Source organism: Mesorhizobium sp. M0037 (genome assembly GCF_040323635.1).
Taxonomy (GTDB): domain Bacteria; phylum Pseudomonadota; class Alphaproteobacteria; order Rhizobiales; family Rhizobiaceae; genus Mesorhizobium.
Map to the genome: position 1 here is coordinate 555104 of NZ_JAMYVB010000001.1, position 56070 is coordinate 611173.

Below are 56070 nucleotides of genomic sequence, written 5' to 3' on the forward strand. Positions count from 1 at the left end.
CGCGGCCGTCGATCCCGTTCGACTATCTCTCCGTGGCCGACGAGCTTCATTCCGGCCGCATCAAGGTCTCGGGGGAAACATTCGCCGCCGAATACCGCGAGGCGGGAGCCGATCTCGCCGCCGAATTCGCGGCCCTTCTCGATCATGCCAAGCTGGCGCTGGCCGGCGAAGAGACAATGCCCGAGGAGAAGCTGCCGCCGATCGATCCTGACGCGATCGCCATCGAGCTCGGCCTCGATCATCCCGTCAAGAGCGCTGACCTTGGCCGCATGCGCCGCAGCTTCGCCTTCGCCAACCACCCCGACCGCGTCGCGCCGCATCTGCGCCAGCGCGCCATGATCCGCATGCAGGTGGCCAACATGTTGATCGACGAAGCCAAGCGGCGGGCTTTGGCTGGGGCACGCCGTTAGAGCACTCTCACAATTCACGCAAAGGTTGGAGCCGAGTAGTGTATCAGCCTGGTCGATGAAAGAGCGTTGCGAGAAGATGGACGCGCGTTGCGCCAAAGCCGGAAAAGCGCGGACCTTGCAAAAAAAGTGACTGGGATGAGCACTGTACTCAAAACGATCTATCGAGATGATCGGCTTGCACGGGCCAATATCGTCAGATTTGAAGTAGGTGAAGCTTCTTATTACACGTTCCGTGAGGACGCTTGGTACGAAGGCGAACACGGTCTCGACGAGAGATATGCTTACTGGGCACCCTCCGAAAACAGCTTCGGAGGAGGATTTTACGAGACCGCTGAGGCGGCTGAGAGTGAATGCCATGCGACTATCCCGTGGCTCAGGAATTCAAACTGAGGCACCACCCGGAGCCGGCAGGGGGTTGGAGAAGCCGCAGCCTTTGCTTTATGCTGGAATCTCCTCCCCGCGCCGTCCGCGCAAACCTCCCGCCGGAGAAACCCCATGCACAAACGCCGTCTCGGTCGGACCGATCTTCTTGTTACCCAGATCTGCCTGGGGTCGATGACCTGGGGCCAGCAGAACACCGAGGCCGATGGCCATGCGCAGATGGATCTGGCCTTTGCGCGCGGGGTCAATTTCATCGACACGGCCGAGCTCTACCCGATACCGCCCAAGGAGGAGACGCAGGGGCGGACGGAGAAGTTCATCGGCAGCTGGATGAAGGCCAAGGGCAATCGCGACAAGGTCATCCTGGCCTCGAAAGTGGTCGGCCGCACCGCCAACCGCTGGTTTCGTGGCGACCGGCCGTCAAAACTGGTGCGCGCCGACATCTTTGACGCCATCGACAAATCGCTTGCCAAGCTCGGCACCGACTATCTCGACCTCTACCAGATCCACTGGCCGGAGCGCGACATCCCCTGGGGCGCCAACCCGACCCGCGTGGGTGCTGTGCCGCGCCGTGCCGATGCCGTTGGCGCGCCGCCCGGCGAGACGCCGATCGCCGAGACACTCGCAGTCTTCGAGGAACTGGTGAAGGCGGGAAAGATCCGCCATCTCGGCCTGTCGAACGAAAGCTCCTGGGGCGTCATGCGCTTCATCGCCGAGGCCGACAAGGGCGTCGGCCCGCGCATCGTTTCGCTGCAGAACGCCTACAATCTGGTCAACCGTACCTTTGAGGTGAACCTGGCCGAAGTCTGCGGGCGCGAGGATGTCGGCTTCCTCGCCTATTCGCCGCTGGCGCAGGGCTATCTCACCGGCAAATACGACCATGGCGCACGGCCGCAGGGTTCGCGCTCGCAGTTGTTCAACCGCGGCCAGCGCTACGAGACGCCAAATGCGGCGGAGGCGCAGCTCGAATACAACGAACTGGCGCGCTCCTTCGGCCTCGAACCGGCGCTGTTCGCCAACGCCTATGTCGCCAGCCGACCCTTTGTTACCTCCAGCATCATCGGCGCGACGACGATTGCCCAGCTCGAGATGGCGCTGTCCTCAGTCGACGTGACCTGGACCGACGAGATGCAGAAGGCCGTCGACGCGATCCACCAGCGCGTGGGCAATCCTTGTCCGTAAGCGGGCACTCCGGGCGGAATTCCGTAGAAAACACAAGGGGAAGGGGACAGCAATGGATTTTCCGATCGAGACCGTCAGGGGAAAATTTCCGGCGCTGGACCTGACCGACAAAGGCCGCCGGCGCATCTATCTCGACAATCCGGCCGGCACGCAGGTGCCACAGGCGGTTGCCGATGCGGTGGCGCGCTGCCTCCTCACCACCAACGCCAATCTCGGCGGCTATTTCGAAACCACGCTTGCCGCGCAAAAGGTGTTCGACGACGCCCATGAGGCGATGGCCGATTTCCTGGGTGCAGCGAGCGCGGAGGAAATAATCATCGGCGCCAACATGACGACGCTGACCTATCACATGTCGCGCACGCTCGGTCGCGGCTTCAAGCCGGGCGACGAGATCATCGTCACCCGCATGGATCATGAGGGCAATGTCTCGCCCTGGCTGCAACTGGCCGAAGATCTTGGCCTCTTGGTGCGCTTCCTGCCTTTCGACGAGAACAGCTGGCGGGTCGAGGAGGCGGCGCTCAGCGCTCTGCTTACCGACAGGACAAAACTCGTTGCGCTGAACTATGCCTCGAACCTCACCGGCTCGATCAATCGGGTGAAAGCGCTGACGGCCATCGCCAAACAGGCCGGCGCGGTGGTCTATGTCGACGCCGTGCAGTTCGCGCCGCATGGGCTGGTCGACGTGCAGGATCTCGGCTGCGACTTCCTGATCTGCTCGGCCTACAAATTCTTCGGCCCGCATATGGGCATATTGTGGGGACGCCGCGACATCATCGATGCGCTGCAACCCTACAAATGCCGTTGCTCTTCCAATGGCCTGCCGGAGCGCTTCGAACTCGGCACGCCGCAGATCGAACTGATGGCCGGGCTTACCGCAGCGGTCGATTACTTCGCCGAACTCGGTGCTGCGGCCGGCGAGGGCGGTTCGCGAAGGCAAAAGATCGCAAAGGCATACGAAGTGTCGATCGCCTACGAAAACCCGCTGGCGCTGAGGCTGATCGATGGGCTGTCCGCCATTGAGGGCCTGACCATCCGCGGCATCACCGATCAGAAGCGTGTCATTGAGCGCGTGCCGACCGTGTCCTTCACCGTCGACGGCATCGTGCCAGAGACGATCGTGCGGCAGATGAATGCCGAGAACATTTTTCTATGGTCGGGTCACAACTACGCCTGGGAGATCGTCCACCATCTCGGCATTCCGGCCGAGCAGGGCGTCGTGCGCATCGGTATTGCGCACTACAACACGGCGGCAGAGATCGACGAGACGTTGGAAAGCGTGCACCGGGTGATCGCCATGCTGAGGCAGCAGCGCTAGTCAGCTATCGCTGTTTGCCGCCGAAACCGGTGAGGAACGCCGTGAGATTGTCGCCGAGCGCGTCGCAAAGATAGCCGCCTTCCTGGACGATAACCGTCGGCAGGCCGAGCTTGGCAATTGCCTCGCCGATCCGCGAGAAACCGGGCGTGGTCACCGAAAGCCCGCCGAACGGATCGCCCTCGAACGCATCGAGACCGAGCGCCACGACCAGCGCGTCCGGCGAAAAGGCGCGGATACGCTGGAACGCCACTTCGAGGGCCTCCAGAAACGCCGCGTCGGCTGATTTGCGCGGCAATGGCAGGTTGAAATTATAGCCGAGGCCCGGACCTTCGCCGCGCTCATCGGCATGGCCCCAGAAGAACGGATAGAAGCGCACCGGATCGGCGTGCAGCGACACCGTCAGGACGTCGGAACGCGTATAAAAGATGCCTTGCGTGCCATTGCCGTGATGCAGGTCGACATCGAGGATCACCACCCGCGCTGCCTGCTTGCGCAACACCTGGGCCGCGACCGCTGAATTGTTGATGAAGCAGAAGCCGCCGGCGACATCGGCAAAGGCATGGTGCCCGGGTGGCCGGCAGAGCGCATAGGCGGCGGGCGCGCCAGCCATGACGGTTTCAGCCGCCTCGACCGCGCTCCAGGCGCTCCACAGCGCGCTCTGCCAGGTCTCGGCCGAAATCGGGCAAGCGGTGTCGGCCATGTGGTAGCCGGCCTGGCCGACCGCCGAGGCCGGATAGGACCCTGTGCGGGCCAGTGGATGGATGTTGGGGATGACTTCCGCGGATGCGCCCTCGATGCGCTGCCAGCGCGCAAAAATGTGTTCGAGGAAGGCGAGATACTCCGGCGTATGCACGGCCGCCACCGGGCCTAGGCCATGTTCCCTGGGCCGCTCGATCATCAATCCGGCGGATTTTGCGCCGGCTAACAATCGCTCTACCCGCTCCGGCTGTTCGGGATTGGGCTGCGGCGCACCGCTGGACAGAAAGGCCTTCGGGTCGTGGCGTTTCTGCTCCTCGGCAAAGAAGGCTTTCATTCCGCGTCCCCATCCTGCGCTGCATCGGCAAAGGCGAAAAAGGCATCGCCAACAATCTTCTGCGTCTGCTCGTAGCTCGACCAGGCGATGCCCAGTCTCTCATAAAAAGCCTTGGCGCCGTCATTGTCGGTGTCGACGGACAGCCTGAGATAGGCGCCGCCATCCCGGCGGCAGTCGCGCGCGACCCGGCGCAGCAGTCTTTCGCCGATCTTGCGGCCGCGAAACCGGTCCTCGACATAGAGGTCCTGGATATAGACGCCGGGCCGCCCCATCCATGTCGAGAAGATCGGGAAATGCAGGCAGAGCCCCGCAAAATCGCCGCCGATCTCGGCGATCAGGGTGGAGAAGGCGGGTTTGTCGCCAAAGCCGTAGCGGCGGAGATCGTCGGCAGTGGACGTGATCTCCTGATGCGCGCCGATATGGGTGCCGAGCTTGAGCAGCGCGGCATGGATGGTGTCGACGTCGTCGATGGTGCCGGGGCGGAGGGTGACTTTAGGCGAGGCAGTCACTGGAGGTATGATGCCAAGGCACCCCCCTCCGGCCTGCCGGCCATCTCCCCCTCAAGGGGGGAGATCAGCAGTTTCTGCGCTGCAGTCCATCCTGCAACTTTGGAAGTTTGCGAAGGCCGTGGCGACATCCAATCTCCCCCCTTGGGGGGGAGATGTCCGGCAGGACAGAGGGGGGTGCGACTGGGCGCCGCCATCTCAATCATCTCAAAACGCCACCCGGTCCCCACCCTTCAGCGCCAGCATCTCCCGCGCCTCCGCCGGTGTGGCCACCTCCAGCGACAGGCCATCGAGAATGCCACGTATCCTGCGCACCTGGTCGGCGTTGGATTTCGCCAGCTGGCGTCCGTCGTAGAGACTGTCCTCCAGCCCGACGCGGACATTGCCGCCCATCGCCGCTGCGATCGAGATCAGCGGCATCTGGTGGCGGCCGGCGGCGAGCACCGAGAACTGGTAGCTGTCGCCGAACAGCTTGTCGGCAATGCGCTTCATGTGGATGAGATTGTCGGGATCGGCACCGATGCCGCCCAGAATGCCGAGCACGAACTGGATGAACAGCGGCCCCGACACCAGCCCGCGGTCGCGAAAATGCGCCAGCGAATAGAGATGGCCGACATCGTAGCATTCGAACTCAAAGCGCGTGCCGCAGCCCTTGCCGAGCTTTTCGAGCACGCCTTCCATATCGGCAAAGGTGTTCTTGAAGATGGTGTCGCGCGTGGCTTCGAGCAGCTTTGGTTCCCACTCGTGCTGCCACTCCCTTGGCTTGTCGAGCATCGGGAACAGCGCGAAATTCATCGAGCCCATGTTGAGCGAGCACATTTCCGGCTCGGCCCGCAGTGGTGCCGCCAGCCGCTGGTCGAGCGTCATCAGCGACGAACCGCCGGTGGTGATGTTGATCACCGCATCGGTCGCTTGCTTGATGCGCGGCAGGAACTGCATGAACACCTCAGGATCGGCGGTCGGCCGGCCGTCTTTGGGATCGCGGGCGTGGAGATGCAGGATTGAGGCGCCAGCCTCGGCCGCCGCGATGGCGCCGGTCGCGATCTGGTCCGGCGTCACCGGCAGATAGGGCGACATGGACGGGGTGTGCACCGAGCCAGTGACCGCGCAGGTGATGATGACTTTCCTCGGCGCCATTCTTTAGCCCTCAGCCTTCGACCGGCAGGTCGAGTTCGGCGGCCAGAACTTCCAGCGAATCGCCGATGATGGAAATGATCTCGCCGACCTCTTCAGCCGTGACGATCATCGGCGGCGCCACCATGAAATTGTCGCCGTCTACACCGCCCTTGACCCTGCGGCCGTAGATGATCAGCCCGCGCTCGTAGGCGAGGTCGAGCAGGCGCTGCGTGGCTTTCTTGCCCTGTTCGATCGGCCGTAGAGTTTCGGGATCGGCAACCATCTCGGCGCCGGTGAGCAGGCCTTTGCCTCGGACATCGGCGATGAACGGAAAACGCTTCGCCAGCCCTTTCAGCCCGTCCATCAGCACGTCGCCCATCGCGGCGGCATTGGCGATCAGGTCGAGGCGGTCCATCTCGCCGAGCACGGCGAGCCCGGCCGCGCAGGCGAGCGGATTGCCAGCATAGGTGTGGCCATGCTGGAAGCCGCCCGACGCCAGCAGCGGCTCGACCAGCCGCATCGGGGCGGCCAGCGCGCCGAGCGGCGCATAGCCGGAGCCAAGCCCCTTCGACAGCGCGACGATGTCGGGCTTGCAGTTCCAATGGTCGCCGCCAAGGAATTTTCCGGTGCGGCCGGCGCCGCTCATCACTTCATCATGGATGAGCAGGATGCCGTAGCGGTCGCAGATCTCGCGTATACGCGGATAATAGCTGTCCGGTGCGACGAGGGCCGAAGTCGCCGCACCGCCGATCGGCTCCATGATGAAGGCGAGCACGCTGTCCGGGCCCTCGGCCTGGATCTTCTCCTCCAGCATGTCGGCATAGCGGACGCCGCGCTGCTCCATCGAAAGATTGTCGCGGTCGCGCCATGCCGTCGGCGCCGGCACGGTCGGCATCACCCGCATCATCGGTGTGAACGTTTCGGCCAGCGCATCGTCGCCGGTTATCGAAAGCGAACCCAGCGTGCCGCCATGATAGGAGGGAAAACGCGTGATAACCTTCCAGCGCTTCGGCTGGCCGGTCGCGACCGCCCATTGCCGCGCCAGCTTGATGCAGGATTCCGTCGCCTCCGAACCGCCGGAGACGAAGAAGATTCGGTCCATGCCCTCCGGCAGTTTGCCGGCGAGCTCCCGCGCCAGTTCTTCCGCCGGTTCGTTCTCGAAATGCAGCCGGTAGGCGAAGGTGGCGCGGTCCATCTGCCGCTTCATGGCATCGAGCACGTTGCGGTTGGAGTGACCGATATTGGCGACCATCGGCCCGCTCGATCCGTCGATGAAGCGGCGGCCGTCCTGCGTCCACATATAGATGCCTTCGGCGCGGTCGATCAGCGGCCGGCGCAGGCTGGAGAGGTAGAACAGGTGCGATGGCGCGCGCGTTTCTGAACCAGTTGATGAGGGCTTCTGCATGTCAGGACTTTCCGAGGTAGCGATCGATTACATTCCTGGTCACGCGCTCGACCATCGGATCCTGCCTGAGCAGGCCGGCCACCCATTCGCAGCTTCCGGCGTGGAAAACCTCGCCCTTGCCGCGCGGGAAATTGACGATCATGCCGTTGCCGCGTTTGACTTTTTCCAGATTGGCGTCGGTCGCCTCGCCAAATAGCGTTTCGGCCGTAAAGCGGCCATCCTCGTCGGTGAGAAACTGGTCCTCGATCGGGATGTCGGCGCTTTCCTCGACCTGGCTCGCCATGCCGACGGCCAGCACCTGCAGCCCGTCAGGCGCACCGCTGTCCGGTGTCGGATAGGGCAGGCCGCCGCGGATCTCGAAATCGAGCCCGTCGACCTCATAGCCATAGACATGACTGTCGGCGCCAAGCAGGTCGCCATAGTACATGCCGGTGCCGGCAAAGGCCCAGTGCTCGGGCCGATAGACCGGAAAGCCGCGCATGCCGCGCGGTGCGCATCCGCCCCAGCCGGCATAGACGCCGCGCGTCGCGTTGAGGCCGAACGTCATTGCGCCGGGACGACCGATCTCAGGCGCTTCCCAGGAGTTGGTGGCGCGGGTGACGTCGCCGCCATAGGCCGGGTCTTCGGCGCGCGCCCGGTATTTGTAGCAGACCTGCCGCCGGCCTTCGTCCTCGAGCCTGGTCTGCCACATGAAATTGCCGGCAAAGCGCGCCGCATGACCGCCGCGCTCGACGTAGCTGTCGACGGCGTCTCGCATTTCCCAGGTCCAGTACTCGTCATGGCCGACGAAGACCACACAGTCGTAGCCGTCGAGAATCTCGGGCGAGAAGTGCAAATCGTGCTGGCTGGCGAGATCGACGCCATAGCCGGCCCGCTCGGCAAAGCGGAAGAAGTGGCTGTCATAGCTCGCCCAGCCGGAGGAGGTGTATTTCTTCGAATGTCCGGTGGCGTACGCCCATTCCATGTGCGGATAGCGCGGCACTGTTTTCGGCGGCACCGCAACCTCCAGCGGCACGCGCGGCGCATCCTTGGGCAGCACCACGAAGCCGCGGCACCAGGGCCGCTGCGTCGACACCATGCGCGCATATTGGTCGCGGCCCGGGCCGGTGATGCCCTGATAGGCGTTGGAGCCGCCCCAGGTGTTGTAGGACAGCCAGGTGCCCGTCGCCGCCACCTGCAGCACGCGACCGGGCTTTTTGCCGGGCAGGGGCGCGACGATGATGAGGTGGTGGCAGTGGATCGGCTTGCCGTCGCCGCCGTCCGCCGTCAGCGTCAGCCGGTAGGCGCCGGACGGCCAATCCTTGCCGATGCTGAATTGAAACGACGCCTCCCAGCCGCAGCCTTCGACCGAGCACTGGTCGGGCGTATCCTGCCAGCGCGCCGAAAGCCCCGTTTGCTCGAAGACTTTTGTCTCGCTGCCGCCGTCGCGGACAATGACAATGCTGAAGCGCGGCACTCTCGAACTGACATGCAGCGTCACGGTCTCGCCGGCGCGGTAGGAAAAGCGGTTGGAATAACACCAGATCTCGCCGCGCTCGCCGTCCATTCCCGGCCATTCATAGTAATGGCCGCGCACTGCCTCGCGGCGCTGCTCGGGCGTCAGTCCGAAATCGGGAAATTCGGTCGGCAGTTGGGTCATGAACACCGGAAAAGTGACAGGCCGCCATTTCGGCCATCTGCCGGCCAAGCGTCAAATGGAAACGATCGGGCCAGCAATTGCATACGACACAATTGCTTGGCCGCTCTTGGCCGCACCCGGCAAACCGACTATCTCAGGCGAGGCGGCATTTTCCGCCTCGGGAGCCGGTATGCTGAGAGTGCAGAAGGTCAAGGTCGACCAAATCTACGTGCCGACGGCGCGCAAGAAGACGCTGCATCCCGAAACGGTCCGGCATCTGGCCGAAGACATACTGGAAAACGGCATGAAGACGCCGATCCAGGTTCGCCATGACGGCAAGCGCCACATCCTGGTCGAGGGCCTGCACCGGCTGGAAGCCGCCAAATGGCTCGGCGAGACCGAGATCGACGCCTATCTGGTGCAAGCCAAGCGCCACTGAGGCGCGCGACCGATCGACAACAGCCAAACCGATCATTCTTCCGCGGATTTTTTCGCAGGGCATGTCGGCACGCGGCGTGCTCGCTCGTCCTTGGGGGGAACCTGAGGAGACCGACATGTCCAGACGAATCTATTTCGCCATTCTTGCCTCGGTCGCTGCCTTGTTTGCAGCGCCCGGCCCAGCCAATGCAGAGGAGACCAAGCCCGCCATGACCACCGAAGCAACAGCCATGCCGAAGCCGGAAAAGTCCGGCCTGCTGCCGATCGACGGCCTGAATTACTACTATGCCGTCTACGGCAAGGGCGAACCGCTGCTTCTGCTGCATGGCGGCCTTGGCACGTCCGACATGTTCGCGCCGTTGCTGCCTAGACTGGCGGAAAACCGCACCATCATTGCCGTCGACCTGCAGGGCCATGGCCGCACCGCGCTCGGCGAGCGACCCTTCAGCCTGGAGGGGATGGGCGACGACATGGCTGGTATCGTCAAGGCGCTCGGCTATGACAAGGTCGACGTGCTTGGCTATTCGCTGGGCGGCGGCGTCGCCTTCCGCATGGCCGTTCAGCATCCCGAGACGGTGAGACGTCTGGTCCTGGTCTCGACCGGCTTCGCCGCCAATGGCTTCTATGACGAGATGCGCGGCCAGCAGGCGCAGGTGAGCGCGGCCGCCGCCGATTTCATGAAGGACACGCCGATGTACAAATCCTACGTCGCCGTCGCCCCACGTCCCGACGATTTCCCCAAACTGCTCGACGCGCTGGGCAATTTCATGCGCAAGGATTACGACTATTCCGCCGATGTGGCGAAGCTGAAGATGCCAGTCATGCTGGCCTATGGCGACAGCGACATGTACAAGCCCGAGCACGAGATCAGGTTCTACCAGATGATCGGCGGCGGGCTGAAGGATGCCGGCTGGATGCGTGAGAACCTGTCGCAGAACCGGCTGGCCATCATTCCCAATCGCACCCACTACGACGTCTTCTTCGCACCGGAGCTGACGGCCGCGGCACTGCCCTTCCTCAATGGCGAAACCAAGGTGAAGACCTGGGACGAAGTCCTCAGCGAAACGAAATAGCTTGCCTGAAAATACATGCCGGCCGTCTCGAAGAGGCGGTCGGCTTTTTTGTGCCTGCGAAGCTACGGAGCCTTGGCGCAGCCATTGGTCCTATCGGCGCAATCGATGGCGCCATCAGGGCTTTTCAATTGACCGGAAGGTACCTGTCGATATCATCAAGAGACCTTCAGTGCGATGGGTTCGAATGATGACGAAATACCAGGGCGGATGCCATTGCGGGGCAGTGCGCTACGTCTCCGAGGCGGCGCCGCTTAACCAGCGCGTCTGCCACTGCCGGCGCTGCCAGAAGGTCATAGGCGCGGCGTTCAACGCCCGCCTTTTGTTTCGCATCGACGATGTCACGGTCGAGGGAGAGGTGGCGACGGTCAACACCTCTCCGGACCTCAAGCGCGGCTTTTGCGCCGCTTGCGGCACCACGCTGTTTTCCCGACGCGACTCCGCCGGCATCGTCGGCATCACCACCGGCTCGCTCGACGATCCCTCGCTGTTCAAGCCGGAAATGCATATGTGGACCGCCTCGAAGCAGCCCTGGCTGCAGCTCGATGACGGCCTGCCGCACCATGAAGGCGCGCCGCCTCCGAACTGACGCCGGCCTTACCGGAAATTAATCCCGAAACCACGACATAGCCGGCAAAGCGTCATTGGCGGGCCATGATTGCCTGCCTATCTGTCGTCTGCGGGCCGGTATCGAGGAGACGACCGATGAGCGACAGAATCAGCACTCTGGACGAGCTTTTGAGCGATCCGATGGTCCTCCTCGTGATGGAGCGTGACCGCGTGCGCCCCGAACAGGTTCGCCTGCTGCTCGAACGTGCCCGCCGCCCGGCCGCCGACGCCGTGCCACCGGCGCATGTGGTGGCCAAAAGCTGCATGCAGCAATGGCTGGGAAGGTAAGGGCTTCCCCTTCTCCCACAGGGGGAGAAGACAAGAGGGCCAATTCCTAACAACTTGATTCAAACTTTGTTGGTAATTTCTCGTTAGTAATCGAGGCCGGTTTGTCCGGCGGCGTCTGTTTGCCTTCGGTCTGTTGTGTTTTGCGTACAGGTCCAGATGCGGATTTCAGGCGTCGTCAGTTTCGTGTTGGCATCGCTGTGGCTTGCCGGCTGTTCGTCCACAGCGGGCGTCGATGGGTTGCAGCCGTCGAACGAGACGACCAGTTCGGTAGTGCGTCCGAGCGCGCCGGTCACAGCGGCTCCGGCGGAGACCGCCGACCTCGCGCCGATGCGGTCCGACATGGTGGCCGACAACGCTGTGGCCGACAATGCGCCGCCCTTTTCCATGGTCGAGGAAGAAGAGGCCATCGTCGCGGGCACGCCGCAGGGGAGCACCAGACCACAGCTCGAGCCCGCCGCTCTGATGTCTGCGCCGAAGCGGTTGACGCGCGCTGCGCCGGCCATGCTGGCCTCGCCGGTCACCCGCTACGGTTTTCGCGACGCCAAGCCGATCAATTTCGGCAAGGCTTCGCCACGCTACCTTGCCGTCCACGGCGTCGACGTCTCGCGCTGGCAGGGCAATGTCAACTGGGGCAAGCTGCGCGCCCAGGGCGCCAACTTCGCCTATATCAAGGCGACCGATGGCGGCGACCATCTCGACCCGATGTTCATGAAGAACTGGCGCAATGCCGACGCCGCCGGGCTGAAGCGCGGCGCCTATCATTTCTTCTACTGGTGCCGCACCGCGGGCGAGCAGGCCGACTGGTTCATCCGCAATGTGCCGAGGGTCGAAGGCGCGCTGCCACCGGTAATCGATGTCGAGTGGAACGGCGAATCTTCCTGCAAGCGGCGGCCGTCGCGGGCCACCGTGCTGGAAAAGATGAAGGTGTTCATGGACAAGCTGGAGCGCCATTACGGCCAGCGGCCCATCATCTACACCGCACCGGATTTCTATCGCGACAATCTCAAGGGTGCGTTTCTCGATTATCCGTTCTGGCTGCGCGCCGTGGCGCGGCATCCCTCAAAAGTCTATCCCGGCCGCAAATGGCTGTTCTGGCAGTACTCCGGCTCCGGCCTGTCGCACGGCGTGACCGGCCGCATCGACCTCAACGTCTTCCATGGCGACGAGCGCGCCTGGCGGGCATGGGCAGGCGGGCAGACGACCGTCGCCGACGCCGACTGAACGTCAGGCCGGTGCCGGTGCGCCTGCGCTGCCTGCCGCTGCGCCTTGGGTTGAATTTTCAGCGTCTCGCTAACGATCCGCTCACTGTGTCCTTTAGCGGTATCGCAACAGCCTTCCGGTAACGTGCCCGTGATCGGGTTTCGGAGGGGTCCATGCGCAATCCAGTTGTGGCTGTCGCTCTTGCCGCCGCTGTCGGCTACGGGTTTTTCAGCTCGCTCGGCCACATGCCGGGCGGAAGTGGCACTTCGCTGGCCGAGTCGAAGCAGAACGTCGTGTCCTATTCCACCGAGGACAATGCGATGCAGGCCGCCAAGGACAGCGGCCGCTCGACCCTCAAGCGCTTCCACGAACTGATGGACGCCGGCACACCCGGCACCTACACGGTAAAATTCCCGCTGACCCAGAACGGCGCCACCGAGCATATCTGGCTGCAGCTGGTCGGCTACAGCGACGGCTCCTATATCGGCCTGCTCGCCGACGTCCCGGTCAATGGCAACAAGTACAAGATGGGCGACAGGATGACGGTGACCGAGGCCGACGTCGAGGACTGGATGATCAAGAACGGCAAGGTGATCTATGGTGGCTACACCACGCGCCAGGCGCTTGCGGATATGCCGAAGGAACAGGTTGCAAGATACGGGTTGACCTTCAAGGACTGAGGGTTGAGGCGGGGGCGAGTTTTATCGCGGTGCCTAGAGGGCTGTCGCGCTTTTCGCGTTCGCGTATCTCTGCCGTCTGCGCCAGCACCCAGTCGCGAAACACCTTGATTTTGGGCGCGTTGCGGCGGCTCTCCAGATGCACCAGCCAATAGCCGTCGCCGTCCGATCCAAGCACGCCGAATGGCTGTATCAACTGGCCCTTTTCCAACAGGGCGCTGTAAAGGTTTTTGGTCAGGATCGCGGCGCCCTTGTCGGTCAGCGCCGCCATCGCATCATAGGCCTGCGTACCCAGTTTCGGGCCAGCGATGACGCGATCGGGCTCGAACGGCACGCCGGCAGCCTTGAACCAGATTTCCCACCAGGGATCGTCGGCACAGCATAGCGGCAGTTGGTAGAGATCCTCAGGGCGGTGGATGCCGCCGACGCTTTCGGCGAGTCTCGGGCTGAGCATCGGCGTATAGTCCGCCTTGAACAGATAGTGAGCCGTCAGGCCCGGCCAATTTCCACTGCCGGTGCGAATGCCGACATCCATGTCGCCGCGCGTGAAATCGACCAGCCCGTGCGATGTGTTCACCTTCACGGCAAGGTCGGGATGCATCAGCTGGAATGTTCCAAGCCATACGGCCAGCCAGTTCGATGCGAAGGTTTCCATGGTCGTCACCGACAGCACGCCGGTCGCTCCACCCTTGGTGGCGACCCATGCGTCGGCCAGGGTCGAGAACGCGCCTGTTGCGTGCGGCGCCAGCTGCTGTCCGGCCTCGGTCAGCGCGATCTGCCTTGTTTTTCTTATGAAAAGCGGCGTTCCGGCACGTTCTTCCAGCACCTTTATCTGATAGCTGGCAGCTGATTGGGTCATGCCGAGTTCTTCGGCTGCCTTGGTGAAACTGCCCAGCCGGGCCGCGGCTTCAAAGACCCTGATGGCTCCTAATGGTGGTAGTCCCCAGCTCATGACGCATCAATCCCGCTGATGCATACTACGCGACGTTCGATTGGAAACCAAGCCCGGAAAACGGCATGCTGCATTCATCGGATCAAACCCTGGAGGATACGGCAATGACCACCACCATCGCTCTCTACAACACGCTTCGCCGCCCGGTGCTCGACCTCTTCACCGCGCCGTTCAGGCCTCGCAAGCGCGGCCTGCTCGACCGCCGCTCGCTGTCGGATCATTTCCTCAGGGATATCGGTATGCTTGACGGACGCGTGCCTCCCGGCACCATTGGCTAAGCAAGCTCTTTGACCAGGGGAGGGAAAGATGACTGTGTTATCCGAGGATCTGGCGAAGAGCCGACAAACGATCAACGCCTATGAGGACTATGCCGAACGCTACGACGCTCTGGTGCGGCACGTTCCGAACCAAAGAGAACAGAAATGGCTGAAGCGCCTGGTGAAGATCGCCGGCAAAGGTGGCCGGATTCTGGAAGTCGGTTCGGGACCCGGATACGATGCGGACTTCGTCGAAGGGCTCGGTGTCCAGGTTCGGCGCACAGACGCAACGAAGCGGTTTCTCGAGTTGCAGGCCGCACGCGGCAAGCATGGTGAGTTTCTCGATCTCATCACCGACGATCTCGGCGGCCCCTACGACGCGGTGCTCGCATTGTGCGTCCTGATCCACGTGCCGCGCGAGCAGGCCGACCAGGTGCTTGCCAAGATTGCCGGGTCGCTGCGGCCGGGCGGCGCCTTCCTCGTCTCGATGCGCATTGGCGATGGCGAGAAGAGCGGCGAATATCATACGGTCTACTGGCGCAGGGACGACTTCGCGGCCCGCCTCGAAAACGCCGGGCTGGTCCTTGTCGGAGACGAATTCAACGTCGGCCGCGATCGCGAAGAGTGGACCACCTTTCTGGCTGTGAGGCCGTCATGACGCGCCGCGGACTGTTTTTGTTCGTGCTGCTCAGCCTCCTGTGGGGCATTCCCTATTTGTTGATCAAGCTGGCAGGTGCCGAGGTGTCGGTGCCCTTCCTGGTCTTTGCCCGAACAGCCGTCGGCGCCCTGGCGCTGCTGCCCTTCGTCCTTGTCCAGCGCAGTTTCGGATGGCTGAAGACACATTGGCGGGCGGTCGCCGCATTCTGTCTGGTCGAGATGATCCTGCCATGGGGGCTGATCACCCATGGCGAAGTCAGCATCGACAGTTCCACCGCCGGGCTGCTGATTGCCATGACGCCGGCCGTAACCGTCGCGCTCTCCAAGCTGATGGGTTCGGATGAGCGGCCGGGGATACGCCGCTGGACCGGCCTTTTCCTCGGTTTTGCCGGTGTCTTTGTGCTGGCGCTGCCGACCTTGGGTGGCGGATTTCTCGCGGTCGTCGAGATTCTCATGGCCGCAGCCTGCTATGCCTCGGGTTCGATCATCGCGTCGCGCTGGCTGAACGATGTGCCGGCAACCTCGCTGACGGCAGTCTGTCTGGCAGGGGCCGCGCTGATCTACGCCGTGCCGGCGGCGTTGGCCTGGCCGGCGGCCATGCCGTCGACAACGGTGGTTGGCGCAATCCTCGGTCTTGGCGTGTTTTGCACGGCGATTGCCTTCGCCACCTATTTCCTGCTGGTGCGGGAGATCGGCCCCGAACGGGCGGTCGTCATCACTTATGTGGCGCCCGCCGTCTCCGTGGCAGCCGGCGTGCTCGTCCTTTCGGAGCCGCTCGATATCGGCATTGTCGCGGCCTTCGCGCTCATCCTGTGCGGATCATATCTCGGCACGTGGCGCGCTCCGCCAGAACCGTCCGTGTCCGCGACCTCGGCAAGTTGACCGGCGGCCGCCAGCCGCCGTCAGAAATAAGGTCGCAGGTTCTCGCGAATGCGGTCCAGCACCGTCTTTCCCGATCTATCAGCGGTGAAGGTCTTGCCGGTGATGGTCTCAAAGGCCTGCGTATAGACACGCGACGTCTGCTCGATGAGTTCGGCGGGGATTTTCGGAATACGGTCCTTGTAGGGATCGCAGCGCGCGGTTACCCAGGCGCGAATAAAGTCCTTGTCGAAGCTTTGCGGCCGCTCGCCTGCCTTGAAGCGCTCCTCATAGCTTGCCGCAAGCCAGTAGCGGCTGCTATCGGGCGTATGGATTTCATCGGCAAGGACGATGGCGCCATCCTTGTCCGTGCCGAACTCGTATTTGGTGTCGACCAGGATCAGGCCGCGCTTGGCGGCCAACGCCTTGCCGCGCGCAAACAGCGCCAGCGCATAGCGCGAGACGGTGTCCCATTGCTCTTCCGACAACAGGCCGCGCGTCAGGATCTCGTCACGCGTCAAGGGCTCGTCATGGCCGCCATCGAGCGCCTTGCTGGTCGGCGTGATGATGGCCTGCGGCAGCTTCTCATTGTCGCGCAGTCCGTCCGGCAGGCGGATGCCGTACATATCGCGTTCGCCGTTCTTGTATTTCGTCAGCACCGAAGTGCTGGTGGTGCCGGCGAGGTAGTCGCGAACAACGATTTCCACCGGCAGAATGTCGAGCCTGGTGCCGACGACGACATTGGGGTCGGGATAATCGAGCACATGGTTGGGGCAGATGTCCGCCGTTTCCTCGAACCAGTAGCGCGCCGTCTGGGTCAGCAGTTCGCCCTTGAGCGGGACAGCGGTCAGGATCACATCGAAGGCGCTCAGCCGGTCGGTGGCGATGATGATGCGGCGGCCATCCGGCAGATCGTAATTCTCGCGGACCTTGCCTTTGTAGTGGTTCGGGAGTTCCGGAATGAAGGCATCCGAGAGAACGCGCAGTGCTGTCATCCTGGTCTCATGGCTCCTAACAGTTTGGGCGACTCTTAACAAAGTTGGCGGGGCTTCGATACCCGAGGAAGGGCGGTTCGTCCTTTGCGAATAATCAAGACATTGCCTTCGCCGTGCTATCTATTTGCAGCTTCCGGCACTCCTGGGGGACGCGGTGGACGTAGAGCTCAAATTTCTGATTGTCGGATTTGCCTGCGCGATCGCGGGCGGTCTGTCGTTCATCACCTTCGTCAAATGGCGCGAGGTGCAGGCGATGAGCCACTGGCTGCCGGCGCCGGGCAAGATCATCTCGTCGCGCGTCGAGGCGCGTGAAGTCAGAAGGTCGGGCGTCGGCTCGGACAGCAGCGACACCACCGAGATGCGCAATTTTCCGGCGGTCACCTTCGAATACAAGGTCGGTAAAAAGAAATTTCAAAGCTCGCGCTACAGCGTGAAGGAGAATCTGGGGAATTTCGAAGTCACCGAAACCCTGGCGCAGTTTCCCACCGGCGCTGAAGTGACCGTCTTCTACAATCCGGCCGATCCGGGCAAGGCCGTGATCGAACGCACCCTGCCGGACGGCGCCTTCAAGTTCATGGTCAAGCTCTCGGCCGGGCTGGTGATCGGCACGGTGGTGCTGGTGTTTTCGCTCGGTGGCGTGCTGGAGGCGATCCGGCCGCACCTGCCCAAGCCGCAGAACCTCGGCGCCGGAGCGCTGCTGCTGTTCATGGGGCTGATGATCCTGCGCATGGCCTTCGTCCAGAAGTCGCTTGCCGAGCAGGCGGCAAAATGGCCGGTCGCCCCCGGCCGCATTGACTCCTCGGGCCTGCAGACGCTGCGAAACTACAGCAGCCATCGACGCTGGAGCACCGTCTTCAAATCCCGCATCGTGTACAGCTACGGCGTCGCAGGCCAGCACTACACCTCAGACCGCGTCACCTTCGGCGCCACGGTCACCGCTTCAATGCCCGGCCTCGTCAGCGGCCAGGCGCGCAGCTATGCCGAGGGCGGCAAGGTCGACGTGCATTACGACCCAGCCAACCCCGCCTCGGCAGTGCTCGAATGCAGGGTGCGCGGGCTTTGGCTGCTGTGGGTCTGTTCGGCCGCGTTTTTGGGCGGCGCGGCTTGGCTGGTCGGTTTTATCTGAGGCGCCACTTTCATGACGAGACATCCAATGATCGTCCGCAGGCTGGCCGTCGTTTGCCTGGCTCTGCTCGACGCCGTGCAGGCAGCGAGCGCAAAGGAATGTCTGCTCAGCCATGCCACCTACCGCGAGCCGCGTTCGGGCGCGGTGATGCAATTCCGGCCGCTGAACAATGAGCCGGCGGCACTGACGGCCGAAGCGTTTTCGGTGACCGTGCCCAACACCGACACGCGCTTGCCGGCCGACATCACCTGGACCGATGGCAAAAATTCGTTTCCGCTCGGCACCATCCGCCATGCCTGCACCGACGACGACCGCGAAGTGGGGCTGGAGGACGGCAGCGGGATGTGCCGGATATGGATGGGCCAGGTCTATGCCTTGACCGGAGGCGGAGCCGAGCAGCTGAATTCACGCGAAGCGACACCGGCGCCGAAAGGGCTGTTGCTGCCCGATTTCGGCGCGGGCTTCACCGAATTTGCCGATTTCGCCAATGCCAATCCGGACGGCTCGGCCTGGGATGCCTTCACATTGACAGGATGCAGCGATGAATAGCGCCATGAGATCGATTGTCTGGATTTGCGTGCTGTTTGCCGCCGCGGCGATATCAGCCGCTGCATATGCGGACGAGCCGTCGCCGTCGCGCCCGCCGATCGACAAATGCGTCTGGGAAAAAATGGCCGACAAGACGGTTGGGCTGGCCGCTTGGGCGCAGCGCTGCGATTTCGGCTTCCGCCAGATCCATTTCGAGTTCGCCGGCAATGCGCTCGCCATCAAATACAGCGATGGCGGCACGCCCGATCCGCTGGTCGAGGTGTTCGACATTCAATCCGGCGAAACCGCAGAGGCCGCAGTGCTGCGACTGTTGCTGGAAAAGACCGACAAATCAGTCAGCGCCCGCTGCGTGCTGACGCCCTACACCGAGGGCGCCGTGCCCACCGGCGTCAAACGCTACACATTCAGCCCTGATGCTGCCTATGCCAAAGAGCTGAAAGCGGTGGTGAGTGATGACGTTCCCGAACCACCCTGCGGCGACTGGGGCGAAATGCCCGACGGCATCCAGTACTTCGAGGTGCCGGCGGGCGAGGGGCGGAGGGTGCTGTTCGTTCGGGCGGGGCAGGACGAGCCGTTGTTCGACGAGCAGACGCTAAGGGCGCGGTAGGAGGTTGTCCTGAAGGTTACCGCTTATGCCTCTACATATTCAGCGAGACTGATTCCTTTGGGCACCTCCAGCCCATCGGCGCGCAAGCCCTCGATGTGAAAGCGTATAGCGTCGCGAATTTCGATTTCTACTTCTGGCACGGTAGCACCAGTTGCGATGCAGCCGGGTAGGTCCGGCACATAGGCAGAGAAATTGTTGCCTGCTTTTTCAATCACCACCGCGTAACGCATATAGTCACTCCTTCAAACCGGACTGCTTGAGGCGCCTGGCGCAATTTCCTCAAACGGCTTGCCGGCCGCGGTGACGCGCCCGGCAAACTTCGCCTATCAATGTTACTTCTTGCGCGGCGGTTCGTTCTTGGTGTCCCCGTAGCCGGGCTTGGGGACACGCTCGACTGTGGTCGTGTTCGGGCGGCGCTCGGCTTCTTTCACAGAAATGAATTGGCCGCTCTTTGAGCTTCGTCCAATGTCGAAAGTCTTACGTTCATTGGTGGCCATTTGGGTATCTTTCCTCTGTGTTGCCAGAGCTACCTCGACTCCGAGAACCGACTCCCCATATGATAACCTTGCTAGAGGAGATGGGATTTCGATCTCGTCGCCCCGCGTAGGCTCCGGCCTGTTCGCGGTATCCAAAGCCGGCTCTAACGAGCCGGCTTTGGTATTTCTGCGGCTTTGCTTTGCATTCCTGTAATTGCCGTCTTGACCTGATGCGGAATTATATGTGGCTCTGAGATGCCAAGATTTTGGAGGCGTTTCTCGGCGGCTGTCCTACTCACAGCAAAGAACGGCATGATTTCCAAAACGTCGGTGAAGTCACGAATTAGAGTCTCCGGCATAAGAAAACCGGCGGCAAACGCGTTAGCTTGCCATTCTGCGCTCGCGTACGCAGGTAACTCTTTCATCTGAGAATATCGCCTAGGGGCTCGATCAAGGGGAACGGCCGATTTGTGAAGAACCAAATGCCCTAGCTCATGGGCCACAGTCCACCTGCCGCGGCCTTCAAAGTTCGCGGCGGATTGATACGTTGTGCCTGACAAGACAACGCAAGGCGGATCAAATTCGGTATACCCTTCCGCTCCGTCCATCAGGTGGTCATCTTTGACAACTAGTGCGAAATCGCCAAAAAGCCGGGGCATTTCATTTTCAAGGACACTAACCATATCAGGTGCTTGGCAAGTAGTGCCTATGCGAAGTGCTTGGCGCCATGCCGCTGCTAATATCTCGATCTCAGCGCGACTCTTGGCGGATACGCAATAGTCATGACTCATCTGTCATCTCCTGGGAGTTCTGCGTCCAGTTTTCGTATCTCGTCTGGGGACATCTTGTTGATCTTCCTAAATAACCTTCTAGCAAGAGCTGCGCGTTCTTTGTTTATTGGCGTAAAGCGAATAACATTAATGCGGGCATCTGCGAGGGCCTGTAGGTGCTTTCTCGTAACGATGTCCAATTTCAACCAGTTTCCAAAGTTTTCTACGTACCCCTCTGGAACTTGTTTTCCCCCAGTCTCGACAGCGGAGATAAATGACGGCGAACACTTGAACTCCTTTGCTTGATCAATCATCCGCAACCTTCGTGCCATTCTGATTTCCCGGCATGCGGACCCAAATGCCGTCAGAGTTTTTTCGACCATCTTTATGTTTCCCTATCTTTTTCACCTGTAGGTGAAACTCTCCCTCAAAAAAAACCTCTCTGCCGCGTTGGCGGCAGAGAGGTTCGTTCGTGTCAACTGCACCCGCTCGTCGAACCACAAGTATCGCACTTCTCGCAGGTGCCGTTCCGCACCATGGTGAAGTTGTGGCATTCCGAGCATTCGTTGCCGGTGTAGCCTTGCATCAAGGATTGCTGACGCCGCGTAGAGGCAAGCGCCTTTGCCTCGGCCGCTTCTTTCGCTGCTTCGTCGGTGAACAACCCGGTGGGATCGGCTGCCTCCTCGGAAACAATATCTTCGACCAGTTCCTTGGCTCGCTCCTCATAGTCGCGCTTGTAGGCGATGGCTTCGTCGCTTGCTGGTTTAAGCGCCAGCACGTTGGAGCCTGAGAACGCAGTTGGAGTGACCCGGGCAGGGGCTCCGGCAGGTGATCCGGCAAAACCCTTGGGTTCGCCACCTAAGCCAGACACCAACTTGACCGGCGAGGCGCCGCGGGTAAGGCCCTTCGAGAACGGCGTCGCCTTGCCTTCGTTGATGCCGCGTCCGAGCGCCGTCTTGTCGAAATCCGACTGGTCGACATGGGCGAGGTCGTGGCGGCCGAGGTAGGACACGGCGAGTTCGCGGAACACGTAGTCGAGGATCGACGTCGCATTCTTGATCGCGTCGTTGCCCTGCACCATGCCGGCCGGCTCGAATTTGGTGAAGGTGAAGGCCTCGACAAATTCCTCGAGCGGCACGCCATATTGCAAGCCAAGCGAGATGGCGATGGCGAAGTTGTTCATCATCGCTCGGAAAGCGGCGCCTTCCTTGTGCATGTCGATGAAGATCTCGCCGATGCGGCCGTCGTCGAATTCGCCCGTGCGCAGGTAGACCTTGTGGCCGCCGACGACTGCCTTCTGGGTGTAGCCCTTGCGGCGATTCGGCAGTTTTTCACGATCGCGGTAGAGGCGTTCGATGACGCGCTCGACGATCTTCTCGGTGACCTGCACGGCACGCTGTGAAGCGGGCGCCGCGATCAACTGCTCGACCGCGTCGTCCTCGTCGTCCTCGCTGTCGGCGAGCAGCGACGAATTGAGCGGCTGCGACAGCTTCGAGCCGTCGCGATAGAGCGCGTTGGCCTTCAGCGCCAGCTTCCACGACAGCATGTAGGCGCCCTTGGCGTCTTCCACCGTCGCATCGTTGGGCATGTTGATGGTCTTGGAGATGGCGCCGGAGATGAAGGGCTGTGCCGCCGCCATCATCTGGATGTGGCTGTTGATGGACAGCGAGCGCTTGCCGATCTTGCCGCACGGGCTGGCGCAGTCGAACACCGCGAGATGCTCGGCCTTGAGGAAGGGCGCGCCTTCCAGCGTCATCGCACCGCAGACATGGATGTTGGCGGCTTCGATGTCCTTCCTGGAGAACCCGAGCGCCGGCAGCATCTCGAACGAGAAGTCGTTGAGCTGCTCGTCGGTGAAGCCGAACGTCTCCTTCACCCAGTCGGCGCCCAGCGTCCACTGGTTGAAGACGAACTTGATGTCGAAGGCCGACTTCAGCGCCGCATTGAGCGCCGCGATCTTGTCGTCAGTAAAACCCTTCGCCTTGAGCGAGCCGGGGTTGACCGCCGGCGCCTGGTTCATGTTGCCGTGGCCGACAGCGTAAGCCTCGATCTCGGCGAGCTGGCTCTCGGAATAGCCCAGCGTGCGCAGCGCTTCCGGCACGGCGCGGTTGATGATCTTGAAGTAGCCGCCGCCAGCGAGCTTCTTGAACTTCACCAGCGCGAAGTCGGGCTCGATGCCGGTGGTATCGCAATCCATGACCAGGCCGATCGTGCCGGTCGGCGCAATCACGGTCGCCTGCGCGTTGCGGTAGCCATGCTCTTCGCCGAGTTCGATGGCGCGGTCCCAGGCAGCCTTGGCGTGCGTGGCCAATTCCTGCTGCTTCAGGTCGGACGCGACCAGCGGCACCGGATTGACGGCGAGCTTCTCATAGCCGCCCTTTTCGCCATAGGCAGCGCGGCGATGGTTGCGCATCACGCGCAGCATGTTCTGCGCATTGCGGTCGTAGTCGGCGAAGGCGCCGAGCTCGCCAGCCATCTCGGCCGAGGTGGCATAGGCAGTGCCGGTCATGATGGCGGTGAGCGCTGCGCAGATGGCGCGGCCCTCGTCGGAGTCATAGGGAATGCCGGACGTCATCAGCAGGCCGCCAATGTTGGCATAGCCGAGGCCGAGCGTGCGGTATTCGTAGGACTGCTTGGCGATCTCCTTCGACGGGAACTGCGCCATCATCACCGAGATTTCGAGGACGACGGTCCACAGCCGCACCGTGTGCTCGTAGGCGGCGATGTCGATCGTGCCGTCGGCATTGCGGTAGGGCAGCAGGTTGATCGAGGCCAGGTTGCAGGCCGTGTCGTCGAGGAACATGTATTCCGAGCACGGGTTCGACGCCCGGATCGCACCGGCCGAAGCGCAGGTGTGCCAGTCGTTCATCGTCGTGTTGAAATGCAGGCCCGGATCGGCCGAAGCCCAGGCGGCGTAGCCGATCTTTTCCCAGAGGTCGCGTGCCTTCAGCGTCTTCAGCACCTTGCCGTCCTTGCGGGCGGTCAGATGCCAGTCGGCATCCTCCTCGACGGCGCGCAGGAAGTTGTCCTTCAGCGACACCGAATTGTTGGAGTTCTGGCCGGAAACGGTGAGGTAGGCGTCGGAATCCCAGTCGGTGTCGTAGGTCTTGAACGACATCGCGGTGTAGCCCTGCTTGGCGAACTGGATGACGCGGTAGATGTAGTTCTCCGGCACGGCCGACTTCTTGGCCGCCTTGATCTCGCGCTTCAGCGCGGTGTTGATCGACGGGTCGAAGCAATCGTCATCATGGCCTTCGCAATTGATGCAGGCCTTCATGATCGCTTCGAGATGTTTTTTCACGATCTTGGAGCCGGTGACCAGCGACGCCACCTTCTGCTCTTCATTGACCTTCCAGTCGATGAATTCCTCGATATCGGGATGGTCGGCGTCGACAATGACCATCTTGGCCGCACGACGCGTGGTGCCGCCCGACTTGATTGCGCCCGCCGCGCGGTCGCCGATCTTGAGGAAGCTCATCAGGCCGGACGAACGGCCGCCGCCCGACAGCTTTTCGCCTTCGCCGCGCAGCATGGAGAAATTGGAGCCGGTGCCCGAGCCGTATTTGAACAGGCGCGCTTCGCGCACCCACAGGTCCATGATGCCGCCTTCGTTGACGAGATCGTCCTGCACGCCCTGGATGAAACAGGCATGCGGCTGCGGATGCTCGTAGGAGGACTTCGACTTGGTCAGCTTGCCGGTAAACGGGTCGACATAATAGTGGCCCTGGCTCGGACCATCGATGCCGTAGGCCCAGTGCAGACCGGTGTTGAACCATTGCGGCGAGTTCGGCGCAACGCGCTGGGTGGCGAGCATATAGGCGAGTTCGTCGCGGAAGGCGCTCGCGTCTTCTTCCGACTTGAAGTAGCCGCCCTTGTAGCCCCAATAGGTCCAGGTGCCGGCCAGCCGGTCGAAGACCTGGCGGGCGTCGATTTCGGAACCGTAGCGCTCGGCTTCCGGCAGCTTGGCAAGCTCGGCCTCGTCGGCGACGGAGCGCCACAGGAAGGAGGGGACGTCGTTCTCCTCGACCTTCTTCAGGCGCGCGGGCACGCCGGCCTTGCGGAAATACTTCTGCGCCAGGATGTCGGCGGCAACCTGCGAGAACTGCGCCGGCACATCGATATTGTCCAAGCGGAACACCACCGAGCCGTCCGGATTCTTGATCTCCGAAAGCGCCTTGCGGAATTCGATCTCCGCGTAAGCTGATTGGCCTGGCTTGGTGAAACGACGCTCGATGCGCATTGGTCCGGTCCCTTTTGTCTATATATAGCGCTTTTCCCCGGGGATTTCTGCCCCCAATGCGAAACGCGCATGTCCGCCGTCTGCCGGCGTTCGAAAACACCGGCTCTCCTTGTGGCAGTCTTCGTCGCCTTGCTGGTCGAGCTTCTTACGAAGCCGCTGTTCCAACTCTGCGCCGAACCCTGCGGGTCCCTCAAAACTGAATTTTTCCTCGATTCCCTCGACCGAGGGAAATTCACACTATCTAGCGTCGAACCTGCCTGCAAACACTAAATATAGTGTTAACAGACAATTTATTCCAGTCCGACAAATCTCCCTTTTCGCTCCCGAAGCCCCAACGATCCAACGCTTCCGCCAGCCTCGTAAACAGGCGGAAATCATGGCCAAAACGCACAAAATCCGGGAAAATGACCGGGCTCGAAACTCTCCGGTCGCGCCCTCAACAAGAGCACATGGCACATAAAAGGCGACTCGGTTTGCGTCGTCAAGGATTCGTTTGCGTAGCTTTTGTGACCCCAACATCTTGTGTGTCACATATGTGGATAACGGGGACAAAAAGCCGCTGAGGAAAGCCCGATTCTGCCGGCGTGGACCGCTGGTGAGCGGTTCACCCGAGACAGGCCCGGCCGGATTCTGGCTCACAGCCTTTTCATTTTAGCTGGCGTGCATTATGTCTTTGGCGTCGCGCGGGGGCGCGTCTTGTCAATTCCAAGAGCATCCGTTACGCCCCGCCCATGACAGTTACCGTCCGTTTTGCCCCCTCACCAACCGGCCGCATTCATATCGGCAATGCCCGCACCGCCTTGTTCAACTGGCTGTTTGCCATGAACAACAAGGGCCGTTTCATTCAGCGCTTCGACGACACAGACATTGCCCGCTCGAGGCAGGAATTTTCCGACGCCATCCTCTACGACCTGCACTGGCTGGGGATTTTTCCCGACGCCACCGAATACCAGTCGCGGCGCTTCGAAACTTACGACGCGGCGGTGGAGCGGCTGCAGAGAGCCGGCGTTGTCTATCCCTGCTACGAGACCCCCGAAGAACTCGACCTGCGCCGCAAGGTGCGCCGCACGCGCGGCCTGCCGCCGGTCTATGGCCGCGAGGCGCTGGCGCTTTCGCAGCAGCAGATCGCCGAATACCGCTCCGATGGCCGCCGGCCGCACTGGCGCTTTCTGCTGCCGAATTTCACCAGCGATCCGCTGCAGCCCGAACGCACCGAAGTGCACTGGAACGATCTGGTGCGCGGCGAGGAAACCGTCGATCTGGCCTCACTGTCCGATCCGGTGCTGCGGCGCGAGGACGGCACTTATCTCTACACGCTGCCTTCGGTCGTCGACGACATCGAGATGGGGGTCAGTCATGTCATCCGCGGCGACGACCACGTCACCAACACCGGCGTGCAGATCGCGCTGTTCAAGGCATTGGGCGCCGAGCCGCCTGTCTTCGGCCACCACAATCTCTTGACCACGGCCTCGGGCGAGGGCCTGTCGAAGCGCAGCGGTGCGCTGTCGATCGAAAGCCTGCGCGAGGAGGGCATCGAACCGATGGCTGTGGCTTCGCTGGCCGTCCTTGTCGGCACCTCGGAAAATGTCGCAGCGGTGCATGACATGCCGGCACTGGCCGCGCGCTTCGATCCCGCCGCCACGTCGAAATCGGCGGCCAAATTCGACCCGGACGAGCTGTTCGTGCTCAATCGTGCGCTCATGCACCACATGCCGTTTTCCGAGGCGCGGGATCGGCTGATCGTGCTCGGCATCTCCGGCGACAAGGCCGAGCCGTTCTGGCTGGCGGTGCGCGGCAATCTCGACCGGCTGAGCGACGCGGTCGGCTGGTGGCGCATCCTTGCCGACGGCCCGCAGCCCGCGCCGGAATTTTCCGACGAGGATCGCGACTTCCTGCAGCAGGCCTTCGACCTGTTGCCGGAAGAGCCGTGGACCGGAACGGTGTGGAAGGACTGGACGGCCAGGATCAGGGAAGCCAGCGGCCGCAAGGGCAAGGCGCTGTTCATGCCGCTGAGACTGGCGCTTACCGGACTTGCTTCCGGGCCGGAGCTTGCAGATCTATTGCCGCTGCTGGGTCGGGAAGGAACGCTGGCCCGACGACCCTGACCTTGCGCTGGTCCGGCGGGATCAGCGACACCGGCGACACCACCGGCTTGACGGCAAGGCGCTTGATGGCAGCGCGGTCGAGCCCGCCCTGCATATTGGCCAGCGTCTCCGGATCCGCGCCCGGATCGGGTTTGGCCGCCGGCACCGGAATGAATGGCGTTGTCTCGGTATCAGGCTGCGATTGGTCGGGCGGTGGCGGGTTGCCGCCGATGATCTCGAAATTTCCGGCCTGCGCATTGCAGCCACAAGCCAGCGGCCGCGACATGTTGGGCTGTTTGTAGAGATAGGCGGTCGGCAACTCGCTGTAGGGCCTGCCGGTCACCGACGACGTCATGTTGGCCGAATCGTCTTCCATGCCGCGCGAATAGAACACCTGCATTTCGGTGCCGGGGCAGCTCGATTCGCAATTCTTCTGGTCGCGCTCGAAATCGCCGAGCGAAGCCGAGTTCGACATCGGGAAGAAATAGCCGTCGCAGGTGCGCACGCAGCTCGTATGGAACTCGCCGCCGACCGTCGGGAAATCCGGCACGCCGGGCTGATTGAGCACCCGGCGCACATTGCGCTCCTCGCCGGGATCGTCGGGCTGGTCGAGCGTGTCAATCTGCCGGCTGCCGCCGAAAAGCTGGTCGAACAAATTGCCGTCATCCGGTTCGCGGCTGGCTTCTTGCAGCGGCTCCCGCAGGCGCGGCGCGGGCTCGTCGCGGCAGCCATTGGCGTCGAGCGCGGCCAGGATGCGGCCGTGGTCGCGCCGCGAGCCGCCGCCGGCAAGCTGGGCGCGCTTGGCTTGCAGCGCGTCGAGATTGGCGTTCATGCGATCGATGCTGCTGTTCAGCGCAGCGCATTGGCTGACATTGCGCGAAAACAGCGAAAACCCGCAATTCGCATCGCTCGCACGACCGCGCACCTTTGATAGCTGTTCGAACTGGCGGGAGATGGCCTTGTCATACTTCCGCACCATGCTGGAATTGCCGCCGCCATTCGATGAAGAAGCAAGCTCGGCTTCCAGTTGACGGCAAACGCGGGAGGCGGCCTGCGGTTCAGTGGTGGCGACGGCCGAAAGCACAAGCGCGCCGAGCAGCGCAGCCAGATGCTTCAGCCTCCATCGTCCGCCCGTCATTGCCCGAAACCCCGCTTGCCTGCCTGTCGCGATGCTACCGGATTCGCGGTTAATCGTTCCCTCAATCTACAACCAAAGATGGTCTTAGCCCATAGACGCGTTGAAGGAGGCGTTTGGATAGAGCGGCAACTGTGCGATCTCACCGCTGCATGAAAAAGGCGCAATCGCCCCGGAATTATCCCTCGATCCAGCAAAACCCGGGGACCGGGCATGACCACGCTTACCCGTCGAACCGCGCTGCAGTTCGGTCTGTTGTGCCTAGCGGCGCCCGCACCCTTGGCGCAGGAAAATCCAGCCGCTCCGGACTGGCGCAGCAAATTGGTCGAAGCCGCGCGTGAGCAGATCGGCGTCACCACCTTCTACGACCCGGCCTATGTCCGCCTCGGCTATCCCGGCGGCGACGTCGCGCCGGATAGGGGCGTGTGCACGGATGTCATCGTGCGCGCCTATCGCCGCGCCTTCAATCTCGACCTGCAGAAACTGGTGCATGAGGATATGGCCGCCAATTTCGCCGCCTATCCCAAGACCTGGGGCCTGAAATCGACCGACCGCAACATCGACCACCGACGGGTCGGCAATCTTGCCGCTTTTTTCGGACGCAACGGAGTTTCCTTGCCCGCCAGCGAGTATCCTCCCGACTTTCAGCCGGGCGATATCGTCACCCAGATGCTGCCCGGCAACCTGCCGCACATCGTCATCGTCTCATCCGAACGCTCGGCGGACGTGCCGGAACGAGCGCTGGTCATCCACAATATCGGGGCGGGCGCCCGCGAGGAGGACACGCTGTTTGCCTTCACGCAGACCGGGCATTACCGTTTCGTGCCTGCCTGACGGCGTCAGTTGAAATGAACCACCGCCTGTGCCTTGTGCGCCGCCTCGACCACCGCAAGCGCCGTCATGTTGACGACGCCGCGCGAGGTCACCGACGGCGTCAAAATATGCGCCGGCTTGTCGGTGCCAAGCAGGATCGGCCCGACATGCAGCGCATCCATCATCGTGCGCAGCGCGGTCAGCGTGATGTTGGCGGAGTCGAGGTTGGGGAACACCAGGAGATTGGCTTCGCCCTTCAGCCGCGAATGCGGATAGACGCGCTGGCGCAGATGCTCCGACAGGGCTGAATCGGCATGCATCTCGCCGTCGCATTGCAGGTCGGGCGCAACTCGCGCCAGGATCGCCGCCGCCTGCCGCATCTTCAGCGCGCTGGGGGAATCGCGCGAGCCGAAATCCGAATGCGACAGCAGCGCTGCCTTCGGCTCGATGCCGAACCGCTGGATTTCCTCCGCCGCCAGAATGGTCATTTCGGCGATCTCCTCGGCCGTCGGGTCGACCGAGACATGGGTGTCGGTGAGGAAGATGATGCCGCGTTGCGAGATCAGCATCGACAGCGTCGACAGGTCGCGGTCCTTGACGCCTGCGCGTGGTCCGATGACCAGCGTCACATTGCGCAGATGCCGCTCGAAACGGCCCTCGAGGCCGCAGATCATGGCGTCGGCATCGCCGCGCTTCAGCGCCAGCGCGGCAATCACCGTATTGTCGGTGCGCACCATGGTGCGCGCGGCCTCCGTCGTCACGCCGCGCCGGCCGGCAAGCTCGATCAACAGGTCGACATAATGGCGGTAGCGCGGATCGTCTTCCGGGTTGATCAGGCCGAAATCAACGCCCGGCTTGATACGCAGGCCGTAGCGCTTCAGCCTGACCTCGATGACATGCGGGCGGCCGATCAGGATCGGCTCGGCAATGCCTTCCTCCAGCACCACCTGGGCTGCGCGCAGCACGCGCTCGTCCTCGCCGTCGGCATAGATGACGCGCTTGGCGGTCGACGCCTTGGCCGACGAAAACACCGGCTTCATCACCAGGCCGGAGCGGAAGACGAAGCGGTTGAGCTGGTCGATATAGGCGGCGAAGTCGGTGATCGGCCGGGTCGCGACGCCGGTGTCGCAGGCAGCCTTGGCCACCGCCGGCGCGATGCGCAGGATCAGGCGGGGATCGAAGGGCGAGGGGATAAGGAAGTCGGGTCCGAAGATCGGCGTCTCGCCGGAATAGGCGCGGGCGGCGACGTCGGATGGTTCTTCGCGGGCAAGCGCGGCGATCGCCCGGACCGCGGCCATCTTCATCTCCTCGTTGATGGCGCTGGCGCCGCAATCCAGCGCACCGCGGAAGATGTAAGGAAAACAAAGCACGTTGTTGACCTGATTGGGGAAATCGGAACGGCCGGTGCAGATCATCGCGTCGGGACGAGCGGCGCGCGCGACCTCCGGCATGATCTCGGGATTGGGGTTGGCCAGCGCCAGGATCAACGGCTTAGGCGCCATATGATCAAGCAATTCCGGCTTCAGCACGCCGGCGGCCGACAGGCCGAGAAAAACGTCGGCGCCAGGGATCACATCGGCCAGCGTGCGCGCCTCGGTGTCCTTCACATAGGGGTCTTTCCAGCGATCCATCTCGTCGGTGCGGCCCTTGTAGGCGACGCCGAAGCGGTCGGTGACCCAGATATTCTCTACCTTGGCGCCAAGCGAGACCAACAGGTTGAGGCAGGCGAGCGCTGCCGCACCGGCGCCTGAGGTGACGATCTTGATGTCGGAAATGGTCTTGCCGGCGAATTCCAGCCCGTTGAGCACCGCGGCGGCGACGATGATGGCGGTGCCATGCTGGTCGTCATGGAAGACGGGAATGCTCATGCGGGCCTTCAACTGCGCCTCGACCTCGAAGCATTCGGGCGCCTTGATGTCCTCGAGATTGATGCCGCCGAATGTCGGTTCCAGCGCCGAGATCGTCTCGACCATGCGCTCTATGCCCGGCGCGTCGATCTCGATGTCGAAGACGTCGATGCCGGCGAATTTCTTGAACAGCACCGCCTTGCCTTCCATCACCGGCTTGGAGGCGAGCGGGCCGATATTGCCGAGGCCGAGAACGGCCGAGCCGTTGGAGACGACGCCGACCAGATTGGCGCGCGCCGTGTAGTCGGCGGCGGTCGCCGGATTGTCGCGGATTTCGAGGCAGGGGGCGGCAACACCAGGCGAATAGGCCAGCGCCAGATCGCGCTGGTTGCCGAGTGGCTTGGTCGCCTGGATCTCGAGCTTTCCCGGCCTTGGATGCTTATGGAAGTAGAGGGCGGCTTCGTCGAGGTCCGAACGTGCCGTTTTCTTGTTCTCGCCTTCCATGCGGCCGCTCCCTCAAACCTGCTTTGCAGCCTTTTAGCACGCAAAAATGGTTTTTCGCGACGCCAAATGACGCAAGGGCGGCTAAAAGAACCGGGGCCGAAAAGACCGAATTGTTTCAAACGGTTGCGCGGAAATCCTGCTGAGGATGCACTGAGCCCTTCAGAACGCGCTGACATAGAGGCCGCCATCGACCGGGATGTTCTGGCCGGTGAGATAACCGGCATGGACCGAGCACAGAAAGGCGCAGATCTGGCCGAACTCTTCCGGCGTGCCGAGCCGCTTGGCCGGAACGTCGGCGCTGATGCGGGTCTTGCGCGCTGCGGCCGCTGCCGGGTCTTCCATCGTGCCGGCCTCATGCGGGCCGCGCAGCCGGTCGGTGTCGAGCTTGCCCGGCAGCAGGCTGTTGATGGTGACGTTGCGGTCGATCACCGTGCGCGCCACGCCGGCCAGGAACGAAGTCAGCCCGGCTCGCGCGCCGGACGACAGATCGAGGCCGGGAATCGGGACGTAGACCGACAGCGAGGTGATGTTGACGATGCGGCCGAAGCCGCGCATGGCCATGCCGTCGATGACGGCCTGCACCAGTTCGATCGGCGTCACCATGTTCTGCGTCACGCCTTCGAGGATCTTTGCGCGGTCGAGTTCGCGGAAATCGCGCAAGGGCGGGCCGCCATTGTTGTTGACCAGGATATCCGGGTCGGGGCAGGCGGCTAGGATCGCCTTCTGCACCTCGGGCGTCGAGACGTCGCCGACGATCTCGGTCACCTTCACGCCGTAGCGTTCGCGCAGTTCGGCTGCGGTTTTTGCCAGCAGCTCGGCATTGCGGCCGTTGACAACGAGATCGCAGCCGGCCTCGGCCAGCGCCGTGGCGCAGCCGCGGCCAAGCCCTTTGCTCGATGCGCAGACGATGGCCTTCTTGCCCTTGATGCCAAGATCCATGACGATTTTCTCCTGTGAATGGCGCGGCACGCTAGCCCTTTGGCTGGCCCAATCGCAACCGTCATACGGTTGTTGCATGAATCGGGGCATAGCCTGCGCGAAAGCAACGGTGACGATCTGATGTCCGGTACAGAAACCCGCACTTTCCGCAGCATGTTCATATCCGACCTGCATCTCGGATCGAAGGCGGCCAAGGCCGAGTTCCTGATCGATTTCCTGCGGTATCACGACGCCGATATCATCTATCTCGTCGGAGACATCGTCGACGGCTGGCGTCTGCGGCGCAGCTGGCATTGGCCGCAGAGCCACAATGACGTCGTCCAGAAACTGCTGCGCAAGGCGCGCAAGGGCACCTCGATCACCTATATCGCCGGCAATCACGACGAATTCGCGCGCCAGTTCCAAGGCGTGCATTTCGGCGGCATCGTCGTTGCCGACCGCGCCATCCACGAAACCGCCGATGGCAGGCGCCTGCTGGTCATCCACGGCGACCAGTTCGATACCGTCGTCCACAATGCACGCTGGCTGGCCTACCTCGGCGACTACGCCTATGACGCCGCGATGGTGGTCAACCGCGTGGTGACGAGGCTCCGCCATATGCTCGGCCTTCCCTACTGGTCGTTCTCGTCCTGGGCCAAGGTCAAGGTCAAGAAGGCGGTGAACTTCATCGGCTCGTTCCAGACGGTGCTGACCGAGGAGGCCCGCCGCTCGCATGTCGACGGCGTCATCTGCGGCCACATCCATCACGCCGCGATCGAGACTTATGAGGATGTGCAGTACATCAACACTGGCGACTGGGTGGAGAGCTGCACGGCGGTGGTCGAACATTTCGACGGCAAGATGGAGATCATCCACTGGGCGCTGGTGCTGCCCGAAGCACCGGACGAGCCGCTCATCCCCTTGCTGATCGAAGACAGGGTCGTCGAAGCGGCATAACCCTCCTGTTAATCGACTGGCCCAGGCAGTTTCGGACCGCTTTCGCGCATGTTAAGGGATCGATCTGCGTTGCAGCCCTTTGTGCAGCGTAATTGGATCGATTCATGTCGCTGCCGCCGCTCTCGCCCGAACAACTCGTCAAGCCGCGCCATTTCGAACTGCGCATGAGTCTGATCTTCGCGACATTATTCGTGTCGCTGGGAACGCATGTGCCTTATTTCCCGCTGTGGCTGCATGCCCAGGGTTTCCACGCCGAGCAGATCGCCATCATCCTGGCGGCGCCGATGTTCCTGCGCGTGGTGACGACGCCGCTGCTGACCGCGCTGGCGGACCGGGCGAAGGACAGGGCCGATGTCTATATTGCGCTGGTGGCCGCGACGATGGTGCTTTCCGCCGGCTATTTCCTCACTCCCACCTATGCGGCGGTGCTTGCCGTATCGCTGGCGCTGACGGTGGTGTGGACGCCGCATTCGCCGATCGCCGATTCGCTCGCGCTGTCGGGCGTGCGCCGCTTCGGCTCGAACTACACCGCGATGCGCAAATGGGGCTCGATCTCCTATCTCTGCGCCAACGTCGCAGGCGGCTTTATCCTGGCCTGGACGAGCCCGCAGGCCGTGCCGGTAATCATCTTTGCGGCATTGTCTGCCGCGCTCGTCGCCGGATTGCTGGCGCCGCGGCTTGGCCGCCCGCGCCGGGCTTCGCCGCTTTCGGCCGCCGACATCCAGCATCAGGCGCCGAGCCTTCTCAATCCGTATTTCCTGTATTTCACCCTCGGCGTCGGCATCATCACCGCCAGCCATGCCTTCCTCTACGGCTTTGTCTCAATCTACTGGAAATCGGTCGGCATCAGCGATTCCGTCGTTGGCCTGCTGTGGGCCTGGGGCGTGGTGGCCGAGGTCTGCATGTTCGTGTTTTTCAACCGTATTTTTGCCTCCGTCTCAGTCGTCAAGGTGATGCTGATCGCCGGCGTCGGCTCCATCGTGCGCTGGATCGCCTTTCCGTTGATCTGGCCACTCGGGCTTGGCGTTGCCGGTTTCTTCGGCGTCCAGACCCTGCATTCGGTGTCGGTGGCGATGGTGTTGATCGGCCTGCAGAAGATGATCGGCGAAACGGTTTCGGAAGAACGCACGGGTGCGGCGCAAGGCATTGCCTATTTCTTCAACGGCTTCTTCATGGCGGCGGTGACGCTGGCGTCCGGCCCGCTTTACGAGCGCTACGGCGTCGACGGCTTCCTGGCGATGATCCCGATCGCCATCGTCGGCCTGGCGCTGATCGGGCTCGCCGCGCGTTCAGCCCCACAGCATCCTGTCAGGCGGTGACACCAGCGACCCCTGGTACACGAGGCCGGGCTGGCGGTCGCGGGCAAGCAGCAGCGGACCGTCGAGGTCGACGAAGTCGGCGCCTTGCGCCAAAAGCACTGCCGGCGCCATCGCCAGCGACGTGCCGACCATGCAGCCGACCATCACGCCGAATCCCAGCTCCCGGGCGCGGTTGCGAAGGGTAAGGGCGGCGGTCAGGCCGCCGGATTTGTCGAGCTTGATGTTGACGGCGTCATAGAGGCCGACAAGCGTTTCGAGGTCCTTCGCCTCGTGGACGCTTTCGTCTGCGCAGATCGGCACCGGATGCGCGATGTGGCGCAGGATGGCATCATGGCCGGCGGGAAGCGGCTGTTCGATCAGGGCTATGCCATGTTCGGCGGCGAAAGCGAGATTCTCGATGATGTTGGCATCGATCCAGCCTTCATTGGCGTCGAGGATGATGCGGCTGTCGGGCGCCGCTTCGGTCACGGCGCGGATGCGGGCCATGTCGTTGTCGCCGCCAATCTTGACCTTGAGCAGCGGCCGCCCGGCATTGGCGCGGGCTTGCGCCGCCATTGCCTCCGGCTCGCCCAGCGACAGCGTGTAGGCCGTCTCCAGCGCCGACAAGGGCACAACGTGGATGGCGTCCGCGACCGCAACGCCGCTGATCTTGGCCTCCAGGTCCCACAAGGCGCAATCGATGGCGTTGCGGGCAGCACCCGCCGGCATCGCATCGAGCAGGTCCTTGTGGCTGATGCCGCCTTCTATCTGCCGGCGCATGGCCTCGATGGCGTCGCGCACCCCCTCCATAGTCTCGCCATAGCGCTTGTAGGGGACGCATTCGCCCCATCCGCGATTGTCCCCATCACTGATCGTGCAGGTAATGACTTCGGCTTCGGTCTTCGACCCGCGCGAGATGGTGAAGGTGCCGGCAATGGGAAAACGCTCGGCCTCAACCGAAATGACACGCGCCATAATTTTCTGCTCCGGCTATGCGACAACGCGTCGTCGGCAAATCGACAGGTACGACCCGTCAGGCTAAACAGGACGCCATGTTGACCATCGGCAAACGCGACGCAAGCGGCAACGCCGCCAAGGAGGCCGACCACCAGCCCCGCGTTGCGGTCGGCGAGGAGGGCGGCGTCCTCGGCTGCGCTTTCTCCGGCATCTGGACGACGACGACAGTGGCGCTGATCGACGCCGAGATGCGCAAGATCGAGCAGCGCAAAGGCTTCCAGACGCTCGCTTTGGATCTTTCCCACATCGAGAAGATGGACACCGCCGGCGCCTGGCTGATCGATCGCCTGGTCAGTGTCTTCGAAAAGAAGGGTGTCGAGATCAAGATGCAGGGGCAAAGCGATGTCGCCTCGATCCTGCTCGGCGCCGTTGGCGAAGCTGTCCGGCGCGAGCCCGAATCGCGCGGCGTCCGGCGCCCCAACATCATCCTCCGCGGGCTGGAGGCGGTCGGCCGCCGCATCTATGAGATGCGCGACGATTTCCTCGCCTCGATGAACATCCTCGGCGCCACCATCGGCGGCGCCCAGATGAAGCTCGGGCGCGGCCATGCCATCAATCCGGCGGCGATCTTCAACCAGATCGATCGCATGGGGGTCGGCGCCATCCCCGTGGTGGTGCTGATGTCGGCGATCGTCGGCGCCATCGTCGCCCAGCAGGGCGCCTACCAGCTCAATTATTTCGGCGCCAACATTTTCGTTGTCGATCTGGTCGGCGTGCTGATCCTGCGCGAACTCGGCGTGCTGATGACCGCCATCATGATCGCCGGCCGCTCCGGCAGCGCCATCACCGCCGAGATCGGCTCGATGAAGATGCGCGAGGAGGTCGACGCGCTGAAGGTCATCGGCCTCAACCCGATCGGCGTGCTGGTGTTTCCGCGCCTGGTGGCGCTGGTGATCGCGCTGCCCTGTCTCACCATCGTCGCCAATTTTGCCGCTCTTGGCGGCGGCATCCTAGCCGCCTGGCTTTATTCCGGTATTGCGCCGACGGCCTTCATCGACCGGCTGCGCGGCGCGATCGATATCAGCACCATCTTCGCCGGGCTGATCAAGGCGCCGTTCATGGCCATGATCATCGGCACCATTGCTTCCGTTGAAGGCATGAAGGTCGGCGGCAGCGCCGAATCGCTGGGTCTGCACGTCACCGCCTCGGTGGTGAAGTCGATCTTCGTCGTCATCATCCTCGATGGCCTTTTCGCCATCTTCTACGCATCGATCGAGTTCTGACATGATGCGCAGAAACTCAAAGGCGACCAAGGCTATGCAGGGAACGGGCGAAAGCGATATCGTGCTGTCGGTGCGCGACATCACCGTTGCCCTGGACGACAAGCTGATCCTCGACAAACTGGCGCTCGACATCAAGCGCGGCGAAATCCTCGGTTTCGTCGGCGCCTCGGGCGCCGGCAAATCGGTGCTGCTGCGCACGATTCTCGGCCTGCTGCACAAGCAGTCCGGCACGATCAAGCTGTTTGGTCTCGACCTCGAAAAGGCCAGCGACATCGAGCGGTTGCGCATCGACATGCGGCTTGGCGTGCTTTTCCAGCACGGTGCCCTGTTTTCGGCATTGACCGTGCAGGAAAACGTGCAGGTGCCGATGCGCGAATATCTCGATCTGCCGAAGAAACTGATGGACGAGCTGGCCTTGCTCAAGATCGAACTGGTCGGCCTGCCGCCGGACGCCGCGCAGAAATTTCCCTCGGAGCTTTCGGGCGGCATGATCAAGCGCGCCGCCCTGGCACGGGCGCTGGCGCTCGACCCCGATATCGTCTTCCTCGACGAGCCGACTTCCGGCCTCGACCCGATCAGCGCGTCCGAATTCGACGAATTGGTGGTGAAGTTGCGCGATACGATGGATCTGACGGTCTATATGGTGACGCACGATCTCGACACGCTGTTTACCGCTTGCGACCGCGTGGCGGTGCTCGGCAACAAGAAAATCCTGGTCGAAGGCACGATCGACGACATGCTGAAAAGCGAAGAACCGTGGGTCAAATCCTATTTCCGCGGAAAACGCGCTCGGCAACTTGATCTTGCCGCGCGCGCATAGACATAAGTGGGGCAATGGAAACCAGAGCCAACTACGTAATTGTCGGCATTTTCACCCTGGCTGCGATCCTGGCGGCGTTCGGGTTCGTCTATTGGACCGCCCAGATCGGTGATCGCGGCGAGACGGCGGAACTGCGCGTGCGCATTCAGGGTTCGGCCTCCGGCCTCGGCCCCGGCAGTCTGGTGCTGTTCAACGGCGTCAAGGTCGGGGTGGTCAAGCGCGTCTATTTCGACCGCAATGACCCCAATGCCGCCATTGCTACGACCGAGATCGACCAGACAACGCCGCTCACCAAATCGACGCAGGCCGATATCGGCATCGCCAGCCTTGCCGGCCAGGTCAACATCGAATTGAAGGGCGCCGATCCCAAGGAACCGAACCTGCTGGAAGAGGCGGCAAAGGAAGGCAGGACGGCCGAGATCATCGCCAATCCGTCAGCGGTCACCAACCTGCTGCAGACGGCGCAGAACATCTTCACCCGCGCCGACAAGGTGCTTTCCGACCTAGAAGGGTTCACCAGGGATGTGCGCGGGCCGCTGACCCAGACCGTCAAGAACGCCCAGACATTTTCCGATGCGCTGGCCAGGAATGCCGACGGCATCGACAAGTTCCTGACCGCCGTCAGCGCGCTGTCGGACGAGTTGAAGGGTGTTTCCGGCAAGCTCGACGGCACACTGAAGGCTGCCGAAGGCCTGCTCAATGCCGTCGACAAGGACAAGATCAAGAGCATCGTCGCCAATGTGGACGCCGTCACCGCCAATCTGAAGGAGACCAGCGGACAGCTCGACGGCGTGATCAAGAACGTCGATACCGCGGTCGGCTCGGTCAACGATTTCGCCAAGCGCACGCAAGGCACGCTGGCAAAGGTCGACAATGTGCTCGACGGCATCGATCCGGCACAAGTGCGCGTGGCGCTCGCCAACATTCAGAAGGCCAGCGAAAACGCCAACAAGGCCGCCGCCGACATCGCCAAGGTGACCGACAAGTTCGCCGACCGGGCCGACGACATCGACGAGACGATCAAGGACGCCAAACAGCTTGCGTCGCGCCTCAACGATGCCTCGGTGCGCGTCGACGGCATCCTGAAAAGGGTCGATACGCTGCTCGGTTCGGGCCAGGCCGACGGCGTCATGGCCGATGCCAGGGACACGCTGAAGTCGTTCAAGCAGGTCGCCGACACGCTGAACGCCCGGCTTGGCACGATCACCGACAATATTGCGCGCTTCTCGGGCCAGGGCCTGTCGAATGTCGAGGCGCTGGTCCAGGACAGCCGGCGTTCGATCAGCCGCATCGAAGAGGCGGTGACCGATCTCAGTCGCAACCCGCAGCGCATCCTGTCGGGCGGCGACGGCGAGGTCCGGCAGTTCGATGGCAGGGCACGGCGTTGACTTCCGTGCCCGCCCGCAGCAATTACATGGACCGCGGATGCGGATTCATCATACGATCCGGGGACAGTGGGGATCACGCGTGACGTTCGGGTTGGGTGGGTATAGATCGGCAGTCGTTTTGCTTGGCTTGACGCTGGCTGGTTGCGCGGCATTGGGAGGCAAGCCGGCGCCGCTCGATACGTTCGAGCTGTCCGCCCCGTCGATCGACGCCCATGGCCACAGCCGCCGCCAGATCCTGATCGCCCAGCCCTCCGCGCTCAAGGCGCTGGACAGCCAGAACATCGTCATCAAGCCGTCAGATCGCTCGATCCAGTATCTCAAGGGCGCGCAATGGGCCGACCGGCTGCCGCTGATCGTGCAGGCGAGGCTCGCCGAAACCTTCCAGCGCTCCGGAAGCTTTGCCGGCGTCGGCAAGCCGGGCGAGGGGCTGGCGATCGACTACCAGGTGATCGTCGAGATCCGCTCCTTCGAAGTCCGCGTCAATGGCGGCGAGCATGCCGAGGTCAATCTCTTCGTACGCATCCTGAACGACCGCAACGGCGAGGTGCGCGCCTCGAAGAGCTTTACCGCATCCGCTCCCGTCTCCGGCAGCGGCAATCCGGCCTATGTCAACGCGCTCGACAGCGCCTTCGGCGAGGCGGCGAAGGATATTGTGGGCTGGACGGATTCGGTGATCTGAGCCGGTCGAGGCTTCGAACGATCGTTCGTCGCGTTAAGCCATCACTCGACCAAATATCGCAGGTTCGCGCTGACCCTCATTGCGCTGCCGGGCATTTCTCCCCGTATAGTGACGAAGAGAAAGAACGCCATCGCCAATGATTTCGCCAATTGTCACCGTCGCAGTATGGGCGGCGAGGCTGATGCCATCTCCCTTCACCCCGTCGCTATACGGGAGAAGGTGCCGCAGGCGGATAAAGGGCAGCGCAGACCGACATTTTGCACACAGAAAAGGCGGGAACTTCCCGCCTTTTCTGTGTCTGTGGTGTCGCCTCAATCAGTGCAAACGGCCGCTCGCATGGGCCAGCATGGTGTAGACCTTGCCGGTGTCCGACGTCAGGTAGGTCTGCGCCATGATGTTGTCGCGGTCGTTGCGCGAGACGTCCTTGAGCAGCTTCTCGAAATCGTCGCAGTAGCGGTCGACAGCGGCGCGGAACTCCGCCTCTGCCTGATATTTGCGGCGGATTTCGTCAAAGGTCTGCTGGCCCTTGAGCGTGTAGAGGCGGCGCGTGAACACGTCACGCTCGCCGCGCCGGTAGCGGTTCCACAGCTCGATCGAGGCGTCGTGGTCGATCGCCCGGGCGATATCGACCGAGAGCGAGTTGAGCGACTCCATGACATGCAGCGGCGAGCGCTGGGCGGGAGTTGCGCGCGGTGCTTCCGCGGGCGCTGCCGGCCTGGCGACTTCCTCCTCGCGCGATGCCCCGGTCAGGAGATCGCGCACCCACCCGCCTTGCGGCGTGCGGGCGTTGGCGTCGCGCTGGCGCGGTGCTTCGGCAGGGCGTTCGATATCGAGCGTGCCACGCAGGCCGCCGAGCGGCGCCTGCGGAGCAGGGCGCTCCGGCTGTGGCGCCGGCGGCGGGCGGCGTACCGGCTCGGCCGGGCGCTGCACTGGCGCCTGCGGCGCCGGGCGCAGGGCGCGCGGTTCGGCATTGTCGCCGCCGCGTCCCGATTTCGCAACGATGTCCGAAAGTTCCTTGAGCGCGTTGATCTGCTCGGCAACGGCACGGCGGATCGCCGAGGTCGATTCCTTGGCCTCTTCCGGCATCTCGATGACGCCCTTCTTGAGCTCGGCGCGGGTGAGGTCGAGCTCGCTCTTGATCGAGCTTGCGGTGCGCCGCATCTCCTCGGTCGCATCGGCGAACCGGCTGGTTGCCGAATCGACCACTTCCGTTATGGCGATGCGGATCTTGTCGGCTGATGCCAGCGTCTTGCCTTCGGCATTCTGCATCGTCTGGCCGACAAGGTTTTCGAACGAACGCATCACCTTCTCGAGGTCTTCCGACTTCTTGACCAGGCCGACGGCGAGATCTTCGAGCGACGATTGCCGCTCAAGCGTGTGCTCCAGATTGCTCTGCGCCGAGCTCAACAGATCCGAAGCCGAGGACAGCAAGCGGCTGTGCTCGTCGAACTTGGTGGCGATCGAGGCCACTTCGCGCAGGGTCGACGACGACAGTTCGGTAAGCCGCGTCGTGTTCGAATCGACCAGGCGTGCCGAGCTGGCGAAGGTCTGCGCGGCCTTTTCGGTGGTTGCCGCGAAGCTTTGCGTGCTGCCGCTCAGACGTTCGTCAACCTGGCCGAGGTTGATCGCCGCCTGTTCGATCAGCTCACCAAGCTGCGAGCTGGAGACGCTCATGCGGCCGATGAGGTCGGCGACGCTATCGGCGAGCGACGAGCGCGCGCCTTCGACGGCCGACAGCGTTTCGGCGGTGCGGCTGGCGAGCGCGTTGACGAGGGCGGCATTTTCGCTGCGCAGCTTCTCGGTCGCGCGTTCGGTGACCTCTTCCATGCTCTTTTGCAGTTCCGAGCCGCCCTGGGCGAAGCGCTCGACCAGCGGCCGCGCGGTTTCGTCCAGGATCTTCGCCATCTCGGCCGAACGCGCCGCCAGCATCGTGTTGAGCTCGCGGGTATTGGTGCCGATTGTCTTGGCAGCGTCGTTGGTGCTTTGGCCGATGTGCTGGCCGACCGCGGTAAAAGTCTCCGCAATCGTGTTGGCGCGCGAGATCAGCTGAGCTTCTGCGCTGGAAACCTGCTCGTTGAGCTTCTGGCCCATCGTCTCCGTCGTATAAAGAAGGCGGTTCTCGACGTTGGCGACCTGTTCCTCGACGCGCGAAGCTGCGGACGCAACGCTCGCGGCCAGCCGCTCATCGGCGCCGGCAAGAGCCTGCTCCATCTCGCGGGCGTGGACGGCAAGTTCCTGGCCGGTCTGGCGTGCACGTTCGGCAACACGCTGCTCGGTGCTGGCGAAGGCGCCGACGATGTTGTCGGCATGCTCGCCGATCGTCGAAGTGGAGTCGGCGATGCGCGACACCAGGCGGTGATCGGCCTCGTCGAAGATGCGGCTGATCTCGGTGGCGCGGGCTGACAGCGCGTCCGAACCCTCGGCGATGCGCGAGATCAGCTGTTGGTCGGCGGCGTCGAAGATGCGGCCAAGGTCCGAGGCGCGGGCGGCCAGCGCTTCGGCGGATTCGCCGATGCGCATGCTCAGCCGCTGGTCGGCACCCTCGAAGTTACGCAGGATGTCGCCGGCGCGGTCGGCCAGCGACTGCGCCGTCTCGACCGCGCGGGCGACCAGCTTCTGGTCGGCGGCGTCGAACGTGCCGGCGATCTCGCCGGCGCGGGCAGCCAGCCGTCCGGCCGTTTCTTCGGCGCGGGCGAGCAGCGAGTTCGACGTCTCGTCATGCCGGGCAAGCAGCACGCTCGTCGTGTCTTCGGCGCGAGCAAGCAAGGCATTCGTCGTATCCTCGGCGCGAGCAAGCAGGGCGCTCGATGTGTCCTCGGCACGGGCGTGCAGACGGCGATCCGCGTCCTCGAAGGTCCGGGCGATGTCCTCGGCCCGGGCCAAAAGGGCGGCCGAGGTCTGCTCGGCACGCTCGGCGATCTTGCGGTCGGCATCACTGAAGGCAGCACCGGCCTGTTCGTGCAGCGCGCTGGTGACTTCCATCACCTTCTCACGGAGCGCGCCGGCAACGAAGACGGCGCTCTTTTCAAGCACGCTGCGGACATTGTCGACACCCACCGACAACGCGCGCTCCATGGTTCCGGCGCGCTCTTCGATGATGCCGGTCTGCTTGCTGAAGGCCTGCTCGATTTTCTCGACATCGGCAGCGATTGCCGCCGAGATATCGGTGCTTCTGCCGGCAATCTGGTCGATATGGCCCGACAGCGAGCGGTCGACATCCTTACGAATGTCGGCGAGCTTTGCCAGATCGTCTTCCAGCGCCTGGGTCAACATGTTGCGGCCTTCGGCCAGCTTGCCGACATGGCCGGCGATGATGTCGTCAACCTCACCGCGGCTTGCCGACAGCTTCTGCAGGTCGGCTTCCAGCGCACGTTTCAGGATGTCTCGCCCCTCGGCCAGCTTCTCGACCTGGCCTGCGACCAGTCCGTCGATGCTCGACCGGCTCTCGGCCAGCTTGGCGAGGTCGTCCTCGAGAGCCTTCGACAGCGTCGCGCGATCCCGGACGAGCTTGTCGCTGTGACCCTCGATCAGGCTGTTGACATTTTCCAAATCCGCTTCCAGCACCCGTGCGAACTCGCCACGGTTTTCGCTCAGCTTCTGCGACTGGTCGGCAATGGCGCTCCTGATCGCATTGAGATCGGCTTCGAGCGCCCGTGTGAGGATGTCGCGGCCCTCGGCGAGCTTCTCGACCTGTCCGGCGACCAGCCCATCGATGTTGGAGCGGCTCTCCGCCAGCTTGGCGATGTCGTCTTCCAGTGCCTTTGAGAGCGCCGAACGGTCCTGGACGAGCCTGTTTTGATGATCGGCCATGATGCCGCTGACATTGTGCAAATCGTCGTCAAGCGCCTGAGATAGCGTCGAACGATCCTGGACAAGCCGGCTCGAGTGGTCGGTGATCAGGCTGTTCACGTTCTGAAGGTCATCCTTAAGCGCCTGGGATAGCGTCGAACGATCCTGGACAAGCCGGTTCGAGTGGTCGGCGATCAGGCTGTTCACATTTTGCAGGTCGGCCTCCAATGCCTTGGAAAGCTGACCGCGCTCGTCCGCCACCTTGTCGGAATGATCCGCGATGGCACCCTTGATGGTGTTGAGGTCGGCTTCGAGCGCGCGCTTGAGGATATCGCGGCCCTCGGCCAGCTTCTCGACCTGGCCGGCGACCAGCCCGTCGATGCTCGACCGGCTCTCGGCGAGCTTGGCGAGGTCGGCCTCGAGCGTCTGTGACAACAGGCCACGATCGTCGGCAAGCCGGCTCGAATGGTCGGAGAGCAGGCCCCTGATGCCGGATAGGTCGTTCTCCAGCGCCTTGCTGAGTTCGGTGCGGTCCTCGGCCAGTTTCGCCGAGTGGTTCTCGATCACGCCCTTGATGCCGATAATGTCGTTTTCGAGCGCCTTGGTCAGGATGGCGCGGCCTTCGGCGATCTTTTCAACCTGGCCGGCGACCAGCCCGTCAATCGAGGCGCGGCTGTCGGCGAGCTTGCCGAGATCGGCTTCCAGGGCGCGCGACAGAATGTTGCGGCCTTCGGCCAGTTTACCGACATGTCCGGCGACCATTTCGTCGATGATCGTACGGGCTTGCACAAGTTTTCCGGAGTCTTCATGCAAAGCCTGGTTGAGCCGGTTGCGGCCTTCTTCAAGCCGCTCGAGATGGCTGCCCAGCGACGCGTCGATGGCGGCGCGCGACTCGTTGACCTTGCGCAGATCCTCTTCCAGGGCGCGCGAGATCAGGTTGCGGCCTTCGGCCAGCTTCTGCACCTGGTTGGTTACGGCCGCATCGATGCCGGCACGGCCCTCGGCGAACTTCGCCAGGTCCGCCTGCATGGCAGCCGCCATGCGTTCGCGGCTTTCGGACAGCTTGCGGCTGTGGTTTTCGACGGCGTCCTCGATGCCGACACGGGCATCGGCAAGACGCTGGATGTCGGTGTCGAAGGAGCGCGACACGACATGGCGGGCGGCTTCCATGCGGCCGGCGAAATCGCTGGCGCGGGCTTCGAGCATCGACGAGGTCGACGAGACGATGTCGGCCATGTCGGCGCCGATCTGGGTCTTGCCCTGATCGATCATCGCCGACAAATGATCCTTGCTCTCGGCAAAGGTGTGGGCGATCTCGCGGGCGCGCTCGACCAGCGTTTCGTTGATCTGGCGGGCGCGCGCCTCGAGCGCGGCGTTGAGCTTCTGCGTGCCGGTATCGAGTGCTTCGGCGCGGGTCTGGAATTCGCTGATCAGCGCCTGGCCGCGCTCGGCCAGCGTCCGCTCGATGCCGTTCAGGCTGGACTCGAATTCCGAGCTCAGGGTGCGGGCGGCGCCGCCGAGCAGCGACACCATACCGGTGGTGCGGTCGTCGAGCAGGTCGGTCAGCGACCGGGTCAGGCCGTCTGTGGTGTCCGTCAGCTTGGCGATGCGGGTGTCGAGCAGCGAAGCAAAGGCTTCGCCCGATGTCGACAGCCTGTCGGTGATTGAATCCAGCCGGGTTTCGACGGAATCGAAGATCGACATCGAGCTTTCATTGATGCGGTCGATCAGCGTGTCGCCGGAATTCGTGATCGTCATCGACAGCTTGGTCGACGCGTTGAGGATAGAGTCGCGAATAATGTCGGAGGCGGCGCCGATCTCGTCCTTCAGCGTTTCATGCGCGCCGGTGATCGAGGCGCGCACGCGCTCGGCATGAGTGACGACGGCTTCGCGCTCGCTGCCCAGCCCGTCGACCAGCGACCGGATGCGCGATTCATTCTCCGAATAGGAGCGTTCGATCTGGTTGACCTCGCTGTGGACCAGCGTTTCGAGCTCGACGGCGCGCGCCAGCGTGCGCTCAATGCCTTCGCCCATCGCCGCCACTTCACGGCGAACGGCCTGGCCGATCATCATCACGCGGTCTTGGGCGAGGTTTTCCGGCTCCGCCAAGCGGAAAGCCACCTCCGTCATCGACTGCGCGGCAATGCGCATTTCCTGCGCGCGGCGGATCATCGCCGCGAAGGCCCAAAACAGGACGACCGGTATGATTGCCGCGATCGCCAGGCCGATCAGTTCAGGGCGGGCCAGGATTTGATCGAACGTACGAATTTTCCAGATGCTGGGGCCAAACAGCAGATTGGCGAGGCCGCCGGCGCCGGCGATCCAGGCCAGCGACACGAACGCCACGACCCAATAGATCGTGCTCGACGCGCGCCGGTTGAGGCTGTGCAGCAGCGTCTTGTAATCTTTCTGGCGGTCATCGTTTGCCGGCTTGAAGCCGGCTGGCTGAGCGCTGTTGCGCGATTCGACCGGGCGCAGCTCGGCGGGCTTGGCTGCCGGCTTCGCACTCTGGTTTTGTTGGACGGGCGCGTTTTGAGCGGGGGCGGGCTTCTGGGGGCGGCCTTCGCGCGCCAGTTCGTCCGCGGCCTGCGATATCTGCGCTTCCAGATCTTCCATCGACGCCGCGATATCGAGATCGCCGCTGCCGTCTCCGCTGAGATCGAGGTCTAGTGCCTTTTCGAGTTCCCTGGCTACGTCGCTGTCGAGAGTTCTGGTCGTCGTTGGTTTCTTCGCCATGCCTTCGCTACCCTGTACTAGCTGCCGAGGGACTTCTTATTTTTGCCTGATTCTGGCTCGTCTTATCCCACGCAGGAGGCTGAAAATGGACCTTCGTATCGTAATGACACACAGGGGTAAAGAAAACATGCATTCCGCGAGATACGTAAAACTTTAAATATAAGGTTAACGACAACGTGATCTAACCGCCTCAGCGGCAACAATTTTCCAGCCCATTCATTAACGCGTTGGCGACGGAAATCGCCTAGTTTTTTCGGCGATCGGCACAAGGAGTTTCAAATTGGTACGCGGTGAAAGCGGCATTGCCTTCTCAATGCCGGGCGGCGATGCGTCGGGACCGGCCCGTTCGCGCCCAGTGGATCTGGCCCATCTGGCCCGTCAGACAATGGGCGATCGCGCCCTCGAACAGGAGGTATTGGCGCTGTTCGTACAGCAGGCGCTTTCCGTCCGCGACAGAATAGTCGATGCCGATGTCAGGGAGCGACTGCTTCTGGCGCATGGGCTGAAAGGTTCGGCGCGCGGGGTCGGCGCCTTTGCCATCGCCGACTGCGCCACCTCGATCGAACAGCAGCCGGAAGATGCGCGCATCCTCAAGCGCCTCGGCACCCTGATCGAGGAAGTGCGCGATTTCATCGCCGCCATCAGCCGGTAATGGCTGCCGCTCGGCAGCGGCCACCGGGATGAATCGACGGGGCCAGGGCGTGCTTTGGCCAGCTTTCCGAAAAAACGTCACAAAGCGGCGCTTTCGCGCCGCAGTTGACTTGTCCGGTGGAGTGATTATCTCGGCTGGGACTCCCTTCAGGTGACAAATGACCAAGCTGACCTTCATTGCCCATGACGGCACTCCTTTCGATGTCGAGGCCGAAAACGGCTCGACCGTCATGGAGAATGCGATCCGTAGCGCGGTGCCGGGCATCGAGGCAGAATGCGGCGGCGCCTGCGCCTGCGCGACCTGCCATGTCTATGTCGACGAAGCCTGGACGGCCGAGGTCGGCGCGCCGGAGGCGATGGAAGAGGACATGCTGGACTTTGCCTATGACGTCCAGCCGAACTCGCGCCTGTCCTGCCAGATCAAGGTGCGCGACGCGCTTGACGGCCTCGTCGTGCGCGTGCCGGCTCGCCAGGGTTGATCTCCCGTACCATCTGATTTTTCCCGCCGCCGCTTGGCAGCGGGCCAATGCTCATGCAGTCTCGCGCCAGTTTCGCCCCAGTCTGACAATGAGGCTCGCCTGGCATGACCGATGTAATCAAGACGGACGCACTCATCGTCGGGGCGGGTCCGGTCGGCCTGTTCGCCGTGTTCGAACTTGGCCTCTTCGACATGAAGTGCCATCTGATCGACATCCTCGACCGACCGGGCGGCCAATGCGCCGAACTCTATCCGGAAAAGCCGATCTACGACATTCCAGGCTGGCCCTCGATCTCGGCGCAAGGGCTGGTCGACAGACTGCTGGAGCAGATTCACCCGTTCAAGCCGGATTTTACCTTCAACCGCATGGTCTCCAGCCTGGAAAAGCTTGACGACGGCTCATTTCGGGTCACCACCGACGAGAACGAGGTGTTCGAAGCCAAGGTGGTGGTGATCGCCGCCGGTGGCGGCTCGTTCCAGCCCAAACGGCCGCCCATTCCCGGCATCGAGGCCTATGAGGGCAGGAGCGTCTTCTATTCGGTGCGCCGTATGGAGGAATTCCGCGGCCACGACCTCGTCATCGTCGGCGGCGGCGATTCCGCACTCGACTGGACGCTGAACCTGCAGCCGGTGGCAAAAAGCGTGACACTGGTCCACCGGCGCGCGGAATTCAGGGCGGCGCCCGACAGCGTCAACAAGATGTATGCCATGCAGGAGATGAAGCAGCTGGAGTTCCGGGTCGGCCAGGTGAGCGGCCTGACCGGCGCCGACGGCGAGCTGGCCTCTGCTACCATCAAGGGCGGGCCTGACGGCGACATCGAGGTGCCGTGCACGCGCATGCTGCCGTTCTTCGGCCTGACCATGAAGCTCGGCCCGATCGCCGAATGGGGGCTCAACCTTCATGAGAACCTCATCCCGGTCGATACCGAGAAATTCCAGACTTCGGTGCCAGGCATCTTTGCCGTCGGCGACATCAACTGGTACCCAGGCAAGCTGAAGCTGATCCTGTCGGGTTTTCACGAGGTGGCGCTGATGGCGCAGGCCGCCAAGCGCATCATCAGCCCCGGTGAGCGCATCGTCTTCCAGTACACGACGTCGTCGACCAGCCTGCAGAAGAAGCTCGGCGTCGTGGAGTAGGTCCTACAGCGCTTTCCGGATCACTCCACCAGAACGACCGGCGCCTCGGCCTCGTCGCGGCCGCGCAGTGACTTCTCCGGCATCAGCGCCAGCGTCATCAGCGCCAGCACGAGCGTGACGGCCGCGGCAAGGAAGATCATCATGAAGGGCGTCGCCGAGACGATCTGTCCGGCAGCCGGCGCGCCTTCGCCGGCAAGCGGCAGGCCATAGCCGAGCGCGACGGCGCCGAGCATGGCGACGCCGAGCGCGCTGCCCAGCGAACGCAGGAAGGTCAGCACGCCGGTGGCAACGCCGAGATGCGCGCGGTCGACGGCGTTCTGCACCGATACGGTGGCGACCGGGAAGGTGGTGCCGCTTCCAAGGCCGATGCAGATGGTCAAGAGCTCGACCACCAGCAGCGAGGCGCGGCCGGCGACCAGGCTGAGCACGCCAAGACAGATAATGGCGAAGAGAACGCCGACCATGGCGATACGCTTGTAGTGGAAGAAGCGCGGTATCGTGCGGCCGCTGAAGGTCGCGCCGGCGACCGTTCCGAGCAGCAGGCCGAGCATGGCAAGGCCCGACTGGCTGACCGACAGGCCGATGATCGACTGCAGATAGACCGGCAGGTACACCGACAGGCCGATATTGGCGGCCTGCAGCAGGAACATCGACGCCGTGCCGGCAAGCACGATCGGATTGCTCAGCACTTCAAGCGCAATCAGCGGCTCGGCCGCACGCATCAGCCTGAGCGCGAACGCACCCCAGAAGACCGCCGAACAGGCGAGCAGGCCGACGATCTCGCGGGAGACCCATGGATAGGCGCTGCCGCCCCAGTTGAGGGCCAAAAGCAGCAATGCCGTCGCCACCACCAGAAGCAGCGCGCCCGGCGCGTCGATGCGATGCCGCTTTGCGGCGACCGGCAGTTTGCGCAGCGGCTTGTTGATGATGGCCATGGCCAAGATGCCGAGCGGGATATTGATCCAGAAGATCAGCGACCAATGCAGATGTTCGGCAAATCCGCCGCCGAGCAAAGGCCCGGCGATGCTGGCGACAGCCCAGGTGCCCGAAATCCAGGCGGCATAACGCGCGCGTTCACGCGGCGGCACGAGGTCGCCGATGACGATCTGCGCCAGGGCGAACAGGCCGCCGCCGCCCGCACCCTGGATCGCCCGGCCGACAACCAACACGAACATGTTGGGGGCCATGGCGCTGACCAGCGATCCCAGAAGGAAGATCAGGATCGCCGCATAGACGGTCGGCCGGCGGCCATAGACGTCGGAAATCTTGCCGTAGAGCGGCGCCATGGCCGTCGCCGTCAGGAGATAGCCGGTCACGATCCACGGCAGGTAGTCGGCATGGCCGAGCGAACGCCCGATGGTCGGCATGGCCGGCGCGACGATTGTCTGGTCGAGCGCCGCCAACAGCATCGACAAAAGGATGCCGGCGATGATGACGTTCTTCTCGCTTTCCGTCAGCGGTGCGGCGGGAGGCAGCCTAGCCGGCTTGTCGACAGCCTGGTCCATATCATTTCATCCATAAAGTTTGAGAGCGATTGCGCGGCGCCAAATGGCCGCTCCGCTACGCGCCGCCTCAATTGGTCTTGATCTGGTGTTTCGAAGCTCGCGCCTTGCCAGCCTGACATATCTTGCGAGCCTGACATATGTCGTCCCGTATAGGCCGATTTCGACCTATGCCCGAAAATTTTCTGGGGCTGGCCTCATGTTTCGGCAGAATTGGCTTGGTATCGCCGTGTTTCAGCCGGGCGGAAGCTGGCCGTTCTCGACGCGCTGCATGCGGTAGCGCAGCAGCCGCAGGATGCGGCTTTCGAAATTCACGCCTTCCACGCGGTCGAAGCGCAATTGGTCCTGGTCATGCCTGGCGAGTTCGGCCGCGGTGATCTGCGCCGCCTTCGCCTTTGCCCCGGCGCAGGTCTTTTGCGCAAAGCTCGCGTTCAGCGCGTCTTCGAGCATCGGCCGTGGTTCTTGGCGATCTCGACATGACGCTCCTCATGGCGCTTGATGTCGGCCGACAGGGTGTCCCAGAACAGCCTGACATCGGGATCGGCCTTGCGCGGCCTGCGCCACTCCGGAAGGATGACCTTGACCTTGACGGTAACGGCGGCCTTGGCGATGCGGCAGGTGTCTGCGGTTTGCGCGTAGCTGATGCGGGTGGTGAACGCCATCTGGGTGGCGCCTGGATGCCGCATCCCGGTGCTTTTCACCTCGGGTCCATGCTTCGACAATTGCGTCTCGATGTCATCGAGCGTGCTGCCGCCGATGGCAAAATAGCTGTAGGTCTTCACCAGATTGGCAGCATTCGCCGGCAGGACGGTCAAAGCCAGCATCAGGGCGCAGAGCAGGGGTCGTTTCATCATGTTGCCTCTTCACTCACCTTGCTTTACGGCCGTTGCCGGCGCAACGGAATTGATCTTCCACCGATCACGCATCGTTGATGGATTGCAAGCGCTCGATGAGCCACATGCCAATGAGCCACATGCCAATGAGACACATGGTTGAAGGACAATGACGACAAGGCGATGGCAACTGGCGCATAAGTGCCATCTCGACCTTGGCGAGAAAGCCATTGTGGTCGGCATTCTCAACGTCACGCCCGACAGTTTTTCGGATGGCGGACTGTTCATCACGCCTGACCAGGCGGTGGCGCAGGCGCACCGCATGGTGGAAGAAGGCGCCGCCGTCGTCGATATCGGCGGGGAATCGACGCGCCCCGGCGCCTCGCCCGTGACGCCTGAAGAAGAGCAGGCCCGCATCCTGCCGGTGATCGCAGCACTTGCCGGTTCAGGCGAAGCCCTGATGTCGGTCGACACCTATCGCGAGGAAACCGCGCGCCTCGCCGTCGCCGCCGGTGCGCATATCGTCAACGATGTCTGGGGCTTGCAGCGTGAACCCGGCATCGCCCGCGTCGCCGCCGAGACCGGCGCCGGACTGGTCATCATGCATACCGGGCGCGAGCGGCAAAAACTGCCCGACGTCATCGCCGACCAGTTTTTGTTCCTCAAGGCTTCGCTGGAAATCGCCAGGCGCAGCGGCGTTGCGGACGATCATATCGTACTCGATGCCGGCTTCGGCTTCGCCAAGGAGACGGCTGAGGAAAACCTCGACCTGATGGCGCGGTTTTCCGAGCTTAAGGAGCTCGGTTTTCCCTTGATGGCCGGCACCTCCAGAAAACGCTTCATCGGCACCGTCACCGGCCGCGAAGCCGGCGCGCGCGCCGCCGGGACGGCAGCCACCAGTGTCATTCTGAGGCTGAAGGGCGCCGATCTGTTTCGCGTCCACGATGTCGCAATCAACGTGGACGCACTGGCCGTCGCCGATGCTATGCTGGCGCGTGAAAAGCCAGGACGCTGAGCCCAGGACACCAAGAAATGCCAGGACACTAAGAAATGTACGTCATCCGCATGAAGAACTGCGCCTTCTTTGCCCGGCACGGCGTGCTGGACGAGGAAGAGGCGCTTGGCCAGCGTTTTTATGTCGATGCCGAGTTGACGGTCGAGCCCAGCCGCCCACTGGAGGATGATTCCATCGAGGACACCGTCAATTACGGCATCGCCTTCACGGTGATTGAAAAGATCGTCACTGGACATCGCCGTTTCCTGATCGAGGCGCTGGCGCTCGAAGTAGCGAAGGCACTGACTTCACGGTTTCCGCAGATCAGGAAGGCCGAGATCACCGTGCGCAAGCCCAACGCACCGGTGCCCGGCGTGCTCGATTACGTCGAGGTGACCGTTGTCTGGCCAGAGTAACAATAACACGGTCTATCTCAGCCTTGGCGGCAATCTCGGCGATCCCTCGGCCTCGATGGCCACGGCGGTGCGCCTGCTGGACGCCGACGAGAACACGCGGGTCATCGCCGTCTCCTCGCTCTATCGCACGCCGCCCTGGGGCAAGCTCGACCAGCCGGATTTTCTCAACGCCGCTGCCAAAATCTCGACCGCGCTGGCGCCAAGGGCGCTGCTCGACCTCTGCCTCGAGGCCGAGCGCAAGCTGAAGCGGATCCGCGAGGAGCGCTGGGGGCCGCGCCTGATCGACATCGACATATTGGTGTTCGGCGACCGCATCATCCACGAAACCGGGCTGGAGGTGCCGCATCCCAGGATGCTGGAGCGCGCCTTCGTGCTGGCGCCCTTGGCAGAGATCGCGCCGGATCTGGCGGTGGGCGGCAGGAGCGTGACCGAGCGGCTCAGCGCCGTCGATACGTCAGGCATAGAGCGGCTGGCTTCCGGCCGCGACTGGTGGCTGGGTTAACCGGAGAAGCCGCCGCCATCGAGAAATGCCTGTTCGTCTGCCGTCGTCTCGCGGCCAAGCATCTTGTTCCTATGTGGAAAGCGGCCGAAGCGCTGGATTATGTCGCGGTGCTCGACCGCGTATTTCACATAGTTCGGCGCCCTGGCGGTGGTGAGTTCGACCGATTTGTCCTGGTCCGCGGGCAGTTCCGAATGTTCGTAGGGCAGGTACAGGAAGACGCGAAGGTTTTCTTCCAGCGAAAGGTCATGGCCTGCCGCAATCGCCTTGGCGGCAAAGTGCCTTGCCAGCGGATCGGTGGCGTACATATGGCCTGAGCCGCGAAAGCAGTTGCGCGGAAACTGGTCGAGCAGGATCATCAGCGCCAGCGAACCCTCGGCATGCTCCGACCATGCGTCGCACTCGCGCCGCGCGGCGGCAAAGTGCAGGTCGAGAAACCTGCTGCGGAAATTCGCGTCGAAGGCGTCGTTCTTCTCGAACCACGCATCTTCGCCGGCCTCGCGCCAGAATTTTGTGACGGCGAGCGCGCGCTCATCCAATGCGGTCATCAGCTTTCCCCCTGATCGGCGGGCTCCGGCTTGTGCAGCACGCCGGCCGTCTCTTCGTTCAGCGCCTGGCCGGGCCGGCGCGGTTGCGTCAGCGGCGTCGGGATCGGCGTGCCGGTATTGCCCCTGAGGAAACGTTGCCCGGCGCGGACGCCTTCGGCCAGCTGCGTCTCCAGTCGGGCATTGTCGCGCCGTCGCACATCCTCGATGACATCGGCGACATCTTCCGGCTCGACGCCCAAAACCTCGAGCGCGGAACCGCCGAAGACGAGGGCCGATTCGAAGGTCTCGCGCAGTTGGAAGTCGACGCCGGCGCGGATGAGCGAGAGCGCGGTGCCGCGATCGTACGCGCGTGCCAGGACGGTCAGCAGCGGGAACTCCGCCTTGATCAGTTCCGCCATGCGCACGGCGGCGTCCGGCTTGTCGACGCAGATCAGCACGGCGCGCGCGCGGCCTGCACCTGCGGCGCGCAGAATGTCGAGCCGCGTGCCGTCGCCATAATAGACCTTGAAGCCGAAATCGGCGGCCGCCTGGATCATTTCGACATCATTGTCGATGATCGACACATCGATGCCGCGCAACAAAAGCGGCTGGCTGGCGATCTGGCCGAAACGGCCGAAGCCGATGACCAGCACACTGCCGGTAAGGCCGTCGGCGATGTCGACGCCTTCAAGCGACTGCTCGTCGCGCGGCGTCAAATATTTGAGCGCAATGATGGCCAGCGGCGTCAGCACCATGGAGATGATGATGATAGCGGTCAGCGTTGCGTTGGCCCGGCTGTCGATGATGCCAACCGCCGCCGCGGCCGAATAGAGGACGAAGGCGAATTCGCCGCCTTGCGCCATGATCACGGCGCGTTCCAGCGCTTCACGATGACCGCTCTTCAGCATGCGGGCGACGAGATAGATGCCGAGCGCATTCATCGCCATGTAGGCGACGACATAGACGGCGATCAGCCGCCAGTTGTCGGCCACCACATGCAGGTCGAGCGACATGCCGACGGCGAGGAAGAACAGGCCAAGCAGGATGCCGCGGAATGGCTCGACGTCGGCCTCCAGCTGGTGGCGGAAGGTCGATTCCGACAACAGCACGCCGGCCAGGAAGGCGCCCATCGCCATCGAGAGGCCGGAAAGCTGCATAACCAGCGCCGACCCCAGCACGACCAGAAGTGCTGCCGCCGTCATGACTTCGCGCGCCTTGGCGTCGGCCAGGATGCGGAAGAACGGGTTGAGCAGATAGCGGCCGGCCACCACCAGCCCGACGATGGCGCCAAGACCGATGCCGATTTCGGCCAGCCTCTGCTGCAGGGTCATCTCGGCGCCGCCCGGCGCCAGGAAGGCGACCAGCGCCAGAAGCGGCACGATTGCCAGATCCTCGAGCAGCAGGATGGACACGATGCGCTGGCCCTTGGGGCTGGCCATCTCGCCACGCTCTTCGAGAAGCTGCATGACGATCGCCGTCGAGGTCAGGACGAAGCCGGCGCCGGCAACGAAGGATTGCGCGATCGGAAAGCCGCCGGCGAGACCAACACCGGTAAGCAGCAATGCGCAGACGCCGACCTGCAGCGCGCCGAGGCCGAAAATCTCGCGGCGCAGGCCCCATAGCCGCGACGGCTGCATCTCCAGCCCGATGATGAACAGGAACATGACCACGCCGAGTTCGGCGACATGCAGGATGGCTTCCGATTCGGAAAAAATGCCAATACCGAACGGGCCGATGACCACGCCCGCGGCGAGATAGCCGAGGATCGAGCCCAGCCCCATGCGTTTGAAGATCGGAACGGCGACGACGCCTGCGGCAAGCAGCGCCACCACCTGAATGAGATCGCTGCCCGATGCTTCCGCTGCCATGCCTCATGTCCCTGTGTCCGACAGCACTCCTTGCATGCACTGGGAGCGGGAGGCAAGGGCGGGAAGCCTGCCAGAATGGGTAGGGTGCCGTGGCAGCGATTCCCCCGTGGAAGAACAGTCTGCGCTTGCCTGTCGGACGGCCGGTATCTATATCTGGCAAATGCCTGATTATTCGTCCCGGCCGTCGCCGCTGCCACATATCCCGATGGATGCGCTCAGCGAAGTTCTGCAAGACTTTCGCTTGAGTGGCGTCAACTATGGCCGCTGCGAACTCCGGCACCCATGGAGCATAGACTTTCCGCAACAACAACTGCTTCGTTTTCACTTTGTCGGCCAGGGTCCATGCTGGATTCACACCGAAGCGCAAGGCTGGCAGGAGTTGCGCGATGGCGATCTGGTGCTGCTGCCGCAAGGCATCGCCCATCGGCTGGCGAGTGCGCCGGACGTGGTGGGCGATTCGCTCGAGGGCTGCCAGGTGATCAAGTTGGGCGGCAACGTTTGCGAAGTGATACGGCAGGGAACGGGCGCGACAAGCACCCTTTTCTGCGGCTCCATGTCTCTCGGCTCCTATGCGCTCAATCCGTTGATCACGTTGATGCCGCCTCTCATCAAGGGTTGCGACGTGGCCGGCAATGACCCGATGGTCGGCCCTTTGCTGGCGGCCATGACGGTGGAGGCCGCGCAACCGCAGATGGGCAGCGCCACCATCCTGTCGCGTATGGCGGATTTGCTGACAGCCAGGCTCATACGCTGCTGGGTCAATTGCAACGGCGCCTCGACCATCGGTTGGCTTGCAGCCATCCGCGACCCCCATATAGGGCGCGCTCTGGCGGCCATGCATCGCGACCCCGGCCACAGCTGGACGCTGGGAAGCCTGGCCGGCGTGGCAGGCCAATCGCGTTCGATTTTCGCCGAGCGCTTCAGCGCGGTATTGGGGGAGGGCGCCGCACATTATCTCGCCCGCCTGCGCATGCAGCTTGCCCGCGAATTGCTGGGCCAAAACGGCTTGTCTGTTGCCGAAGTCGCTACCCGTTTGGGCTATGATTCCGAGGCGTCCTTCGCCCGCGCGTTCAAGCGCATCACCAATGTCTCGCCAGGCGTTGTGCGCCGCACAATTCCCGGACGAATGGATATGAATTTCGGATTTTAAGGTACATAACATCCGGGCGGACTCGCCTATCTAAGATCTCCAAACTGTGGAGATCTTCCCGTGACTGACACA

The 56070-nt window shown here is 63.0% G+C and carries 52 protein-coding genes and 1 pseudogene (2 of these 53 only partly in view); 32 read left to right on the top strand and 21 right to left on the bottom strand.

Annotated features, from left to right (window positions below):
• The 4 genes from NKJ78_RS02890 to NKJ78_RS02905 all read left to right on the top strand — a co-directional run.
• A protein-coding gene (locus NKJ78_RS02890; RefSeq protein ID WP_352459417.1) for a hypothetical protein crosses the window boundary here: on the top strand, positions 1-410 show its 3' portion. The gene continues 133 nt to the left of window position 1, outside the view; only the last 410 of its 543 coding nucleotides appear in the window; the start codon falls outside the window, past its left edge; the stop codon is at positions 408-410.
• 135 nt (positions 411-545) lie between these two features.
• Positions 546-800 (top strand): hypothetical protein, encoded by a 255-nt coding sequence (locus tag NKJ78_RS02895; protein WP_156936042.1) that lies wholly within the window; start codon positions 546-548, stop codon positions 798-800.
• A gap of 105 nt (positions 801-905) precedes the next feature.
• Positions 906-1973 (top strand): aldo/keto reductase, encoded by a 1068-nt coding sequence (locus tag NKJ78_RS02900; protein WP_023690168.1) that lies wholly within the window; start codon positions 906-908, stop codon positions 1971-1973.
• 52 nt (positions 1974-2025) lie between these two features.
• Positions 2026-3288, top strand: a complete 1263-nt coding sequence (locus NKJ78_RS02905; RefSeq protein WP_352459416.1) for a cysteine desulfurase-like protein — start codon at positions 2026-2028, stop codon at positions 3286-3288.
• 4 nt (positions 3289-3292) lie between these two features.
• On the opposite strand, the gene NKJ78_RS02910 is transcribed toward NKJ78_RS02905, so the two are convergent.
• The 5 genes from NKJ78_RS02910 to NKJ78_RS02930 form a co-directional block, all read right to left on the bottom strand.
• Positions 3293-4321: a histone deacetylase family protein gene (locus NKJ78_RS02910; protein WP_023690166.1), complete on the bottom strand. Its 1029-nt coding sequence runs from the start codon at positions 4319-4321 to the stop codon at positions 3293-3295.
• Positions 4318-4830 (bottom strand): GNAT family N-acetyltransferase, encoded by a 513-nt coding sequence (locus tag NKJ78_RS02915; protein WP_023690165.1) that lies wholly within the window; start codon positions 4828-4830, stop codon positions 4318-4320. Before NKJ78_RS02915 ends, NKJ78_RS02910 begins: the two co-directional genes overlap by 4 nt.
• Positions 4831-5034: 204 nt before the next feature.
• Entirely contained in the window at positions 5035-5964 is a 930-nt protein-coding gene (gene kce / locus NKJ78_RS02920; protein ID WP_023690164.1) for a 3,5-dioxohexanoate:acetyl-CoA acetone transferase, read from the bottom strand.
• 10 nt (positions 5965-5974) lie between these two features.
• Positions 5975-7348 (bottom strand): aminotransferase family protein, encoded by a 1374-nt coding sequence (locus tag NKJ78_RS02925; protein ID WP_023690163.1) that lies wholly within the window; start codon positions 7346-7348, stop codon positions 5975-5977.
• Position 7349: 1 nt separating this feature from the next.
• Positions 7350-8987, bottom strand: coding sequence for a N,N-dimethylformamidase beta subunit family domain-containing protein (locus tag NKJ78_RS02930; protein ID WP_023690162.1), 1638 nt, complete (start codon positions 8985-8987; stop codon positions 7350-7352).
• Positions 8988-9156: 169 nt separating this feature from the next.
• On the opposite strand from NKJ78_RS02930, the gene NKJ78_RS02935 reads away from it, so the two are divergent.
• The 6 genes from NKJ78_RS02935 (at position 9157) to NKJ78_RS02960 (ending at position 13251) form a co-directional block, all read left to right on the top strand.
• Positions 9157-9405, top strand: a complete 249-nt coding sequence (locus NKJ78_RS02935; protein WP_352459461.1) for a ParB N-terminal domain-containing protein — start codon at positions 9157-9159, stop codon at positions 9403-9405.
• 115 nt (positions 9406-9520) lie between these two features.
• On the top strand, positions 9521-10477 hold the full coding sequence (locus tag NKJ78_RS02940; protein ID WP_352459415.1) for an alpha/beta fold hydrolase: 957 nt from the start codon (positions 9521-9523) through the stop codon (positions 10475-10477).
• Positions 10478-10664: 187 nt separating this feature from the next.
• Positions 10665-11063, top strand: coding sequence for a GFA family protein (locus tag NKJ78_RS02945; protein ID WP_352459460.1), 399 nt, complete (start codon positions 10665-10667; stop codon positions 11061-11063).
• 116 nt (positions 11064-11179) lie between these two features.
• Positions 11180-11371 carry a hypothetical protein gene (locus tag NKJ78_RS02950; protein WP_023669058.1) on the top strand — a complete coding sequence of 64 codons (192 nt, stop codon included), beginning with the start codon at positions 11180-11182 and terminating at the stop codon, positions 11369-11371.
• Positions 11372-11527: 156 nt separating this feature from the next.
• Positions 11528-12592 (top strand): glycoside hydrolase family 25 protein, encoded by a 1065-nt coding sequence (locus NKJ78_RS02955; RefSeq protein WP_352459414.1) that lies wholly within the window; start codon positions 11528-11530, stop codon positions 12590-12592.
• Positions 12593-12744: 152 nt separating this feature from the next.
• Entirely contained in the window at positions 12745-13251 is a 507-nt protein-coding gene (locus tag NKJ78_RS02960; protein WP_023711464.1) for a DUF2314 domain-containing protein, read from the top strand.
• Here the strand turns inward: NKJ78_RS02960 and NKJ78_RS02965 are convergent.
• A complete protein-coding gene (locus tag NKJ78_RS02965; protein ID WP_352562336.1) occupies positions 13241-14200 on the bottom strand; it encodes a LysR family transcriptional regulator in 960 nt (319 codons plus the stop codon). The genes NKJ78_RS02960 and NKJ78_RS02965 overlap by 11 nt on opposite strands.
• A gap of 104 nt (positions 14201-14304) precedes the next feature.
• Between NKJ78_RS02965 and NKJ78_RS02970 the strand changes: the two genes are divergently transcribed.
• Genes NKJ78_RS02970 through NKJ78_RS02980 form a run of 3 tightly spaced genes read left to right on the top strand, consistent with a single transcriptional unit; the run spans position 14305 to position 15996 of the window.
• Positions 14305-14478, top strand: a complete 174-nt coding sequence (locus tag NKJ78_RS02970) for a hypothetical protein (RefSeq protein WP_023669054.1) — start codon at positions 14305-14307, stop codon at positions 14476-14478.
• A gap of 28 nt (positions 14479-14506) precedes the next feature.
• The gene (locus NKJ78_RS02975; RefSeq protein WP_023694158.1) at positions 14507-15115 is read left to right on the top strand and encodes a class I SAM-dependent DNA methyltransferase; all 609 of its coding nucleotides are present in this window, start codon (positions 14507-14509) and stop codon (positions 15113-15115) included.
• Complete coding sequence (locus NKJ78_RS02980; protein WP_352459412.1) at positions 15112-15996, top strand: DMT family transporter; 885 nt, start codon at positions 15112-15114, stop codon at positions 15994-15996. The genes NKJ78_RS02975 and NKJ78_RS02980 overlap by 4 nt, the downstream gene beginning before the upstream one ends.
• A gap of 20 nt (positions 15997-16016) precedes the next feature.
• Here NKJ78_RS02980 and NKJ78_RS02985 read toward each other — a convergent pair whose 3' ends face one another.
• A complete protein-coding gene (locus NKJ78_RS02985) occupies positions 16017-16958 on the bottom strand; it encodes a phosphoribosylaminoimidazolesuccinocarboxamide synthase (protein ID WP_352459459.1) in 942 nt (313 codons plus the stop codon).
• A gap of 163 nt (positions 16959-17121) precedes the next feature.
• Between NKJ78_RS02985 and NKJ78_RS02990 the strand changes: the two genes are divergently transcribed.
• The 3 genes from NKJ78_RS02990 to NKJ78_RS03000 are packed head-to-tail and all read left to right on the top strand — an operon-like array spanning position 17122 to position 19249.
• On the top strand, positions 17122-18093 hold the full coding sequence (locus NKJ78_RS02990; protein WP_023700825.1) for a DUF3592 domain-containing protein: 972 nt from the start codon (positions 17122-17124) through the stop codon (positions 18091-18093).
• Positions 18094-18105: 12 nt separating this feature from the next.
• Positions 18106-18642: a hypothetical protein gene (locus NKJ78_RS02995; RefSeq protein WP_352459411.1), complete on the top strand. Its 537-nt coding sequence runs from the start codon at positions 18106-18108 to the stop codon at positions 18640-18642.
• 4 nt (positions 18643-18646) lie between these two features.
• A complete protein-coding gene (locus NKJ78_RS03000) occupies positions 18647-19249 on the top strand; it encodes a hypothetical protein (protein ID WP_352459410.1) in 603 nt (200 codons plus the stop codon).
• Between the two features lie 23 nt (positions 19250-19272).
• Here the strand turns inward: NKJ78_RS03000 and NKJ78_RS03005 are convergent, their stop codons facing one another.
• The 5 genes from NKJ78_RS03005 to NKJ78_RS03025 form a co-directional block, all read right to left on the bottom strand.
• Entirely contained in the window at positions 19273-19479 is a 207-nt protein-coding gene (locus NKJ78_RS03005) for a type II toxin-antitoxin system HicB family antitoxin (protein WP_023669048.1), read from the bottom strand.
• A gap of 102 nt (positions 19480-19581) precedes the next feature.
• Positions 19582-19746 (bottom strand): hypothetical protein, encoded by a 165-nt coding sequence (locus tag NKJ78_RS03010; RefSeq protein ID WP_023700822.1) that lies wholly within the window; start codon positions 19744-19746, stop codon positions 19582-19584.
• Between the two features lie 143 nt (positions 19747-19889).
• Positions 19890-20516, bottom strand: coding sequence for an ImmA/IrrE family metallo-endopeptidase (locus NKJ78_RS03015; RefSeq protein ID WP_352459409.1), 627 nt, complete (start codon positions 20514-20516; stop codon positions 19890-19892).
• Positions 20513-20878, bottom strand: coding sequence for a hypothetical protein (locus NKJ78_RS03020; protein WP_156951450.1), 366 nt, complete (start codon positions 20876-20878; stop codon positions 20513-20515). The genes NKJ78_RS03015 and NKJ78_RS03020 overlap by 4 nt, the downstream gene beginning before the upstream one ends.
• A 92-nt stretch (positions 20879-20970) precedes the next feature.
• A complete protein-coding gene (locus NKJ78_RS03025; RefSeq protein WP_352459408.1) occupies positions 20971-24735 on the bottom strand; it encodes a vitamin B12-dependent ribonucleotide reductase in 3765 nt (1254 codons plus the stop codon).
• 731 nt (positions 24736-25466) lie between these two features.
• Between NKJ78_RS03025 and gltX the strand changes: the two genes are divergently transcribed.
• Positions 25467-26840 (top strand): glutamate--tRNA ligase, encoded by a 1374-nt coding sequence (gltX, locus tag NKJ78_RS03030; protein WP_023684934.1) that lies wholly within the window; start codon positions 25467-25469, stop codon positions 26838-26840.
• Here the strand turns inward: gltX and NKJ78_RS03035 are convergent.
• Positions 26758-27957: a DUF2865 domain-containing protein gene (locus NKJ78_RS03035; RefSeq protein WP_023739355.1), complete on the bottom strand. Its 1200-nt coding sequence runs from the start codon at positions 27955-27957 to the stop codon at positions 26758-26760. The genes gltX and NKJ78_RS03035 overlap by 83 nt on opposite strands.
• Positions 27958-28167: 210 nt before the next feature.
• On the opposite strand from NKJ78_RS03035, the gene NKJ78_RS03040 reads away from it, so the two are divergent.
• On the top strand, positions 28168-28788 hold the full coding sequence (locus NKJ78_RS03040) for a DUF1287 domain-containing protein (protein WP_050593145.1): 621 nt from the start codon (positions 28168-28170) through the stop codon (positions 28786-28788).
• A 5-nt stretch (positions 28789-28793) separates the two neighbouring features.
• Here the strand turns inward: NKJ78_RS03040 and NKJ78_RS03045 are convergent, their stop codons facing one another.
• Together NKJ78_RS03045 and NKJ78_RS03050 are read right to left on the bottom strand one after the other, a co-directional pair.
• The gene (locus tag NKJ78_RS03045) at positions 28794-31118 is read right to left on the bottom strand and encodes an NADP-dependent malic enzyme (RefSeq protein WP_352459407.1); all 2325 of its coding nucleotides are present in this window, start codon (positions 31116-31118) and stop codon (positions 28794-28796) included.
• Positions 31119-31277: 159 nt separating this feature from the next.
• Positions 31278-32057 carry an SDR family oxidoreductase gene (locus NKJ78_RS03050; protein WP_023739352.1) on the bottom strand — a complete coding sequence of 260 codons (780 nt, stop codon included), beginning with the start codon at positions 32055-32057 and terminating at the stop codon, positions 31278-31280.
• Positions 32058-32177: 120 nt separating this feature from the next.
• On the opposite strand from NKJ78_RS03050, the gene NKJ78_RS03055 reads away from it, so the two are divergent.
• Positions 32178-32993: a UDP-2,3-diacylglucosamine diphosphatase gene (locus NKJ78_RS03055; RefSeq protein ID WP_023739351.1), complete on the top strand. Its 816-nt coding sequence runs from the start codon at positions 32178-32180 to the stop codon at positions 32991-32993.
• 104 nt (positions 32994-33097) lie between these two features.
• Positions 33098-34312 carry an MFS transporter gene (locus NKJ78_RS03060; RefSeq protein WP_023726894.1) on the top strand — a complete coding sequence of 405 codons (1215 nt, stop codon included), beginning with the start codon at positions 33098-33100 and terminating at the stop codon, positions 34310-34312.
• On the opposite strand, the gene dgcA is transcribed toward NKJ78_RS03060, so the two are convergent.
• A complete protein-coding gene (gene dgcA, locus NKJ78_RS03065; RefSeq protein WP_023734570.1) occupies positions 34283-35266 on the bottom strand; it encodes an N-acetyl-D-Glu racemase DgcA in 984 nt (327 codons plus the stop codon). The two genes, NKJ78_RS03060 and dgcA, sit on opposite strands and share 30 nt — an antisense overlap.
• Positions 35267-35343: 77 nt before the next feature.
• On the opposite strand from dgcA, the gene NKJ78_RS03070 reads away from it, so the two are divergent.
• Genes NKJ78_RS03070 through NKJ78_RS03085 form a run of 4 tightly spaced genes read left to right on the top strand, consistent with a single transcriptional unit; the run spans position 35344 to position 39418 of the window.
• Positions 35344-36531: an MlaE family ABC transporter permease gene (locus NKJ78_RS03070; protein ID WP_023708615.1), complete on the top strand. Its 1188-nt coding sequence runs from the start codon at positions 35344-35346 to the stop codon at positions 36529-36531.
• 1 nt (position 36532) lies between these two features.
• Positions 36533-37351, top strand: a complete 819-nt coding sequence (locus NKJ78_RS03075) for an ABC transporter ATP-binding protein (protein WP_023694175.1) — start codon at positions 36533-36535, stop codon at positions 37349-37351.
• Positions 37352-37365: 14 nt separating this feature from the next.
• Positions 37366-38739: an MlaD family protein gene (locus tag NKJ78_RS03080; protein ID WP_023715969.1), complete on the top strand. Its 1374-nt coding sequence runs from the start codon at positions 37366-37368 to the stop codon at positions 38737-38739.
• Between the two features lie 37 nt (positions 38740-38776).
• Positions 38777-39418, top strand: coding sequence for an ABC-type transport auxiliary lipoprotein family protein (locus tag NKJ78_RS03085; RefSeq protein WP_444849047.1), 642 nt, complete (start codon positions 38777-38779; stop codon positions 39416-39418).
• Positions 39419-39733: 315 nt separating this feature from the next.
• On the opposite strand, the gene NKJ78_RS03090 is transcribed toward NKJ78_RS03085, so the two are convergent.
• Positions 39734-45943: a kinesin gene (locus NKJ78_RS03090; RefSeq protein WP_352562337.1), complete on the bottom strand. Its 6210-nt coding sequence runs from the start codon at positions 45941-45943 to the stop codon at positions 39734-39736.
• A 313-nt stretch (positions 45944-46256) separates the two neighbouring features.
• Here NKJ78_RS03090 and NKJ78_RS03095 point away from each other — a divergent pair, with 313 nt between their 5' ends.
• The 3 genes from NKJ78_RS03095 to NKJ78_RS03105 all read left to right on the top strand — a co-directional run bounded on the left by NKJ78_RS03095 (position 46257) and on the right by NKJ78_RS03105 (position 48209).
• A complete protein-coding gene (locus tag NKJ78_RS03095; RefSeq protein ID WP_023688665.1) occupies positions 46257-46595 on the top strand; it encodes an Hpt domain-containing protein in 339 nt (112 codons plus the stop codon).
• A gap of 157 nt (positions 46596-46752) precedes the next feature.
• Positions 46753-47073, top strand: coding sequence for a 2Fe-2S iron-sulfur cluster-binding protein (locus tag NKJ78_RS03100; RefSeq protein WP_352562338.1), 321 nt, complete (start codon positions 46753-46755; stop codon positions 47071-47073).
• Between the two features lie 104 nt (positions 47074-47177).
• A complete protein-coding gene (locus NKJ78_RS03105; RefSeq protein WP_023673506.1) occupies positions 47178-48209 on the top strand; it encodes an NAD(P)/FAD-dependent oxidoreductase in 1032 nt (343 codons plus the stop codon).
• Positions 48210-48229: 20 nt separating this feature from the next.
• Here NKJ78_RS03105 and NKJ78_RS03110 read toward each other — a convergent pair whose 3' ends face one another.
• Together NKJ78_RS03110 and NKJ78_RS03115 are read right to left on the bottom strand one after the other, a co-directional pair.
• Positions 48230-49714 carry an MDR family MFS transporter gene (locus tag NKJ78_RS03110; protein ID WP_352459405.1) on the bottom strand — a complete coding sequence of 495 codons (1485 nt, stop codon included), beginning with the start codon at positions 49712-49714 and terminating at the stop codon, positions 48230-48232.
• 231 nt (positions 49715-49945) lie between these two features.
• Positions 49946-50565 (bottom strand): annotated as a pseudogene (locus tag NKJ78_RS03115) (DUF922 domain-containing Zn-dependent protease).
• Positions 50566-50713: 148 nt separating this feature from the next.
• Here NKJ78_RS03115 and folP point away from each other — a divergent pair.
• The 3 genes from folP to folK are packed head-to-tail and all read left to right on the top strand — an operon-like array spanning position 50714 to position 52456.
• Positions 50714-51559 carry a dihydropteroate synthase gene (gene folP / locus NKJ78_RS03120; RefSeq protein WP_352459404.1) on the top strand — a complete coding sequence of 282 codons (846 nt, stop codon included), beginning with the start codon at positions 50714-50716 and terminating at the stop codon, positions 51557-51559.
• A 35-nt stretch (positions 51560-51594) separates the two neighbouring features.
• On the top strand, positions 51595-51954 hold the full coding sequence (gene folB / locus NKJ78_RS03125; protein WP_023673502.1) for a dihydroneopterin aldolase: 360 nt from the start codon (positions 51595-51597) through the stop codon (positions 51952-51954).
• Positions 51938-52456: a 2-amino-4-hydroxy-6-hydroxymethyldihydropteridine diphosphokinase gene (gene folK, locus NKJ78_RS03130; RefSeq protein WP_352459403.1), complete on the top strand. Its 519-nt coding sequence runs from the start codon at positions 51938-51940 to the stop codon at positions 52454-52456. The genes folB and folK overlap by 17 nt, the downstream gene beginning before the upstream one ends.
• Here the strand turns inward: folK and NKJ78_RS03135 are convergent.
• The gene (locus NKJ78_RS03135; protein WP_352459402.1) at positions 52453-53001 is read right to left on the bottom strand and encodes a DUF924 family protein; all 549 of its coding nucleotides are present in this window, start codon (positions 52999-53001) and stop codon (positions 52453-52455) included. The genes folK and NKJ78_RS03135 overlap by 4 nt on opposite strands.
• Positions 53001-54848 carry a monovalent cation:proton antiporter-2 (CPA2) family protein gene (locus NKJ78_RS03140; RefSeq protein WP_352562339.1) on the bottom strand — a complete coding sequence of 616 codons (1848 nt, stop codon included), beginning with the start codon at positions 54846-54848 and terminating at the stop codon, positions 53001-53003. Before NKJ78_RS03140 ends, NKJ78_RS03135 begins: the two co-directional genes overlap by 1 nt.
• A 160-nt stretch (positions 54849-55008) precedes the next feature.
• Here NKJ78_RS03140 and NKJ78_RS03145 point away from each other — a divergent pair, with 160 nt between their 5' ends.
• Both NKJ78_RS03145 and NKJ78_RS03150 read left to right on the top strand, forming a co-directional pair.
• Positions 55009-55998: an AraC family transcriptional regulator gene (locus NKJ78_RS03145; RefSeq protein ID WP_023688656.1), complete on the top strand. Its 990-nt coding sequence runs from the start codon at positions 55009-55011 to the stop codon at positions 55996-55998.
• A 60-nt stretch (positions 55999-56058) separates the two neighbouring features.
• Positions 56059-56070 carry the 5' portion of an MFS transporter gene (locus tag NKJ78_RS03150; protein ID WP_352459400.1) on the top strand. 1197 nt of this gene lie beyond the right edge of the window, so only the first 12 of its 1209 coding nucleotides appear in the window; its start codon is at positions 56059-56061; its stop codon lies beyond the right edge, outside the window.

What these genes read in the sequence shown, in the direction of transcription:
- NKJ78_RS02950 (WP_023669058.1), top strand. Translation starts at nt 11,180, where the DNA reads ATGAGCGACAGAATCAGCACTCTGGACGAGCTTTTGAGCGATCCGATG.
- NKJ78_RS02965 (WP_352562336.1), bottom strand. Translation starts at nt 14,200, where the DNA reads ATGAGCTGGGGACTACCACCATTAGGAGCCATCAGGGTCTTTGAAGCC.
- dgcA (WP_023734570.1), bottom strand. Translation starts at nt 35,266, where the DNA reads ATGGCGCGTGTCATTTCGGTTGAGGCCGAGCGTTTTCCCATTGCCGGC.
- folB (WP_023673502.1), top strand. Translation starts at nt 51,595, where the DNA reads ATGTACGTCATCCGCATGAAGAACTGCGCCTTCTTTGCCCGGCACGGC.
- NKJ78_RS02955 (WP_352459414.1), top strand. Translation starts at nt 11,528, where the DNA reads ATGCGGATTTCAGGCGTCGTCAGTTTCGTGTTGGCATCGCTGTGGCTT.
- NKJ78_RS02960 (WP_023711464.1), top strand. Translation starts at nt 12,745, where the DNA reads ATGCGCAATCCAGTTGTGGCTGTCGCTCTTGCCGCCGCTGTCGGCTAC.
- NKJ78_RS03090 (WP_352562337.1), bottom strand. Translation starts at nt 45,943, where the DNA reads ATGGCGAAGAAACCAACGACGACCAGAACTCTCGACAGCGACGTAGCC.
- NKJ78_RS02980 (WP_352459412.1), top strand. Translation starts at nt 15,112, where the DNA reads ATGACGCGCCGCGGACTGTTTTTGTTCGTGCTGCTCAGCCTCCTGTGG.
- NKJ78_RS03110 (WP_352459405.1), bottom strand. Translation starts at nt 49,714, where the DNA reads ATGGACCAGGCTGTCGACAAGCCGGCTAGGCTGCCTCCCGCCGCACCG.
- NKJ78_RS03080 (WP_023715969.1), top strand. Translation starts at nt 37,366, where the DNA reads ATGGAAACCAGAGCCAACTACGTAATTGTCGGCATTTTCACCCTGGCT.
- NKJ78_RS03075 (WP_023694175.1), top strand. Translation starts at nt 36,533, where the DNA reads ATGATGCGCAGAAACTCAAAGGCGACCAAGGCTATGCAGGGAACGGGC.
- NKJ78_RS02995 (WP_352459411.1), top strand. Translation starts at nt 18,106, where the DNA reads ATGACGAGACATCCAATGATCGTCCGCAGGCTGGCCGTCGTTTGCCTG.
- NKJ78_RS03105 (WP_023673506.1), top strand. Translation starts at nt 47,178, where the DNA reads ATGACCGATGTAATCAAGACGGACGCACTCATCGTCGGGGCGGGTCCG.
- NKJ78_RS02940 (WP_352459415.1), top strand. Translation starts at nt 9,521, where the DNA reads ATGTCCAGACGAATCTATTTCGCCATTCTTGCCTCGGTCGCTGCCTTG.
- NKJ78_RS03050 (WP_023739352.1), bottom strand. Translation starts at nt 32,057, where the DNA reads ATGGATCTTGGCATCAAGGGCAAGAAGGCCATCGTCTGCGCATCGAGC.
- NKJ78_RS02905 (WP_352459416.1), top strand. Translation starts at nt 2,026, where the DNA reads ATGGATTTTCCGATCGAGACCGTCAGGGGAAAATTTCCGGCGCTGGAC.
- NKJ78_RS03055 (WP_023739351.1), top strand. Translation starts at nt 32,178, where the DNA reads ATGTCCGGTACAGAAACCCGCACTTTCCGCAGCATGTTCATATCCGAC.
- NKJ78_RS03070 (WP_023708615.1), top strand. Translation starts at nt 35,344, where the DNA reads ATGTTGACCATCGGCAAACGCGACGCAAGCGGCAACGCCGCCAAGGAG.
- NKJ78_RS03035 (WP_023739355.1), bottom strand. Translation starts at nt 27,957, where the DNA reads ATGACGGGCGGACGATGGAGGCTGAAGCATCTGGCTGCGCTGCTCGGC.
- NKJ78_RS03045 (WP_352459407.1), bottom strand. Translation starts at nt 31,118, where the DNA reads ATGGAAGGCGAGAACAAGAAAACGGCACGTTCGGACCTCGACGAAGCC.
- NKJ78_RS03010 (WP_023700822.1), bottom strand. Translation starts at nt 19,746, where the DNA reads ATGGCCACCAATGAACGTAAGACTTTCGACATTGGACGAAGCTCAAAG.
- NKJ78_RS03135 (WP_352459402.1), bottom strand. Translation starts at nt 53,001, where the DNA reads ATGACCGCATTGGATGAGCGCGCGCTCGCCGTCACAAAATTCTGGCGC.
- NKJ78_RS02970 (WP_023669054.1), top strand. Translation starts at nt 14,305, where the DNA reads ATGACCACCACCATCGCTCTCTACAACACGCTTCGCCGCCCGGTGCTC.
- NKJ78_RS03145 (WP_023688656.1), top strand. Translation starts at nt 55,009, where the DNA reads ATGCCTGATTATTCGTCCCGGCCGTCGCCGCTGCCACATATCCCGATG.
- NKJ78_RS03015 (WP_352459409.1), bottom strand. Translation starts at nt 20,516, where the DNA reads ATGAGTCATGACTATTGCGTATCCGCCAAGAGTCGCGCTGAGATCGAG.
- NKJ78_RS03040 (WP_050593145.1), top strand. Translation starts at nt 28,168, where the DNA reads ATGACCACGCTTACCCGTCGAACCGCGCTGCAGTTCGGTCTGTTGTGC.
- gltX (WP_023684934.1), top strand. Translation starts at nt 25,467, where the DNA reads ATGACAGTTACCGTCCGTTTTGCCCCCTCACCAACCGGCCGCATTCAT.
- NKJ78_RS02895 (WP_156936042.1), top strand. Translation starts at nt 546, where the DNA reads ATGAGCACTGTACTCAAAACGATCTATCGAGATGATCGGCTTGCACGG.
- NKJ78_RS03000 (WP_352459410.1), top strand. Translation starts at nt 18,647, where the DNA reads ATGAGATCGATTGTCTGGATTTGCGTGCTGTTTGCCGCCGCGGCGATA.
- folP (WP_352459404.1), top strand. Translation starts at nt 50,714, where the DNA reads ATGACGACAAGGCGATGGCAACTGGCGCATAAGTGCCATCTCGACCTT.
- NKJ78_RS03060 (WP_023726894.1), top strand. Translation starts at nt 33,098, where the DNA reads ATGTCGCTGCCGCCGCTCTCGCCCGAACAACTCGTCAAGCCGCGCCAT.
- NKJ78_RS03095 (WP_023688665.1), top strand. Translation starts at nt 46,257, where the DNA reads ATGCCGGGCGGCGATGCGTCGGGACCGGCCCGTTCGCGCCCAGTGGAT.
- NKJ78_RS02930 (WP_023690162.1), bottom strand. Translation starts at nt 8,987, where the DNA reads ATGACCCAACTGCCGACCGAATTTCCCGATTTCGGACTGACGCCCGAG.
- NKJ78_RS03020 (WP_156951450.1), bottom strand. Translation starts at nt 20,878, where the DNA reads ATGGTCGAAAAAACTCTGACGGCATTTGGGTCCGCATGCCGGGAAATC.
- NKJ78_RS03140 (WP_352562339.1), bottom strand. Translation starts at nt 54,848, where the DNA reads ATGGCAGCGGAAGCATCGGGCAGCGATCTCATTCAGGTGGTGGCGCTG.
- NKJ78_RS02935 (WP_352459461.1), top strand. Translation starts at nt 9,157, where the DNA reads ATGCTGAGAGTGCAGAAGGTCAAGGTCGACCAAATCTACGTGCCGACG.
- NKJ78_RS03005 (WP_023669048.1), bottom strand. Translation starts at nt 19,479, where the DNA reads ATGCGTTACGCGGTGGTGATTGAAAAAGCAGGCAACAATTTCTCTGCC.
- kce (WP_023690164.1), bottom strand. Translation starts at nt 5,964, where the DNA reads ATGGCGCCGAGGAAAGTCATCATCACCTGCGCGGTCACTGGCTCGGTG.
- NKJ78_RS02910 (WP_023690166.1), bottom strand. Translation starts at nt 4,321, where the DNA reads ATGAAAGCCTTCTTTGCCGAGGAGCAGAAACGCCACGACCCGAAGGCC.
- NKJ78_RS02975 (WP_023694158.1), top strand. Translation starts at nt 14,507, where the DNA reads ATGACTGTGTTATCCGAGGATCTGGCGAAGAGCCGACAAACGATCAAC.
- NKJ78_RS02945 (WP_352459460.1), top strand. Translation starts at nt 10,665, where the DNA reads ATGACGAAATACCAGGGCGGATGCCATTGCGGGGCAGTGCGCTACGTC.
- NKJ78_RS02925 (WP_023690163.1), bottom strand. Translation starts at nt 7,348, where the DNA reads ATGCAGAAGCCCTCATCAACTGGTTCAGAAACGCGCGCGCCATCGCAC.
- NKJ78_RS02900 (WP_023690168.1), top strand. Translation starts at nt 906, where the DNA reads ATGCACAAACGCCGTCTCGGTCGGACCGATCTTCTTGTTACCCAGATC.
- NKJ78_RS03085 (WP_444849047.1), top strand. Translation starts at nt 38,777, where the DNA reads ATGCGGATTCATCATACGATCCGGGGACAGTGGGGATCACGCGTGACG.
- NKJ78_RS03025 (WP_352459408.1), bottom strand. Translation starts at nt 24,735, where the DNA reads ATGCGCATCGAGCGTCGTTTCACCAAGCCAGGCCAATCAGCTTACGCG.
- NKJ78_RS03100 (WP_352562338.1), top strand. Translation starts at nt 46,753, where the DNA reads ATGACCAAGCTGACCTTCATTGCCCATGACGGCACTCCTTTCGATGTC.